This is a genomic window from Bradyrhizobium sp. B120 (assembly GCF_049075665.1).
Classification (GTDB): domain Bacteria; phylum Pseudomonadota; class Alphaproteobacteria; order Rhizobiales; family Xanthobacteraceae; genus Bradyrhizobium.
Genome location: NZ_CP185242.1, coordinates 7,429,067 through 7,484,974 on the forward strand (window position 1 = coordinate 7,429,067; position 55,908 = coordinate 7,484,974).

Annotated in this window: 55 protein-coding genes (2 of these 55 only partly in view); 20 read left to right on the forward strand and 35 right to left on the reverse strand. The window is 64.8% G+C overall.

The features are described from left to right. Together ACOIX3_RS34540 and ACOIX3_RS34545 are read right to left on the reverse strand one after the other, a co-directional pair. Nucleotides 1–223, reverse strand: partial view of a VOC family protein gene (locus ACOIX3_RS34540; protein ID WP_420966532.1) — the 5' portion only. The gene continues 212 nt to the left of window position 1, outside the view; 223 of the gene's 435 nt are visible here — the first part of the coding sequence; the start codon lies at nt 221–223; its stop codon lies beyond the left edge, outside the window. A 104-nt stretch (nt 224–327) separates the two neighbouring features. Then, complete coding sequence (locus ACOIX3_RS34545) at nt 328–1,344, reverse strand: alpha/beta hydrolase (protein WP_420966533.1); 1,017 nt, start codon at nt 1,342–1,344, stop codon at nt 328–330. Between the two features lie 212 nt (nt 1,345–1,556). Here ACOIX3_RS34545 and ACOIX3_RS34550 point away from each other — a divergent pair, with 212 nt between their 5' ends. After that, nucleotides 1,557–3,083, forward strand: a complete 1,527-nt coding sequence (locus ACOIX3_RS34550; protein ID WP_420966534.1) for an amidohydrolase family protein — start codon at nt 1,557–1,559, stop codon at nt 3,081–3,083. Between the two features lie 141 nt (nt 3,084–3,224). Here ACOIX3_RS34550 and ACOIX3_RS34555 read toward each other — a convergent pair whose 3' ends face one another. Together ACOIX3_RS34555 and ACOIX3_RS34560 are read right to left on the reverse strand one after the other, a co-directional pair. Beyond that, the gene (locus ACOIX3_RS34555; protein WP_420966535.1) at nt 3,225–3,962 is read right to left on the reverse strand and encodes an enoyl-CoA hydratase/isomerase family protein; all 738 of its coding nucleotides are present in this window, start codon (nt 3,960–3,962) and stop codon (nt 3,225–3,227) included. A 67-nt stretch (nt 3,963–4,029) separates the two neighbouring features. Continuing rightward, nucleotides 4,030–4,554, reverse strand: a complete 525-nt coding sequence (locus tag ACOIX3_RS34560) for a cupin domain-containing protein (RefSeq protein WP_076866333.1) — start codon at nt 4,552–4,554, stop codon at nt 4,030–4,032. Nucleotides 4,555–4,699: 145 nt separating this feature from the next. On the opposite strand from ACOIX3_RS34560, the gene ACOIX3_RS34565 reads away from it, so the two are divergent. Next, nucleotides 4,700–4,912 carry a CsbD family protein gene (locus tag ACOIX3_RS34565; RefSeq protein WP_420966536.1) on the forward strand — a complete coding sequence of 71 codons (213 nt, stop codon included), beginning with the start codon at nt 4,700–4,702 and terminating at the stop codon, nt 4,910–4,912. A gap of 57 nt (nt 4,913–4,969) precedes the next feature. Here ACOIX3_RS34565 and ACOIX3_RS34570 read toward each other — a convergent pair whose 3' ends face one another. Genes ACOIX3_RS34570 through ggt form a run of 3 tightly spaced genes read right to left on the reverse strand, consistent with a single transcriptional unit; the run spans nt 4,970 to nt 8,102 of the window. Further along, nucleotides 4,970–5,977 (reverse strand): D-2-hydroxyacid dehydrogenase family protein, encoded by a 1,008-nt coding sequence (locus ACOIX3_RS34570; protein ID WP_420966537.1) that lies wholly within the window; start codon nt 5,975–5,977, stop codon nt 4,970–4,972. Between the two features lie 45 nt (nt 5,978–6,022). Continuing rightward, nucleotides 6,023–6,481 (reverse strand): FKBP-type peptidyl-prolyl cis-trans isomerase, encoded by a 459-nt coding sequence (locus ACOIX3_RS34575; RefSeq protein ID WP_375787590.1) that lies wholly within the window; start codon nt 6,479–6,481, stop codon nt 6,023–6,025. Nucleotides 6,482–6,515: 34 nt separating this feature from the next. After that, nucleotides 6,516–8,102, reverse strand: coding sequence for a gamma-glutamyltransferase (gene ggt / locus ACOIX3_RS34580; protein ID WP_420966538.1), 1,587 nt, complete (start codon nt 8,100–8,102; stop codon nt 6,516–6,518). 183 nt (nt 8,103–8,285) lie between these two features. On the opposite strand from ggt, the gene ACOIX3_RS34585 reads away from it, so the two are divergent. Together ACOIX3_RS34585 and ACOIX3_RS34590 are read left to right on the forward strand one after the other, a co-directional pair. Further along, nucleotides 8,286–9,038, forward strand: a complete 753-nt coding sequence (locus tag ACOIX3_RS34585; protein ID WP_420966539.1) for a rhodanese-related sulfurtransferase — start codon at nt 8,286–8,288, stop codon at nt 9,036–9,038. Next, a complete protein-coding gene (locus ACOIX3_RS34590) occupies nt 9,031–9,246 on the forward strand; it encodes a SlyX family protein (RefSeq protein WP_420966540.1) in 216 nt (71 codons plus the stop codon). The genes ACOIX3_RS34585 and ACOIX3_RS34590 overlap by 8 nt, the downstream gene beginning before the upstream one ends. 30 nt (nt 9,247–9,276) lie before the next feature. Here the strand turns inward: ACOIX3_RS34590 and ACOIX3_RS34595 are convergent, their stop codons facing one another. Then, complete coding sequence (locus ACOIX3_RS34595; protein WP_342727064.1) at nt 9,277–10,164, reverse strand: LysR family transcriptional regulator; 888 nt, start codon at nt 10,162–10,164, stop codon at nt 9,277–9,279. Between the two features lie 396 nt (nt 10,165–10,560). Between ACOIX3_RS34595 and ACOIX3_RS34600 the strand changes: the two genes are divergently transcribed. The 3 genes from ACOIX3_RS34600 to ACOIX3_RS34610 all read left to right on the forward strand — a co-directional run bounded on the left by ACOIX3_RS34600 (nt 10,561) and on the right by ACOIX3_RS34610 (nt 13,093). Beyond that, nucleotides 10,561–10,974, forward strand: a complete 414-nt coding sequence (locus tag ACOIX3_RS34600) for a TadE/TadG family type IV pilus assembly protein (RefSeq protein ID WP_420966541.1) — start codon at nt 10,561–10,563, stop codon at nt 10,972–10,974. Between the two features lies 1 nt (nt 10,975). Next, the gene (locus ACOIX3_RS34605; protein WP_420966542.1) at nt 10,976–12,646 is read left to right on the forward strand and encodes a pilus assembly protein TadG-related protein; all 1,671 of its coding nucleotides are present in this window, start codon (nt 10,976–10,978) and stop codon (nt 12,644–12,646) included. 156 nt (nt 12,647–12,802) lie between these two features. Next, nucleotides 12,803–13,093 carry a PilZ domain-containing protein gene (locus ACOIX3_RS34610; protein ID WP_420966543.1) on the forward strand — a complete coding sequence of 97 codons (291 nt, stop codon included), beginning with the start codon at nt 12,803–12,805 and terminating at the stop codon, nt 13,091–13,093. 142 nt (nt 13,094–13,235) lie between these two features. Here the strand turns inward: ACOIX3_RS34610 and ACOIX3_RS34615 are convergent, their stop codons facing one another. Next, nucleotides 13,236–13,421, reverse strand: coding sequence for a hypothetical protein (locus ACOIX3_RS34615; protein ID WP_420966544.1), 186 nt, complete (start codon nt 13,419–13,421; stop codon nt 13,236–13,238). 122 nt (nt 13,422–13,543) lie between these two features. On the opposite strand from ACOIX3_RS34615, the gene hemE reads away from it, so the two are divergent. Continuing rightward, complete coding sequence (hemE, locus tag ACOIX3_RS34620; protein ID WP_420966545.1) at nt 13,544–14,590, forward strand: uroporphyrinogen decarboxylase; 1,047 nt, start codon at nt 13,544–13,546, stop codon at nt 14,588–14,590. A 320-nt stretch (nt 14,591–14,910) separates the two neighbouring features. Here hemE and ACOIX3_RS34625 read toward each other — a convergent pair whose 3' ends face one another. The 6 genes from ACOIX3_RS34625 to ACOIX3_RS34650 all read right to left on the reverse strand — a co-directional run bounded on the left by ACOIX3_RS34625 (nt 14,911) and on the right by ACOIX3_RS34650 (nt 19,429). Beyond that, nucleotides 14,911–16,539, reverse strand: coding sequence for a GMC family oxidoreductase (locus ACOIX3_RS34625; RefSeq protein ID WP_420966546.1), 1,629 nt, complete (start codon nt 16,537–16,539; stop codon nt 14,911–14,913). Nucleotides 16,540–16,716: 177 nt separating this feature from the next. Next, nucleotides 16,717–17,463 carry a GntR family transcriptional regulator gene (locus ACOIX3_RS34630; RefSeq protein WP_420966547.1) on the reverse strand — a complete coding sequence of 249 codons (747 nt, stop codon included), beginning with the start codon at nt 17,461–17,463 and terminating at the stop codon, nt 16,717–16,719. A 190-nt stretch (nt 17,464–17,653) separates the two neighbouring features. After that, complete coding sequence (locus ACOIX3_RS34635; RefSeq protein WP_229166071.1) at nt 17,654–17,983, reverse strand: 2Fe-2S iron-sulfur cluster-binding protein; 330 nt, start codon at nt 17,981–17,983, stop codon at nt 17,654–17,656. A gap of 12 nt (nt 17,984–17,995) precedes the next feature. Further along, the gene (locus ACOIX3_RS34640) at nt 17,996–18,292 is read right to left on the reverse strand and encodes a ferredoxin (RefSeq protein WP_420966548.1); all 297 of its coding nucleotides are present in this window, start codon (nt 18,290–18,292) and stop codon (nt 17,996–17,998) included. Between the two features lie 3 nt (nt 18,293–18,295). After that, a complete protein-coding gene (locus ACOIX3_RS34645) occupies nt 18,296–18,640 on the reverse strand; it encodes a 2Fe-2S iron-sulfur cluster-binding protein (RefSeq protein ID WP_092124472.1) in 345 nt (114 codons plus the stop codon). A 21-nt stretch (nt 18,641–18,661) separates the two neighbouring features. After that, complete coding sequence (locus tag ACOIX3_RS34650; RefSeq protein ID WP_173641155.1) at nt 18,662–19,429, reverse strand: TenA family transcriptional regulator; 768 nt, start codon at nt 19,427–19,429, stop codon at nt 18,662–18,664. Between the two features lie 310 nt (nt 19,430–19,739). On the opposite strand from ACOIX3_RS34650, the gene ACOIX3_RS34655 reads away from it, so the two are divergent. Genes ACOIX3_RS34655 through ACOIX3_RS34665 form a run of 3 tightly spaced genes read left to right on the forward strand, consistent with a single transcriptional unit; the run spans nt 19,740 to nt 23,311 of the window. Next, a complete protein-coding gene (locus ACOIX3_RS34655; protein WP_420966549.1) occupies nt 19,740–21,281 on the forward strand; it encodes a hypothetical protein in 1,542 nt (513 codons plus the stop codon). 10 nt (nt 21,282–21,291) lie between these two features. After that, nucleotides 21,292–22,797 (forward strand): aldehyde dehydrogenase family protein, encoded by a 1,506-nt coding sequence (locus ACOIX3_RS34660; protein ID WP_420966550.1) that lies wholly within the window; start codon nt 21,292–21,294, stop codon nt 22,795–22,797. Nucleotides 22,798–22,837: 40 nt separating this feature from the next. Beyond that, nucleotides 22,838–23,311: a GlcG/HbpS family heme-binding protein gene (locus tag ACOIX3_RS34665; RefSeq protein ID WP_420966551.1), complete on the forward strand. Its 474-nt coding sequence runs from the start codon at nt 22,838–22,840 to the stop codon at nt 23,309–23,311. Here the strand turns inward: ACOIX3_RS34665 and ACOIX3_RS34670 are convergent. Continuing rightward, nucleotides 23,301–24,890, reverse strand: coding sequence for a bifunctional 3-(3-hydroxy-phenyl)propionate/3-hydroxycinnamic acid hydroxylase (locus ACOIX3_RS34670; protein ID WP_420966552.1), 1,590 nt, complete (start codon nt 24,888–24,890; stop codon nt 23,301–23,303). The two genes, ACOIX3_RS34665 and ACOIX3_RS34670, sit on opposite strands and share 11 nt — an antisense overlap. Before the next feature lie 37 nt (nt 24,891–24,927). Further along, nucleotides 24,928–25,923, reverse strand: a complete 996-nt coding sequence (locus tag ACOIX3_RS34675) for a VOC family protein (protein ID WP_420966553.1) — start codon at nt 25,921–25,923, stop codon at nt 24,928–24,930. 304 nt (nt 25,924–26,227) lie between these two features. On the opposite strand from ACOIX3_RS34675, the gene ACOIX3_RS34680 reads away from it, so the two are divergent. Continuing rightward, on the forward strand, nt 26,228–28,189 hold the full coding sequence (locus ACOIX3_RS34680) for a putative bifunctional diguanylate cyclase/phosphodiesterase (protein ID WP_420966554.1): 1,962 nt from the start codon (nt 26,228–26,230) through the stop codon (nt 28,187–28,189). Nucleotides 28,190–28,204: 15 nt separating this feature from the next. On the opposite strand, the gene ACOIX3_RS34685 is transcribed toward ACOIX3_RS34680, so the two are convergent. The 7 genes from ACOIX3_RS34685 to ACOIX3_RS34715 form a co-directional block, all read right to left on the reverse strand. After that, nucleotides 28,205–29,185, reverse strand: coding sequence for a PDR/VanB family oxidoreductase (locus tag ACOIX3_RS34685; protein WP_420966555.1), 981 nt, complete (start codon nt 29,183–29,185; stop codon nt 28,205–28,207). Nucleotides 29,186–29,197: 12 nt separating this feature from the next. Continuing rightward, nucleotides 29,198–29,944, reverse strand: coding sequence for a GntR family transcriptional regulator (locus ACOIX3_RS34690; protein WP_420966556.1), 747 nt, complete (start codon nt 29,942–29,944; stop codon nt 29,198–29,200). A gap of 8 nt (nt 29,945–29,952) precedes the next feature. Continuing rightward, a complete protein-coding gene (locus ACOIX3_RS34695) occupies nt 29,953–31,002 on the reverse strand; it encodes a Rieske 2Fe-2S domain-containing protein (RefSeq protein WP_420966557.1) in 1,050 nt (349 codons plus the stop codon). A gap of 249 nt (nt 31,003–31,251) precedes the next feature. After that, entirely contained in the window at nt 31,252–32,241 is a 990-nt protein-coding gene (locus ACOIX3_RS34700; protein WP_420966558.1) for a DUF2778 domain-containing protein, read from the reverse strand. 260 nt (nt 32,242–32,501) lie between these two features. Continuing rightward, nucleotides 32,502–34,883, reverse strand: a complete 2,382-nt coding sequence (locus tag ACOIX3_RS34705; protein ID WP_420966559.1) for a putative bifunctional diguanylate cyclase/phosphodiesterase — start codon at nt 34,881–34,883, stop codon at nt 32,502–32,504. 136 nt (nt 34,884–35,019) lie between these two features. Next, the gene (locus ACOIX3_RS34710) at nt 35,020–35,430 is read right to left on the reverse strand and encodes a DOPA 4,5-dioxygenase family protein (RefSeq protein ID WP_420966560.1); all 411 of its coding nucleotides are present in this window, start codon (nt 35,428–35,430) and stop codon (nt 35,020–35,022) included. Between the two features lie 23 nt (nt 35,431–35,453). After that, nucleotides 35,454–36,074: a class I SAM-dependent methyltransferase gene (locus ACOIX3_RS34715; protein WP_420966561.1), complete on the reverse strand. Its 621-nt coding sequence runs from the start codon at nt 36,072–36,074 to the stop codon at nt 35,454–35,456. 185 nt (nt 36,075–36,259) lie between these two features. Between ACOIX3_RS34715 and ACOIX3_RS34720 the strand changes: the two genes are divergently transcribed. Together ACOIX3_RS34720 and ACOIX3_RS34725 are read left to right on the forward strand one after the other, a co-directional pair. Beyond that, complete coding sequence (locus ACOIX3_RS34720) at nt 36,260–36,964, forward strand: hypothetical protein (RefSeq protein ID WP_420966562.1); 705 nt, start codon at nt 36,260–36,262, stop codon at nt 36,962–36,964. Between the two features lie 295 nt (nt 36,965–37,259). Continuing rightward, entirely contained in the window at nt 37,260–38,222 is a 963-nt protein-coding gene (locus ACOIX3_RS34725) for an alpha/beta fold hydrolase (protein WP_420966563.1), read from the forward strand. A gap of 123 nt (nt 38,223–38,345) precedes the next feature. Here ACOIX3_RS34725 and ACOIX3_RS34730 read toward each other — a convergent pair whose 3' ends face one another. Next, nucleotides 38,346–38,999, reverse strand: a complete 654-nt coding sequence (locus ACOIX3_RS34730; RefSeq protein ID WP_420966564.1) for a PilZ domain-containing protein — start codon at nt 38,997–38,999, stop codon at nt 38,346–38,348. A gap of 391 nt (nt 39,000–39,390) precedes the next feature. Between ACOIX3_RS34730 and ACOIX3_RS34735 the strand changes: the two genes are divergently transcribed. Then, the gene (locus tag ACOIX3_RS34735) at nt 39,391–40,203 is read left to right on the forward strand and encodes an enoyl-CoA hydratase (protein ID WP_420966565.1); all 813 of its coding nucleotides are present in this window, start codon (nt 39,391–39,393) and stop codon (nt 40,201–40,203) included. 469 nt (nt 40,204–40,672) lie between these two features. Here the strand turns inward: ACOIX3_RS34735 and ACOIX3_RS34740 are convergent, their stop codons facing one another. The 8 genes from ACOIX3_RS34740 to ACOIX3_RS34775 form a co-directional block, all read right to left on the reverse strand. Further along, complete coding sequence (locus tag ACOIX3_RS34740) at nt 40,673–41,455, reverse strand: SDR family NAD(P)-dependent oxidoreductase (protein WP_420966566.1); 783 nt, start codon at nt 41,453–41,455, stop codon at nt 40,673–40,675. A gap of 87 nt (nt 41,456–41,542) precedes the next feature. Next, nucleotides 41,543–42,466, reverse strand: a complete 924-nt coding sequence (locus ACOIX3_RS34745; protein WP_420966567.1) for a DUF1932 domain-containing protein — start codon at nt 42,464–42,466, stop codon at nt 41,543–41,545. After that, nucleotides 42,466–43,335, reverse strand: a complete 870-nt coding sequence (locus tag ACOIX3_RS34750; protein WP_420966568.1) for an ABC transporter substrate-binding protein — start codon at nt 43,333–43,335, stop codon at nt 42,466–42,468. Before ACOIX3_RS34750 ends, ACOIX3_RS34745 begins: the two co-directional genes overlap by 1 nt. A gap of 20 nt (nt 43,336–43,355) precedes the next feature. Beyond that, nucleotides 43,356–44,102 (reverse strand): TetR/AcrR family transcriptional regulator, encoded by a 747-nt coding sequence (locus tag ACOIX3_RS34755; RefSeq protein ID WP_420966569.1) that lies wholly within the window; start codon nt 44,100–44,102, stop codon nt 43,356–43,358. A gap of 58 nt (nt 44,103–44,160) precedes the next feature. After that, nucleotides 44,161–45,039: an SMP-30/gluconolactonase/LRE family protein gene (locus ACOIX3_RS34760; protein WP_420971865.1), complete on the reverse strand. Its 879-nt coding sequence runs from the start codon at nt 45,037–45,039 to the stop codon at nt 44,161–44,163. Nucleotides 45,040–45,074: 35 nt separating this feature from the next. Then, nucleotides 45,075–46,145: an aldose epimerase family protein gene (locus tag ACOIX3_RS34765; RefSeq protein ID WP_420966570.1), complete on the reverse strand. Its 1,071-nt coding sequence runs from the start codon at nt 46,143–46,145 to the stop codon at nt 45,075–45,077. Nucleotides 46,146–46,147: 2 nt separating this feature from the next. After that, nucleotides 46,148–47,077 carry a Gfo/Idh/MocA family protein gene (locus ACOIX3_RS34770; RefSeq protein ID WP_420966571.1) on the reverse strand — a complete coding sequence of 310 codons (930 nt, stop codon included), beginning with the start codon at nt 47,075–47,077 and terminating at the stop codon, nt 46,148–46,150. 226 nt (nt 47,078–47,303) lie between these two features. Continuing rightward, a complete protein-coding gene (locus ACOIX3_RS34775; RefSeq protein ID WP_420966572.1) occupies nt 47,304–48,329 on the reverse strand; it encodes a histone deacetylase family protein in 1,026 nt (341 codons plus the stop codon). 151 nt (nt 48,330–48,480) lie between these two features. Between ACOIX3_RS34775 and ACOIX3_RS34780 the strand changes: the two genes are divergently transcribed. Then, a complete protein-coding gene (locus ACOIX3_RS34780; RefSeq protein WP_420966573.1) occupies nt 48,481–49,092 on the forward strand; it encodes a TetR/AcrR family transcriptional regulator in 612 nt (203 codons plus the stop codon). A 3-nt stretch (nt 49,093–49,095) separates the two neighbouring features. Here the strand turns inward: ACOIX3_RS34780 and ACOIX3_RS34785 are convergent, their stop codons facing one another. Beyond that, the gene (locus ACOIX3_RS34785) at nt 49,096–50,046 is read right to left on the reverse strand and encodes a fatty acid desaturase (protein ID WP_420966574.1); all 951 of its coding nucleotides are present in this window, start codon (nt 50,044–50,046) and stop codon (nt 49,096–49,098) included. Nucleotides 50,047–50,060: 14 nt separating this feature from the next. Then, nucleotides 50,061–51,092, reverse strand: coding sequence for an alpha/beta fold hydrolase (locus ACOIX3_RS34790; RefSeq protein WP_420966575.1), 1,032 nt, complete (start codon nt 51,090–51,092; stop codon nt 50,061–50,063). A gap of 212 nt (nt 51,093–51,304) precedes the next feature. Here ACOIX3_RS34790 and ACOIX3_RS34795 point away from each other — a divergent pair, with 212 nt between their 5' ends. From ACOIX3_RS34795 to gudD, 4 genes are all read left to right on the forward strand, one after another. Further along, on the forward strand, nt 51,305–52,642 hold the full coding sequence (locus ACOIX3_RS34795; protein WP_420966576.1) for an MFS transporter: 1,338 nt from the start codon (nt 51,305–51,307) through the stop codon (nt 52,640–52,642). A gap of 164 nt (nt 52,643–52,806) precedes the next feature. Beyond that, a complete protein-coding gene (locus tag ACOIX3_RS34800; protein ID WP_420971866.1) occupies nt 52,807–53,712 on the forward strand; it encodes a LysR substrate-binding domain-containing protein in 906 nt (301 codons plus the stop codon). Nucleotides 53,713–53,839: 127 nt separating this feature from the next. Further along, on the forward strand, nt 53,840–54,781 hold the full coding sequence (kdgD, locus tag ACOIX3_RS34805) for a 5-dehydro-4-deoxyglucarate dehydratase (RefSeq protein ID WP_420966577.1): 942 nt from the start codon (nt 53,840–53,842) through the stop codon (nt 54,779–54,781). Nucleotides 54,782–54,812: 31 nt separating this feature from the next. Next, a protein-coding gene (gene gudD / locus ACOIX3_RS34810; RefSeq protein WP_420966578.1) for a glucarate dehydratase crosses the window boundary here: on the forward strand, nt 54,813–55,908 show its 5' portion. The gene runs 260 nt beyond the window's last position; the window shows 1,096 of its 1,356 coding nt (coding positions 1–1,096); its start codon is at nt 54,813–54,815; its stop codon lies beyond the right edge, outside the window.

Below are 55,908 nucleotides of genomic sequence, written 5' to 3' on the forward strand. Positions count from 1 at the left end.
CCTCGCTCGTGGTCCTGGCATCGGCGATTGCCTTCGGCGTGAACTGCCGCAACTTGTCGTGCGTCAGCAACATGACGTGGATGGTCTCGGAGATCACCATGCCCGAGGCGGTGTCGTCGGAGAATTGCGGATTTTTCGTCGCGCCGATCGCCTCGTAGAAGGCGGTGGCACGGGCGAGATTGCTGACCGGCAGGTTGACGAAGATCATTGTCGGCTTGGCCATGAAAGGCGCTCCTTTTTGCGGGTTGTGCCCCGAGGACGAACCGCATAGCCGGATCCCGACATCGCCGCGCAGATTTTTCTTGCGGCGTCCTGCCGCAGGCCGCCTCAGGTCACGATCGGCGTCGGCATGGTCAGAAATGCCCGCGTCACATGCCAGAACAGCTCACGATTGGTGGCCAACGCCACCGAATGGGCGGTGCCGGGCAGGATGATGAACTGCCGGTCGCCATTCGGCAGCTTGTTGAAGAACTCCTCGAGATCGGGGACCGCCGCGATCCCGTCATATTCGCCGCGGACCAGCAGCACCGGCGCCAGCACCTTCTCCGGATGCACCACCGGCAAATTGGCGGTCATGTCGAGATAGGTGCCGGTCGGGATCTGGTCGCCGAACTGCATCTCGACATCGGCCAGCGCTTCCATCACGGCGGGGTCCGACGTGCCCGGCCTGTCGCGGGTCGCGATCGAGCGGATCATGTCGCGGTCGCGTGTGCGCATGTTGTGGCTGCGGTAATAGGCAAGCTGCTCGGCGCGCTTTGCCAGTGTCGGCGAGCCCTCGCCCTTGTAGGTGAAGGCGGCGAACACCAGGCGATCGATGCGCTCGGGCGCGGCCATCGCGAAGGCGCCCGCCCGCAGCGCGCCGGAGGATTCGCCGATGAAGTGATACCGCCTCTCGCCGGTCTCGCGCGCGATCACCTCGACCGCGGCCTTCAGATCCTCGACGCCGCTCGCGATATCCGCATTGCCCGAGGTGCGGCCCGATCTGCCGTAGTTCTCGTGATCCATGGTCCAGCAATCGAAGCCGTAGCGCGCAAAGACGTTGAGCAGCGAATACTCGCCCTTGCCGGGCACCGTGAGGTCGAACACCCTCGACGTCACCGACGAGCCGTGGACGAAGAACACCACGGGCCGCGCCGGCTCGCCCGGTTTCGGCGCGCCGATCCGCTTGCGGAACATCCACAGCGGGATGTCACCCTTCTTCGCCCAGTATTCGTTGCTCCATATTTCTCCCTCGGCAGGAACCGCGGTCGCGGCCTGCGCCGGCGCTGCGCCGAACACGCCGGCTGCGGTTGCAACGCCGATGCCTTTGATGATGGTGCGCCGCGAATGGTCTGCTGGCATCATGGTTCGCTCCCTTCCGGATTTCTTCGTCCGATCCGGTGCGGTCGAGCATAGCAGCGCGCATGAGGCGGTTGTGCGAAGCCGGCTTCTCGCGGCCGCAGATGCACGATTTTGTGAACGCTGATACCGGCAATCAGCGCGGACGACGGACGGACTTGGTCCTAGTCTCCGCCGCGGTACGACCGGAAAAATCCGGCGCGATGCGGGAGCGAAGAATGAGCAGCAATCTCACCGACGAAGAACTTGCCGCCTTGATGCCCTCCGAACTGTGCCAGTACCAGACGCCGATTCCGACCCAGATCGTCTCCAGCGACGAGTTCTATCCCGACCCGCAGAACGAACGGCAGCGCGAGGTCGAGGCACGCCTGCTCGCGATGGCCGACGATCTCGGCGGCAAGCAAGGCCTCGATCGCCGAAAATTCTTCCAGACCGCGGCCGGCATGGCCGCTTCCTTTGTCGCGATGAACCAGGTCTACGGGGAGTTGTTCGACGTCACGCCGGCCGAGGCCGCAACGCCTGCGATGGCGCAAGAGCGCGCCAACGGATTGAAAGACCAGTTCATCATGGACATGCACACGCATTTCCTGCGCGACGACACCCGCATCATGGGCTTTGTGGAAATGCGCAAGGCCGTCGGCAAGGCCGGCTGGAACAAGGAGCTCAACGATCACGAGCAGACCATCGAGGATCTGAAGTTCAACAACTACAAGAAGGAGATGTTTCTCGATTCCGACACCAAGATCGCGCTGATCTCCTCGGCGCCGTCGGACATCGAGCAGGACTGGTTCCTGACCAACGAGCAGATGGCCGATGCGCGCAAGCAGATGAACGACGAGGCCGGCTCGCGCCGCGTGTTCTGTCACGCGATCTTCACGCCCGGGCAACCCGGCTGGCTCGACAAGCTCGATGCTGCGCTGGCGTTGAAGCCGGAATCCTGCAAGGGCTACACGATCGGCGACAATACCCACAAGGAGATCAGCCGCTATCCCTGGCGGCTGGACGACGAGAAGGTCGCCTACAAGGGCTATGAGAAGATGGTCAAGGCGGGCATCAAGAATGTCTGCGTGCACAAGGGCCTGTTTCCACCCGGAATCGAGAAGCAGTATCCGAATTTGCGCGGCTTCGCCGACGTTGTCGATGTCGGCCAGGCGGCCAAGGACTGGCCGCAGCTCAACTTCGTCATCTATCACTCCGCCTATCGCCATGTCGGGGGCGATCCCAAGGTCGCGCTGGCCGAATTCGAGCGCACCGGCCGGATCGCCTGGACCTCCGACCTCGCCGACATCCCGGCGCAATATGGCGTCAACAATGTCTACGGCGATGTCGGGCAATTGTTCGCGACCACGCTGGTCGCCGAGCCCAATGTCTGCGCCGCGCTGATGGGGACCCTGATCAAGGGCCTCGGGGTCGATCATGTCTGCTGGGGCACCGACGCGCTGTGGACCGGCGCGCCGCAATGGCAGATCGAGGGCCTGCGGCGGCTGGAGATCCCCGAAGTGATGCAGAAGAAGTTCGGCTACGCACCGCTCGGGCCCGCCGATGGACCGGTGAAGACGGCGATCTTCGGCGACAACAATGCCCGGCTCTACAACATCCAGCCGAAGCGCGCGATGCTCGACATCAAGGGCGACCGCTTCGCGATGATGAAGGCGCAGTATGAGAAGGCTGGCGTAGAGCCGTCGAATACGCGCTACGGCTATGTGGTGCCGAACGGGGCGATCGATCACCGGGTGTTTGTGTAGGTCTCTCCACCCGTCATTCCGGGGCGACGCGCAGCGTCGAGCCCGGAATCCATTTGGCCACAGGCCATGTGGTGGAATGGATTCCGGGTTCTCGCTTCGCGAGCCCCGGAATGACGAATACGACGAGAACTGCGGCTCGGCCTACTTCCCCGTGAACCTCGGCCTCCGCTTCTCGGCGAAGGCCTTCACGCCCTCCTTGAGATCCTCGCTGTCCCTGACCTCATCGAGCAACCGCCGCGCGTCGGCGACCGTTTCCAGCGGCCCCTTCGGCATCGCCTCGCGGGCGAGCTTCTTCAGCGCGCGGACCACCAGCGGGGCATTGCCGGCGATCTTCGCAGCCATCTCCTGCGCCAGCGCGAGGTGCTGACCTTTCGGCGCGACTTTGTTGACGAAACCGATCTGGAAGGCGCGTTCCGCCGACATCTCGTCGCCGACCAGCAGAAACTCCATCGCGATCTTGTGCGGCATCCGCGCCATCACCGATGAGACGCCGCCCGCGGTGGTGCCGATCTTTCCCTCGGGATAGATGAAGCGCGTCGTCTCCGACGCCACACACAGATCGGCCATCTGGACCAGCACGAAGGCGCCACCCACCACCCAGCCGGATGTCGCGGCAATCACCGGCTTGTCCAGCTCGACGCCGAGGCCAGGCACGGCGTGCCACATGTTTGCGGGGAGGTCACCAACATCGGCGCCGACCGAGAAATACTTTTCCTCCGCCGAAGCCAGCACTGCGACACGATCGTCGCTGTCCCGAAACCGCAGCCATGCGTCACGCAGCTCGGTACACAACGCGTTGTTGAGCGCGTTGTGCTTGTCGCTGCGTGCCATCGTGATGGTCGCGACGTGGTCGGCGCTCTCGTAATGAACGAGCGTCATGCTGGCCTCCCTGCTCTGTCGTCATTCCCCGGTGCGCAACTGCGCGCCGGGGAATGACGAGGCCCCGTTACTTCTTCTCGTCGGGATGCCGGTGCACCGGATCGACCCAGAGCACGTTCTCCGGCTTCTCGACCGGCTCTATGTCGAGATTGATCGCGACCGCCTCGCCGTCGGAACGCACCAGCACGCATTCCAGCACCTCGTCGGGACTGGCATTGATCTCCTGGTGCGGCACGTAGGGCGGCACGAAGATGAAATCGCCAGGACCGGCTTCGGCGGTGAATTGCAGCTTCTCGCCCCAGCGCATCCGCGCCTTGCCCTTCACGACATAGATGATGCTTTCGAGATGGCCGTGATGATGCGCGCCGGTCTTCGCGTCCGGCTTGATGCTGACGGTGCCTGCCCACAATTTCTGCGCGCCGACCCGGGCGAAGTTGATCGCAGCCTTGCGGTCCATGCCGGCGGTCGACGGCACATTCGGATCGAGCTGGTTACCCGGAATCACCCGGACGCCGTCGTGCTTCCAGCGCTCGTCGTCGTGATGGTGATGATCGTGGTCGTGAGAATGGGTGTGATCGTGGGAACCGCTCATCGTTCTTGCTTTCGTTGGTCAAGTTTCGTGCCTGGAACGCTAGCGAAAAGCGACCCTGCAGGCGAGCGCAAAATGGGAACATTGCCAAATCGGAACATAGCCATGTCCCGGCGCGTTGCATCAGCATATTCCGGAGGAGTAATTGATGGGTAGCACGATGGACAGGATCAAGGGCACGGCCAACGAGGCGATCGGCAGGATCAAGCGGCGTCTCGGCAAGGCCACCGGTTCTCTGGCTATGCAAGGCAGAGGCGCGATCCAGGAAGTCAAGGGCAAGGGACAGAAGGCACTCGGCGGCGCCAAGACGATGGTCAGACATGCAGTCAAGAAGGCGACCACAGCCCACTGGACTCGCTGAGCGAGTGATGAGGCGGCCGGTCCATCAGGCCTGCCGTTCGAGCATGAGCGACGATGGTCAGCCGCGCGGGCGCAGATGTGCCAGCACATCCGGATGTGCCAGCACATCCGGATTGACGACATTGGTCGGCGTTCCAGCAGCGTAGGCCAATATCTGATCGAAGATATCGGTGAACTGGATCTCGTATTCGTCGCGCGAGACGTAGCCGAGATGCGGCGTGCAGACCACATTGTCCATGTTGAGCAGCGGGTCGGCGGTGTCGCGCAGCGGCTCCTTCTCGTAGACGTCGACCGCGGCCATGCCGGGCCGGCCGGCGCGTAGCGCGTTGACCAGTGCGCCCGGCTCGATCAGCGGCGCGCGGCTGGTGTTGACGATCAGCGCGGTGTCTTTCATTCGCGCGAGATCCTCCGCCTTGACGATGCCGCGCGTCGCGTCGACCAGCCGCATATGCAGCGACAGCACGTCGCAGCGGGCAAAGAAATCCGCCTTGCTGACGGCGGTCTCATAGCCGTCGGCGCGCGCCTTCGCCAGCGCCGCCTCGCGCGCCCAGACCAGCACATTCATGCCGAACGCCCTGCCATAGCCCGCGACCACCGCGCCGATGCGGCCGTAGCCGTAGATGCCGAGCGTCTTGCTGCGCAACGTATGGCCGACGCCGATCTGCCATTTGCCGGCCTTCAGCGCCGCCATCTGTTGCGGGATCGCGCGCATCGCCGCGAGGATCAGGCCCCAGGTGAATTCGGCGGTGGCGTAGGACGGCGTATCGGCATGCTGGCCCGACGACACGATGATGCCGAGCCGCGTGCAGGCGTCGATGTCGATATGCGGATAGACGCTGCGCTGGCTGATCAGCCTCAATTTCGGCAGACGTTCAAGCAGGGCGTTGCGGATCTGGGTGCGTTCGCGGATCAGCACCAGCACCTCGGTGTCGCGCAGCCGTTCGGCGAGCGCATCGACGTCCTGGACATGATGGTTCCAGATCGTGACGTCGTAGCCGTCGAGCTTGCGGAAGCAATCGAGGGTGCGCAGCGTGTCGAAATAATCGTCGAGGATCGAAATCTTCATCGCTGCGCCCTCTTGTTACGGGCCGGTTACCTGACGGCCATGCGGTTATTTTACGCCCAGCAGTTCGACGTCGAACATCAGCGTGGCATTCGGCGGGATCACGCCGCCGGCGCCGCGCGCGCCGTAGCCGAGGTTCGGCGGGATGATCAGCGTGCGCTTGCCGCCGACCTTCATGGTGGCGACACCCTCGTCCCAGCCCTTGATCACGTGGCCCTGGCCGATCGGAAACTCGAACGGCTCGTTGCGGTCGACGGAGGAGTCGAATTTCTTGCCCTTCTGGCCATTTTCGTAAAGCCAGCCGGTATAGTGCATGACGCAGGTCTGGCCGGTCTTCGGCGAGGCGCCGGTGCCGACCTTGCTGTCGATGATCTGAAGGCCTGAAGCTGTGGTCATGGGCTTTCCTGCGGTTTGGGCCATTGCCGTCCTGCCGGCAACGGACGTGGAGACTGCCGCCGCAAGGCCGGCGAATGCAGTCGTGATGATCGTGCGTCGTGAAGATTGCATCTCGGACGTCCTTCCTTGATTGATGTTGATCCGATCAGTAGCCGAGCGCGCAGCCGTCCTTGCGCGGATCGGAGCCGCCGGTCAGCGTGCCCTTCTCCCAATCGATCCAGATGCCCTGGCCGCCGCCGAGCGGCGCGACCACGCTGGTGGTCTTGTGGCCGATCTTCTTCAGGCCTTCGACGATCTCCGCCGGCACGCTGTCCTCGAGCTGGTAGACGCCCTCGTAATGCAGGCCGCGCGGCATGTCGATCGCCTCCTGAATGTCGCAGCCATAGTCGAGCATGTTGGTCAGCACGCGGGTCTGGCCGACCGGCTGATACTGCCCACCCATGACGCCATACGGCATCACCGCGCGGCCGTTCCTGGTGGCCAGCGCCGGGATGATGGTGTGCAGCGGACGCTTGCCCGGCGCGATGCAGTTCGGATGGCCGGGCTGGATGCGGAAGCCACCGGCGCGGTTCTGCAGCAGGACGCCGGTCTTGTTGGAGACGATCGCCGAGCCGAACGAATGCGCGATCGAGTTGATGAAGGAGCAGACGTTGCGATCCTTGTCGACCACCGTGATGTAGACGGTCGAGGGATTCATCGGCGGCGCGACGTTCGGCAGCTCGAGCAGCCGGTCCATGCGGATGTTCCTGATGTGCTCGTCGGCGAACTCCTTGGAGAGGATACCGGCGACATCGACATGGGCGTGCTGGGGATCGCCGATGTACTGCTCGCGCATCATGTAGGCGATGCGTGCCGCCTCGGCCTCGAGGTGGAAGCGCTCGATGCTGAGCGGCTTGAACTTGGTCAGGTCGAAGCGCGACAGGATGTTGAGCATCACCAGCATGGTGATGCCGGGGCCGTTCGGCGGGCACTGCCAGACGTCGTAGCCCTTGTACATCGTGCCGATCGGCGAGGTCGTCTCGGTCGAATGCGCCGCAAAGTCCTCCAGCGTATGCAGGCCGCCGATACCGCGCAGCGTGTCGACCATGTCGGCGGCGATCTCGCCGCTATAGAAGGCGTCGCGGCCCTTTTGCGCGATGGCGCGCAGCGTCTTGCCGAGCTCGGGCTGCCGGATCACGTCGCCGGCGACCGCGGGCTTGCCGTGCGGCAGCAGGTAGCGCTCGGTGTTGGTGCCGTTCTTCAGCTTCTCGAAACCGTTCTTCCAGTCGAAGGCGATGCGCGGAGCGACGACATAGCCCTCCTCGGCGGCCTTGATCGCGGGCTGCAGCAGCCGGTCGAAGCCGAACTTGCCGTGATCCCTGAGGATCACGTCCCAGGCGTCGATCGCGCCGGGAATGCTGACGGCATGCGCCGAGGTCAGCGGCACCGAATGGATCTTGCGTTCGAGGTACCACTCGGCGGTGGCGGCCATCGGCGCCCGGCCGCTGCCATTATAGGCCGTGATCTTGCCCTCGCCCTTCGGCTGGATCAGCGCAAAGCAGTCGCCGCCGATGCCGGTCGATTGCGGCTCGATGACGCCGAGCAGCGCGCAGGCCGCAACCGCAGCGTCCGCGGCCGTGCCGCCCGCGCGCATCACGTCGATGGCCACCAGCGCCGCCTCCGGATGCGACGTTGCAACCATCGCGTTCTGGGCGTGGACCGTGGAACGGCCGGCGAAGTGGAAATTCCTCATAACGGAGAGCTCGCTTGATCGTGAGGGTCTGATGCTGCTGCGGCGGATGGATGCCAAGGGGATGCGACGTACATGGCACATTCATCCCCGGCAGGGCAATGCATGGTATGCCAGAGGAATTATCCCGATAATGCATGGCTTTGCGGGGTTTCGCCGATCTGGCGGGCCTGATAAACCCCGGCCATGCCCCTCAAGGTCGCCGCCTTCTACCAGTTCGCCGCGCTGCCCGACTTCCGCGCATTGCGCGAGCCGCTGCGCGCGCTCTGCACCAACCTTGATCTCAAGGGCAGCGTGCTGCTCGCACATGAGGGCATCAACGGCACCATCGCCGGCAGCGACGAAGCCATCGATGGCTTCGTCGCGGAGCTTAAGGACGGGCCGCTGTTCGGCGGGCGCCTCAACAATCTCGAGCTGAAATTCTCCGAAGCCGCGCAGATGCCGTTCCAGCGGCTCAAGGTGCGGCTGAAGAAGGAGATCGTGACGCTCGGCGACACCACGGTCGATCCGACGCGACAAGTCGGCACCTATGTCGACGCCGGCGACTGGAACGAACTCATCGCCTCGCCTGACGTCATGGTGCTCGACACCCGCAACGCGTTCGAGGTCGCGATGGGCAGCTTCGAAGGCGCGGTCGATCCCAGGATCGCGAGCTTCGGACAATTCAAGGAATTCGCCGCGCGGCACCTCGATCCCGTAAAGCACCGCAGGATCGCAATGTTCTGCACCGGCGGCATCCGCTGCGAGAAGGCGAGCGCCTATCTGCTCGCGCAAGGCTTCACCGAGGTCTATCACCTCAAGGGCGGCATCCTGAAATATCTCGAGGAAACGCCGCCGCAGGACAGCCGCTGGCGCGGCGACTGCTTTGTGTTCGACGATCGGGTCGCGCTCGGCCACGGCCTGCGTGAACGTGGGCACGAGGACGCCGTGCATGAATGACGCGGCAAAGCTGAGCGAACGGATCGATGCGCTGGAGGTCCGCCTGACCTACCAGGACGAAGCCATCGAGACGCTGAACCAGACCATCACGGCACAATGGAAGCAGATCGACGCGCTGACGCGCCAGCTCGTCGAGCTGCGCGATCGGCTTCAGGACGCCGAACGCCAAGCGCCGGGCCCCGCCAATGAGCGCCCACCGCACTACTGATCGGTACCGCCGGAGCCCGGCGACGCCGGATTACATGTTGCTCACCTGACGCATCGGCTTCGCGCCGCTGAAGAACAGGCTGGACAACCGCTGCACCATCGCCGTTGCGCGGCTTCCCTCGAGGCCCGGGCGAACACACAGCATGCGCTTCTGCAGCGGAAGCTCCGGAAGATAATAGTCCTTCGCCGAAATCAGCGAGGACGGGATCATCCGCTCGGGGCACGCCGTCAGGCCGTATCCGGCCCGTGCGGCTTCGAGTCGCAGCTGATGGTTCGGGCTCCTGAACACGATCTTGTACGAGATGTTGTGCTTGGTGAGCGTCCGGATCATCCAATCGTCACCCGGCCACGCCAGGATCGGGATCGGGGCGCCCGGCCGCAGAACAAAATCGCGTGATCGGACCCAAACCGAGCGCTCGTCGGCCTCGGCGGCGATCGTCACCTCGTCTTCGTTCTCCAGCGAAGGGTTGCTGTAGACGAAGGCGATGTCGATGTAGCCGTCGATCAATCCTCTGATGACGATCGGCGACATGTCGGCGTGAACCAGCACGTCGGCGAGTGCGTCGGCCGGATGCAGCTTGAGGAATTCGTCGGCGAGCATCGTGCTCATTCCGAGCCGCAACGGCTGCGGTCCTTCATGATTGCCGCCGAGCCGAAGCAGTTGGTCGTTGGCTTCGAGGATTCGCCTTGCCTGCTGCACGGCAACCTTGCCGAGCTCCGTCGTCGTGGTGCCGTTCGCCGTTCTGACAAAGAGCGCGCCGCCGACCAGGCTCTGCAGTCGCTTGACCTGCGAACTGATCGCCGGCTGACTGAGGCCGAGACGCTCGCCGGCCTTCGATAGACTTCCCGTCTCGGCAATCGCAACAACGGTGCGAACAATCTCTGTAGGTATATTCAAATGCTGACGTGGTCTGTGCATCGCGAGCCCTCCAATCTCAGCACGGGACGCAATTACGTTCTCCAGTATGTGATTCAGCTATACTAACATTTGGTTGCACTTTCGTTTAGTTTCAATTTGTCGCGACGGCGCCGTGAATGCAGGTCATATGTATTGTTACGTGCATTGCCACGTAGTGCTACGGTATCGGACGACTGCATCTGCACGCGCATGCAGCACCTCAACACAATCAGACCCCGGGTTTCTGCGGACACGGCATCAAAAATCCTGATCGCCCCATAACGTGTTGCCCACCCAATAAGTTTGAACGCTGCCATTGATCTGAATTGACGTCACTGATTCGCGGAAGCGTTTTCATAGTTTTCCTTAATCAAAGCCTCGCAACGTGGCGCCCCAGATTGCGTTTCGAGGTGTGCCATGACCAGGTTATTTCGCTGCCGAAGCGGCGCTTCTGCTGTCGAATTTGCGCTGATGCTGCCGCTGTTTCTCGCCTTTATTTTCGGCATCATTGTATTCGGTTCGTATCTCGCGATGGTGCATGGCGTGCAGCAACTCGCCGCCGAAGCGGCGCGGTCATCGATCGCCGGAATGACCGACACCGAACGCAACAGCCTCGCGACGAGCTACGTCACCGCCAACGCATCGACCTACCCGCTGCTCGTCGCCAGCAATCTCACCGTCAATGCCGCACCGTCCCCATTGAACGCCAACGTCTACGTCGTGACGGTCAACTACAACGCGGCCAGCAACTTCATCTACAGCCTGCCCTTCCTGCCCAAGCCCGCGAGCACCATCGTGCGCTCCGCGGCGATTCAATACGGGGGGTTCTAGGATGAGAGGCGTCCTCATGCTGATGCGGCGCTTCGGCGCCGACGAAGGCGGAAACTTCGCGATGATCAGCGCCGGCCTGATGACGCTCCTGATCGGGTGCGCCGGGCTTGCCATCGATCTCGGCACGATCTTCGCCGACCGGCGCAAGACCCAGAGCACCGCCGACCTCGCCGCGATCGTCGCTGCCGCCAATCTGAGCAATCCGGTCAACGCCGCCTCCGCGACGGTGACGCAGAACAACTATCCGGCCAGCGCGCTGGTCAGCGTCGAGACCGGGACCTACACCGCAAACAGCGCCGTCGCGCCGCAGGCCCGCTTCGTGACCCCGGCGGTCGGCATTCCGAACGCCGCGCGCGTCACGCTGACGACCAAGACCCCACTCTACTTCGCGCGCTATCTGACCGGCGCGAGCAGCTTCAACATCACGACGACCGCCACCGCGACGTCGACCGAAATGGCCTCGTTCGCGATCGGGTCGAGGTTGCTCTCGGTCAACGGCGGGGCGCTCAACGCGCTGCTCGGCTCCATGCTCGGCACCACGCTGTCGCTCTCGGTGATGGACTACAATTCACTGATCAGCGCCAAGATCGACGCCCTCGACTTCCTGTCGGCGCTGGCAACCCGGGTCAACCTGACCGGCGTCACCTATAGCGACCTCTTGAGCAGCAACCTCAAGGTCGGCGATATCATGGCGGCCGCGCTGACCACACAGCAGATCACCAACGGCGCGGGCGCGGCGACGACCGCACTGTCGACGATCTCCCAGGCCGTCACCGGCTCCTCGACCAGGATTTCGCCGGGCACCCTGGTCGATCTCGGCCCGTTCGCCAACCTCACGGTGGGACAGAAACCGAAGGTCGGCGCCAGCGTTTCGGTCTTCGACCTCATCAACACGGTGGCGCAGATCGCCAACGGCAGCCATCAGATTGCAACCTCGATCAATCTCGGCCTGCCCGGCATCGCCAACGTATCCGTGATCGCAACGATCGGCGAGCGTCCGGTCGGCTCGAGCTGGATCGCGATGGGCACCCAGGGCGTGAGCGTCCACACCGCGCAGACCAGGATCCTGGCGACCATCAATGTGCTCGGCTCCGGCAGCGTTTCCGCGATCAACCTCCCGGTCTATGTTGAGGTCGCCTCGGGCACCGCGACGCTCAACGCGGTGTCCTGCGGCCATCCGAACATCAACACCTCGCAGGTCACGATCGGCGTGACGCCGGGGATCGTCGACGCCTGGATCGGCAACGTCACGGTTGCCGACATGACCAACTTCACGACCAAGCCCAATCCGCCGCCGGCGCTGCTGGTCAATCTTGGCCTCATCACCGTCACCGGCCTCGCCCATGCCGGCATGGGCAACACCACGCCGACCAACGTCAATTTCAGCTACAGCGACATCCAGTCGGGGACGAAGAAGACGGTGACGACCACCAACTTCCTCACCTCGCTCACATCAACCCTGCTCGGCGACCTCTCGCTCACCATCAATGTCGGCCCGCTCGGGCTTCCGATCCCGGGACTGGGCGCGCTCGTCATGAGCATCCTCAACGGCGTGACGAGCCCGATCGATCAGGTGCTGGCGTCCCTGCTGTCAACGCTCGGCATCGGGCTCGGCCAGGTCGACGTCTGGGTGCTGGGCGTTCGCTGCGACGGCGCGGTGCTGGTGAACTAGAGCATGATCCGGAAAAGTGTGTAGCGGTTTTCCGAAACGATCATGCTCAAAACAAAGAGATAGAGCGGGATGATGTTTCGACGAAAAGTCATCCCGCTCTAGCGTTCTCCGGGGACACGATCGCGCGCGGGCATCACATCGGGGTAGGAGACTGGCGTGAGTACAACAATAAAAAGATACAAGACCGACAGCCAGCGAACCGCCCTGATGAAGCGCGGAACGATCTTCTTCCGCAACACCAGCGTCGGATGCCTCGTGCTCAACATCTCGACCGGCGGCGCGGGGCTGGCCGTGGAAAGCGATGCCGCAATTCCGTTCGCGTTCGATCTCGAGATCGAGAGCGAACCGATCCGGCGGCACTGCATTCTGGTCTGGCGGCTGGAGCGCCGGCTCGGCGTGACCTTCGAATTTGACCGGGTGCAGCGCCCCGAAAGCGGTCCGGTCTAGCCGGCGGCTTCGCTGATCGGGGCCGACCGCAAACATGTCACGCGGGCGCGGTACGCCTCGAACCGCCGCCGCGCGGCGGGCCGTTCCTCGCACGTCTGAACTCATTTCGCATCGTGGTTAGGCGATCGCTGGGATATACGAGCTAATTGTCGGGATTGCCGTCGTGCTTCGACGGCGCCGGTTGCGTGACGCTGACCGGATCGGAGGCCGGGAAGGTATCCTCCAGTCCCTCCTTCAATCGGGAGCGTGCCTTGCGGTCGGCAGCCCGTGCCTCGTGCGGCTTCTCGGCATGCTTGTCATGCGCGGCAGGATCGAATTTCTCGGCCATATCGTCCCTCCATTCCGGGGGACAACGCCCCTGCGCAAACCGGGGTTCCAGAACCGCCTTGGCCCATTGCGCCGCAGCGTGTATCAGGGGCCAAATTTTGACCCGTGATCAGGAACTTTCGCGTGCCCCAGGATCCCACCACAAAGCCGCTCATCGACCTCCTGTCGGGCCACCGGCAGGCCGTGCCGCCGCTCTGGATGATGCGGCAGGCCGGCCGCTATCTGCCGGAATACCGCGAGCTGCGCGCCAAGGCGGGCGGCTTCCTCGATCTCTGCTTCACGCCCGAATTCGCAACCGAGATCACGCTGCAACCGATCCGCAGGTTCAACTTCGACGCCGCGATCATCTTCTCCGACATCCTGGTGATCCCCTACGCGCTCGGCCGTGCGGTGCGCTTCGAGGCCGGCGAAGGGCCGCGGCTCGATCCGCTGGCAACGCCCGGCGAGATCGCGACGCTGGCAACCGAGGCCAATTTCGACCAGCTCGAACCGGTCTTTGAGGCCCTGCGCCGCGTCCGCCGCGAGCTTGCGCCGAACATTACGCTGATCGGCTTCTGCGGCGCGCCATGGACGGTTGCGACCTACATGGTGGCCGGACAAGGCACGCCGGACCAGGCCCCCGCGCGGATGCTCGCCTACCGCCATCCTGGCGCCTTCGCCAAGATCATCGACGTCCTGGTCGAGAACTCGATCCACTACCTCGTCGGGCAGCTCAAGGCCGGCGCCGACTGCCTGCAGATCTTCGACACCTGGGCCGGCGTGCTGCCGCCGCGCGAGTTCGCCCGCTGGTCGATCGAGCCGACCCGGCGCATCGTTGCAGGCGTCCGCAAGCAAGTCCCCGGTGCCCGGATCATCGGCTTTCCGCGCGGCGCGGCGGGCATGCTGCCGGCCTATGTCGAGCAAACTGGCGTCGATGCCGTCTCGATCGATTGGGCAGCCGAGCCGTCGATGATCCGCGAGCGGGTGCAGAGCCGCGTCGCCGTGCAGGGCAATCTCGATCCGCTGGCCCTGATCGCCGGCGGCGCCGCGCTCGACCGCGCGGTCGACGATGTGCTGGAGAATTTCGGCAAGGGGCGGCTGATCTTCAATCTCGGCCACGGCATCCTGCAGGAGACGCCGATCGCCCATGTCGAGCAGATGGTCGCCCGGGTGCGCGCGTATAAGGGGTGAGGCCTGGTGGCGCGGGTTATAGGCCCGTAGCCCACTCTGTCACCGTCACCCTGAGGAGCGCGCCCTTGCGCGCGTCTCGAAGGGTCGACGGGGATGCAGCGCAATCTCTTCCCTCGTCGTCCCGGCGAACGCCGGGACCCATAACCACAGGGTTGGGTTGTTAGAAAAGGCTGTGGCCCCAGCGTCGCGCAACAATGACCTTCGGTGGCTATGGGTCCCGGCTCCCGTGCGCAATTGCGCACTAGGCCGGGACGACATCGAGTATGTTGCGTCACCGAGAGTCATTCATTCAAGGTCTCTCAGGATGACGGGTCGAGATATTACCTTGCATCCTCCAAAATCATGTCCGACGCCTTCTCCGCGATCATGATCGTCGGCGCGTTGGTATTGCCCGACATCAGGTCCGGCATGACCGACGCATCGACCACGCGCAGACCCTCGACACCGCGCACCTTGAGCCTGTTGTCGACGACCGCGAGCGCATCGTTGCCCATCCGGCAGGTCGAGGTCGGATGATAGACCGTGCTGCCGGTGCGGCGGCAGAAATCGAGCAGGTCGTCGTCGCTCACCACCTTGGCGCCGGGATCGACCTCCCCGACCGAGTATGACTTCAGCGCCGGCGCGGCCAGGATCTTGCGCAGGATGCGGATGCCGTCGATGAAGGCGCGGCGATCGGTCTCGGTCGCCAGGTAGTTGATGCGGATTTCCGGCGGCACGCTCGGGTCCGCGCTCCGGATCTTCAGCGAGCCACGGCTCTCGGGACGAAGCTGGCAGACCGAAGCCGTGAAGCCCGAGAACGCATGCAGCTTCTCGCCCATCTTGTCGGTCGAGAACGGCAGAAAGTGGATCTGGATGTCCGGCGACGCCAGCCGCGGACTGGTCTTGAAGAACGCCCCCGACGTGCCGGCCGCAATCGTCAGCGGCCCCTTGCGCAACGCCGCGTAGCGCAGGCCGGCCATGACGCGGCGCACCGGATTGTTGATGACGTCGTTCAGCGTGACGCTCTGCGCGCAGCGCGTGACGATGCGCACCTGCATGTGATCCTGCAAATCGTTGCCGACGCCGGGCGCATCGAGCAGAACCTCGATGCCGTGCTGCTTCAACAGATCGGCGGGGCCGACGCCGGAGAGCTGCAGCAATTGCGGCGAATTGTACGCGCCGCTCGACACCAGCACCTCCTTGCGCGCCTTGGCCGTGCGCAACTGCCCGTTCTGCCGGTACGCGACGCCGCTCGCGCGCCTGCCGTCGAACAGGACGCGCTGCGCCAGCGCCGACGTCTCGACATGCAGATTGCCGCGCGTCAGCGCCGGCCGCAGGTAGGACCGCGCCGTCGAGGCGCGCCGGCCGCGCCGCGTTGTGGTCTGGAAGAAGCCCGCACCCTCCTGGGTCGCGCCGTTGAAATCCGGATTGGTCGGGATGCCGACCTCGGCCGCGGCATGCACGAAGGCTTCCGACAGCGGATCGGCATGCCGCCAGTCCGACACCGGCAGCGGGCCGCCGGCGCCGTGATATTTGTCGCCGCCGCGCTGCTGATCCTCCGCCTTGCGGAAATAGGGCAGCACGTCGTCAAAACCCCAGCCAGCATTGCCGCGCTGTCGCCAGCGGTCATAGTCCTCGTGCTGGCCGCGCACATAGAGCAGGCCGTTGATCGAGCTGGAGCCGCCGAGCACTTTTCCGCGCGGCTGGAACACCTGGCGTCCGTTCAGGCCGGGCTCGGGCTCGGTCTGGTACATCCAGTTGACGGATTTTTCCTTGAACAGCTTGCCGTAGCCGAGCGGGACATGGATCCAGATGTTGGTGTCCTTCGGCCCGGCCTCGAGCAGCAGCACCGAATGCCTGCCGTCGGCGCTCAGGCGGTTGGCGAGCACGCAGCCGGCCGAGCCGGCACCAACGATCACGTAATCAAATTCGGCGACATCGTTCGTCGATGCGCCATCCTTGTTGTTCATTCGTTTCCCCCGGCCATGCGGCGCGGCCGGCAGGGTTGCGCCCCTGCCCGGCATTGGCAAAAGAGGTAGCGAGCGTGGCAGATGTGGTCAAGAAAGTTAGCCGACGATCCGGAGCGGTACCACCGGACCTTTGACCGCGGGATCGGCGGCCACAAACCATCAACGCGACGGGCGCGTTCAGCTCTCTGTTTTTTTGCGCCGCGTGCCGGCGCGCGCCTGGTTCCGGCGCGGCGGCTTGGTCGTCGTCTGATCCACGCGCGAGCCGGACGGCAGGCCGTATTTCGCCGACGCCGCCTCCAGCGAGGTCTCCTCATCGGGCACGTGGAGGCTGGAGAGAAAATCCGCACCTGCCCGCATCACGTGCTCGGCGGCAAGCGTGGCGGCGGCGCGCTCGTCGCCGGCGATGATGGCGCGCAGGATCGCGGCGTGCTCATCCCAGGTCCGGGCCTGACGCACCGGATCAGTGGGTGAGAACAGCATCGCCGTGCGTTCGCGCAGCCGCTTCAGCAGATCGGCGAGCACCCGGTTGCGGCCGGCCTCCGCCAGTTCATGATGGAATTGCTGGTTGAGATCCGACAACAGGTCGTAGCGCCGTCCCGCGACCGCCTCGTTGCCCTGCTTCAACACCGCCGCGATCCGCTTGATGATGCTCTCTTCGCGGCGACGCGCGGCCAGGCGCGCGTTTTGTCCCTCGAGCAGCGCGCGGACTTCGACGGTCTCGCGCGCTTCCTCGTCGGTCATCGTGATGACGGAGGCACCGCGCCGCGCGGTCACCTCGACGAGCCCTTCCGACTCCAGCACGCGGATCGCCTCGCGCACGGGATTGCGGGAAACCCCGAGCTCATCGGCGAGGCGGCCTTCGACCAGCCGCTCGCCGGGCTTCAGCCGCCGGCTCAGGATCGCCTGCCGCAGCTCCTCGATCACCTTGCCGTGGAGGGAGAGGTAGTCGTCGCCGAGACGTTTGGAGCTTCCGAGCTTGCCTGCCATGAACCGACCTGTCCGGCCGCGCTTCGCTCAATGCATGGACACCGGAGGTCCAGCGAGCTGCCAGAGTCCTGGCCGAATGACCGCTGTTGCGTATTTAGACCGCCGGCTGCATGCCATCAAGCCGCGCTCATTCGCCGTCAACAGCTACAGGTCGAGCCGGCGGCACCGCGGCTTTCGGCACCCACGACACGCTCACGCTACCGGTGAGAAACGTCTGGCACGCCATCCGATAGCCGGCGGCGAACTGCGCGTCGGTGAGGTGCTTGCGTTCCTTCGGCTTGATCGCATCGGTGTTCTCGATGCCTTTCTCGATCAGGCATTTGCAGGTTCCACACAGGCCGCCGCCGCACTTGAACGGAATGCCGCCCTGCTCGCGCAGCGAGACGCGCAGCAGATTGCTGTTCTCCGCGGCAGTGACGGTTTTCCCGCCATTGGTCAGAAACGTGACTTCGATCATCCGGCCATCCGCTCAGCGCTTGCGCAGCTTGGTGTCCATGTGACCGAATGTGATGAGGTGCTCGAGTTCGGTCAGCGCCCGCTCGGGCGTCTCGAACTTTTCGAGGAATTTCGAGGGCACCTCGTTCACGATCGGCGGCGACCAGGCTTCGTCGATCACCCTGACCTTGGTCTCCTCGAGCAGCTCGGCAATCACGAACGTTGCTTTCCTGATGCCGTAGAACAGGTAGTCATAGGCCGCGAGCGGCCGCAGGCCGTCGGCGATCTCGGTGCGAAACTGCCCCGGCTTGCTCGTCAGTATCACATACATCGGTCACGTCCTCCCAACCGCGGCCCCGGCCGGCGCGACGACGTCGACCAGCGGGGCTGCCTCCTGCGACAGTTCAACGTCATGCGTGAGCCAGAGCTGGCAGGCGAGGCGATATCCCTGCTCGATCCTGGCGCCGAGGCGCTTCTTTTCCTTCCAGTTCGGCTCCGGCAGATGCTCGCCGCCCTTGATGATCAGCGACGCGCACTTCCCGCACTTCCCCATCCCGCAGCCGTAAAGGAAGTTGGGATAGGGAAACTGGCGGATGCCGGCGCGGACGACGAGGTTGGTGTTCTCCTTGACCTCGCCGACAAAGGTCTCGCCGTTGCGGTGAAAGATGACGTTGGGCATCGCGCCGCTGCTCCCCGCGGCTCAGGCCTGCAACAGCACGCGTTCTTCGGCGGAGACGCCGCTGGCCAGATCGAGCTCCGCCAGCGGAATGTCGCTTGCGACATAGTCGTGGTACAGCGCGGTCGTGTAGAGCAGCCGCATCTGTGCGCCGATCTCGCAGATCTTGAGGCAACGCTGCTGCAGCTCGACCGTATTGGCGTGCTCGAGCACGATCTGGTAGCCGCGCTCGCCGTGAATCTCGTCCGACACGATGTGAAGGTCGAAGAACTCGACTTCCTCGTCGGTGAATTTGTACTTCTCGCGCAGGGTCGGCGTCTGCTTGCGATAGATCGAGGGGACCTGCGACTCCAGACCGACCACGAGGCCGGCCACAGCGACGATCGGATCCTCGCGCATCGCGACCGCATAACACCAGCTCTGCAGCCCGCGCGTCGTCGGCGTCATGTTGTCGGGGTTCTTGATGCGCGCCGCGGTCGTGCCGCAGGCCTCCGCGAAGCGGATCAGCAGATCGGTGTGACGGTCGCCCCCGATCTCTTCCTCGTACATGTTGGCGAGCAGGAAGTCCTTGGCTTCCTGATACTGCTCCGGCATCCGCGCATAGATGTAGCCGAGGTAGTCGGCGAACGGACCGACATAGTGGTAATGGTTCTCGGCCCAGCGCGCGAGGTGCGCGCGGCTGAGCTTGCCGCTCGCCCAGGCCACGCTGAACGGAGCCTTGTTGGCGCTCTTTCCCTTGATGGCATTTTCGAGGGCCGCTCGAAATTCCACGTGATCCATCAGCTTTTGCATCGTGGCGCTCCTGTGCTGTGAAGAAATCGCCGTCCGGCAACGGACCATCGGTCCGATTTCGGCCGGCCATTTCGGTATACTGTATACTAAATTGGCGCCTGTCAACACCGAAGGCCGGGTTCCCCGCGGTCCATCCCACTCGACACCAACCGCATTGAATCGCCGCTATTTTGTGCTTCAATTGCACAAAAATGCGGTCGGGGATGCTCCCATCGTTCTGCGACGCGCGGATCGCCAGCTCGCAATTTGCGCTTGCCATTGCGGAATACAGTATACATTATTTGCCGCATTTGAGGGGGAAGCAACAACCATGCAGCACGCTCCGATCGTTGCCGCGCACTGGGTCTATTTGCTCGGCGTCGCCGTCATCGTTCTCACCATGATCTGGCGCGCCAACGTCGTGGTGCCGTCGGTGATCGCGACACTCCTGGTCGCGCTTGCCTGGACGCACAGCCCGGTCGCGGCACTCGCCAGCGTCTTCAACGCGAGCTTCACCGCGGCCAAGGAGCTGTTCAACATCTTCCTGGTGATCGCGCTGATGACGGCGCTGCTGAACGCGCTCAAGGTGCTGCGCTCGGACATTCGCATGGTCGAACCGTTCCGCGCCATTATGAAGAGCGGGCATACCGCCTACTTCGTGCTTGCCGCCATCACCTATGTGATCTCGCTGTTCTTCTGGCCGACACCCGCAGTGCCGTTGGTTTCCGCGGTGCTGCTGCCCGCGGCGATTGCGGCCGGCCTGTCGCCGCTCGGCGGTGCCATTGCGATCGCGATCGCCGGACAAGGCATGGCGCTGTCGTCGGACTATGTGATCGGCGTTGCGCCCGGGATCAGCGCCAAGGCGGCCGGCGCCGCGGTCAGCGCCGCCACCGTCGCGGACCGCGCGCTGGTGCTGTCCCTCATCACCGGCGGCATCGCGCTGACCCTCGCCTATCTTTCGATCCGCAAGTCGATCACCAAGGCCGACGAGAAGCTGCTGGAGCGCTGGCAGGCGCAGTCGAGCAACGGCGAATTGGCGCGGCTGGAGCAGGAAGGCAGCTTCGACAAGGCGGAGATCGCGCGCGGCACCGCCGGCTGCCAGCCGCCGCTGGCGACCCAGGCGCAGATCGACAAGGAGCTCGCCCGGGTGCCGACCCGCCGCGAAGGCTGGTCGAAGTTCTTTGCAGTTGCGACCCCGCTCGCCTTTCTCTGCGTCATCGCGGTGATGGTGCTGGCCAAGCTCGGCATCGGCCACGACCTCAAGGGCGGCGATGCTGCCGCACTGGTCGGCGGCGTCGCCGCGATCCTGATGATCTGCGCATCCTTCATCACCGATGATCTGCGCAAATTCCTCGACACCAGCGCCGACCACGTCACCGAAGGTTTCGTCTTCGCCTTCAAGGCGATGGGCTCCGTGCTGCCGATCGCGGGCTTCTTCTTTCTCGGCGCGGAGCCGGGCCTGTCTGCGCCGATCCTCGGGGTGCCCGCGGCCCAGGCGCCGAGCCTCCTGTTCGAACTGATCCAGACCGCGCAGGCCTGGATCCCGGGCAACGAGTTTTTCGTCGCCTTCGGCATCCTGATATCGGGCATGATCACCGGCATCGACGGCTCGGGCTTTGCCGGCTTGCCGCTGACCGGCTCACTGTCGGGCGCGCTGGCACCGTCGGTCGGGATGGAGCCCGCGACACTCGCCGCGATCGGCCAGATGGGCGCGGTGTGGACCGGCGGCGGCACCCTGGTGGCATGGTCGTCGCTGATCGCAGTCGCCGGCTTCGCGCGCGTCCCCGTCTTCCAGATCGTGCGGACGGCGATGATCCCCGTATTGACCGGGCTCGCGGTATCGACCGTCTGCGCGGTCCTGATCTGGCATTGAGGAGAATCCGGTGACGATAGCTGAAACGACGATGCGCAACGCGCCTCCTTCCGCTGAGGGCAGCGCAGGGATCGAGGAATTTCCGAACCTGATCGCCGGCGAGCGGATCGCAAGTGCCTCCGGCAGATCGTTCGTGAACATCAATCCCGCCGACACCAGCGACCTGGTCGGACGCTTCCAGGAATCGACCGCCGCCGATGCGCAAGCGGCCGTCAATGCCGCGGCCGCGGCGTTCGAAGGCTGGCGGCGGACGCCGATCTCCAAACGCGCCGCCATCTTGAACCGGGCCGCCGATCATCTCGAGGCCCGCGCCGATCACATCGCGCGGGAGATGACGCGGGAAATGGGCAAATCGCTCGGCCTCGCCCGCGACGAGGTGCTGCGCTCGGCGCAGACCCTGCGGTTCTACGCCGTCGAGGGACAGTCGCTCACCGGCGAGGTGTTTCCGAACGACGATGCGGACATGACGGTCTATACGTTGCGCGAGCCGCTCGGCGTCGTGTCGGTGATCACGCCCTGGAACTTTCCGATCTCCATCCCGGCGCGCAAGATCGCGCCGGCCCTCATCACTAGCAACACCGTGGTGTTCAAACCATCGTCCGATGCGCCGCTCAGCGGCTATCGCCTGGCGGAGGCGCTGATTGCGGCGGGCCTGCCGAACGGCGCGCTCAACTTCATCACCGGCAAGGCCGGCGAGATCGGGCCTGCGATCACCGAGCCGCCGGTCATTCGCGCGATTTCCTTCACCGGGTCGACGTCCGCCGGCGAACAGATTTGCCGCGCGGTCAGCTTCACGACCCGCACGCAGATGGAACTCGGCGGCAAGAACCCGCTGATCGTCATGGACGACGCCGACCTCGATCTGGCGGTCGATTTGACCGTCAAGGGCGGCCTGTCGCTGGCCGGCCAGGCCTGCACCGGCACCAGCCGGGTCCTGGTCATGAAGCAGGTGCGAGCCGAGTTCACCGCGAAGCTGCTCGCCAAGGTGAAGGCGATCAAGATCGGCAGCGGCCTCACTGGCGGGATGGAGATGGGGCCGCTCGCCACAGCCAGGCAGCTCGAAACCGTGCTGCGCTACGTCGCAATGGGAAAGAAGGAAGCGACGCACCTCTGCGGCGGCGACCGGCTCACCGGTGCCGCCTATGACGGCGGATACTTCGTCTCACCCGCGATCTTCACCGACGTGACCCAGGACATGACGATCGCACGCGAGGAAATCTTCGGCCCGGTCATCGCGATCATCGAGGTCGACAGCTACGCTGACGCGATCGCCAAGGCCAATGCCAGCGAGTACGGCCTGTCGGCCGCGATCGTGACGCGCAACCCGCGCGCGATGCACGATTTCGCCAATGACATCCAGTCCGGAACGGTGAAGATCAACCGCACCACCACGGGCAATCTGATCAACGCGCCGTTCGGCGGATTGAAACGGTCGAGCACCTCGACCTTCCGCGAGTCCGGCCGCACCGGCCTCGAATTCTACACCCAGATCAAGACGGTCTACCGCGGCACCTGAGCCGCGGTAGACCGCCCCACTCCAATCCTGGACCAATGCGATGAGACAGTCTTTCAAACTTGAACTTGCCGAAGCCCGCCACATGATCGCGGCCGCGATCCGCAAATCCGCCGAGATCGGCGTTGCGGAGACGGTCTGCGTGACCGATGACGGCGGCTATCCGCTGGCGCTCGAGCGGATGGATGGCGCGCGGATCACCGGTCCCCAGATCGCCTGGAACAAGGCGTTCACGGCGGCCGGACACAAGCGCTCCACCCATTTGTTCAACCAGGTGCCGAACGGACCTGCCCTGCCCGGCAACGAGGCGTTCGGCATCCAGTGGAGTTTTGACGGAAAATTTGCCGTATTCGTCGGCGGCTTTCCGATCGTCGTCGACGATGAGGTTGTCGGTGGCATCGGGTTGAGCGGCGGCAATGGCGAGCAGGACACCCAATGCGGCGTCGCTGCCCTGCGGGCCTTGCAAGAGCTGCTGCACGGCCACCGCGTGCTGGTCGCAGCCGACATCAAGAAGTGATCGATGTCGTTGGCAACCGTTTCGCACCAAGACCTTCGAGCAGGTGCCCGACGAGCATATTGAGCTCGCCGGCGCTGCCGGCGGCACCAAACACGTAACGGTCGGGCCGCACAATGACCGCAGCGGCGCCATGTTGCCGCATCCAGTCGGCGAACAGCCCGTCGCGCTCGACCACGTTCAGAATGCCGTTGGCATCGCCGCTTTCACCTGACGTGGCGATGACGATGCGCTCGCCGGCGAGATGCTGCCAGGCGGTCTGGGACGCGTCCGACAGCCACGCCATCGGCTCGGCGGCCGCCGTCACGATCGCAAATTCCTGCTTCAGCAGATCGTCGAGCCGGCATGTCCGGCCATCCGGCGCACGCACATGCGGCTGCACGAACAGCCGCCCGGCAAGAACAGCATCGTGCGCGATCAGGCCGGAGACAAGATCGGGGATGAATTTCTGCCGGATGGTTTCGGCCTTGCCGGCCTTCAGGTCGGCGCGCAGCTGCACGTCACGTTCGGCGGCAGCATCCGGATCGAGTTCGCCGATGATCTTGCCGAACTCCTTGGCGCTGGCGACGACGGCGCGGACATGCGGCTTCCGCTCGATCTCGTAACTGTCGAGCAGCGTCCCGTCGGCGTCGCCGCGGAGAACCAGCCTCAGCTTCCAGGCAAGGTTCACGGCATCGCGGATGCCGGCGCACAGCCCCTGCCCGAGGAACGGCGGCGTCTGGTGCACGGCATCGCCCATCAGGAGCACACGGCGGTCGCGCCAGCGCTGGCCGAGCAGCGCGTGGAAGCGATAGACCGCCGAACGCCAGATCGTGAGGTCGGAAATGTCGGTGAAGCCCTTCAGCAGTTTCACGACGTTGTCGGGTGCGCCGGCCGCCTCGGGATCCTCGCCCGGCAACAGCTTGATCTCCCAGCGCCGCAGATTGCGTGGCCCCGGCACGAAGGTGCCGGGACGCGACGGCCGGCAATACTGAAAACTCCTGGCCGGCCGCTTGGCGGGATCGCTGGTCAGGGTGTCGACCACCATCCACCATTCGTCGAAGGCGAGGTCGTCGAGGCCAATGCCGAGCTGCTTGCGCACAAAGCTGTTGGCGCCGTCACAGCCGATCAGATAGCGCGCGCGGATCAGGAACTCGTCACCTTGCTCGCGCCGCGCCGTCAACGTCACCGCGCGCTCGTCCTGCTCCAGCACCACGCCGGCGGCCGCAAGGAAAACGTCGACATGCGGATAACCGACAAGCTTGTCGCGCAGCGCCTGCTCGACATCCGGCTGCACGAAGGTGACGTTCGGAATCCAGCCGAGCGGATATGGCGGCGGCATCGGGTCGAAGATCTTGATGATTTCGCCGTCGACGCCGAGATAATGCGAGCCGTTATGCGGGGCGATCGCCTGCTCCATGAAATCGCCGAGCCCGATCGCCTGCAGCACGCGCAGCGCCTCGTGGTCGAGCGTGATCGCGCGCGGCTTGTCGTAGATGTCGGCGACACGCTCGACGACGGCGGCGCTCAGGCCGGCTTTCGCGAGCAGATTGGCAAAGATGGCGCCGACCGGCCCTAGGCCGACGATTGCCGCGTCATACAAACGATCAGGCCCGGGGTTCGTTGCTGGCGATGTCATGCTACTTCGCGAGGTAACTCTCGAGCGTCAACGGCTGCGGCTTTGCCTGCGGCTCGCGGATCGCAACACCTTCGAACGGCGTCGCCTCCTCGAACCAGGCCTGCCGCGCCGGCAAGCCCCAGGGGAACGAGATCTTGTGATCCGACGGATCCCAGCCGATCGGCTCGTTCTCGATGTCCATGATCTGGTAGTGCGTGTTGAACAGCTCGACGCGGTGCCCGTCGGGATCACGCATGTAGACATACATCGCATGCCCCGGCCCGTGCCGCCCCGGGCCACGTTCGACGGCCGCGCCATAGCCGAGCTCGCCGGCGCGATCGCAGGCGTTCAGCAAATGATGAACCTCGGGCGCGAGGAACGCGAAATGATGCAGCCGTGGTCCGGCGCCGTTGAAGAACACGATGTCGTGCGGATTGCCCTTGCGCTGCAGGAACACGCCGCGCAGATCGAACGTGCCGGCGGGCGCGATATATTCGCTGAGCCGAAAGCCGGCCGCGGTGTAGAACTCGCACGCCTTGCGCACGTCCGGCGTCAGCACCTGGTAATGGTCGAGCCGCAGCGCCGAGCCGCCGGCATGGCGGGTGAATTTGGTGATCATGCGCGGCTCGACCGGCATGGTCGCGCAGAACTCCAGCGGCGTGCCGGCCGGATCGGTCGCCTGCAGCGTGCGGCCCTGATGCGGCACCTCGGCCCAGCCGGCCTTGCAGCCATGCGCTTCGAAGAAGGCCTTGAGCCGGTCGAGGTCATCATCCCTAAACACCCGCAGGCCGAGCCGCGTGCAGACGGCGTCTCCGCCCTTGCGCAACACAAGGCTGTGATGACAGGCCTCCTCGACGCCGCGGAAATAGAGCGAATCACCCTCCTCCGCGGTCAGGATCAGTCCGATCACCTTTTCGTAGAACCGCCGGCTCGCCGCGAGGTCACGGACGGTTAGAATGATGTGGCTGGCCCGCGTGATCCGAAACCCGGGATCATGGTTCGTGATCGGGAGGCTCATGCGCACCTTCTGGTTCTTGCCGTTCGCGGGAACTCAAGTCATTGCGAAAAACCGGCGGAGGATCAAGCCGCGCGGGGCCCACCTTTGCCGGTCCGTGACACCGGTCACGGCCCGCCGTGACACCCGTCACGCATTTCTATCGATTTGTTAGCAATGCCTGCCGGCGGGAACCAAAACGTGAGCCCGCCGTGGCACGGTTCGTTCCAATAGTTCATAGTTTGTCAAAGGTTTGCAGAGAATTCTTGGTCCCTGCGCATGGTCAAACCACGCAGGCGACGTGGTGACGCGCAGGCAATGTAGTGAGATGCGTATCGATCTCAGATCATATTTCGCGGCCTTGTTCGCGGGTGACCTCGCGGCCTTCGGCGCACCACCGACCGACGAAGCGCTTGCCGGCCACATCCGCGCCGAGCAGGTTTCGCTCGTGCTCGGCTATTCCTTCGGCATCATGCTGGCGAACGCCTGCAATGCACTGGTGCTCGCGGCTGCGCTGTGGCAATCGCCGGATTGGACCTTCGCCCTGGTGTGGGCCGCCGCCGTGAGCAGCGCGGCGCTGTTCTTCGGCCTGCAAGCGCGTGCGTCACGCCGCATCGCCAAGCCGCAATTCGTGTCGCGCCGGACCATGTACCGGCTGGTGCGCAATGCATTCGCACTCGGCGCGGCCTGGGGCGTCGTCCCGGTCGCCTTCTTTGCGAACGCATCGAGCGGCGCGCAATTGGTGATCACCTGTCTCTGCGCCGGCATGCTGGCCGGCGGCGCCTTCGCCTTCTCCACCATCCCGATCGCCGCCATTGCCTTCACCGGGCCGATCTTCGTCGGCACCGCGATCTGCCTCGGCAGGGACGGCGACTTCATTTATCTGCTGATGGCCGTGCTCGTCCTGGTCTACGGCTCCGTGCTGCTGCGCGGCGTCTTCCTCAACGCATTCGAGTTCAGGCGCCGGATCATCGCCCAGCACGACGCTGAACGGACGGTGCGGCAGGATCCGCTAACGCATCTGCCGAACCGCGTCGCCTTCAACGAGGCGCTCAATGCCGCGCTGAGCCGGCTGGAGCGCTCGGGCGAGGAATTCGCGGTGCTGCTGCTCGATCTCGATCGCCTCAAGGAGATCAACGACAGGTTCGGCCATCCGGCGGGCGACGAGCTGCTGGTGCAGCTTGCGGCCCGGTTGCAGCGTTGCACGCGCGCGGCCGAGCATGTCGCGCGGATCGGCGGCGACGAGTTCGCGCTGATCATGTCCAATTTGACGCGGCCCGAAGACGCACTCGCGATCGCCGAACGGTTCGTGGCGGCGTTCGCCGATCCGTTCCCGATCGACGGGTTCGAGATCACCAGCGCAATCAGCATTGGCATCGTGCTGGCGCCGCGGGACGGCAACACGTCCCACGATCTGCTCAAGCATGTCGACATCGCGCTCTACCGCGCGAAGAAATCCGGTCCCGGCACGATCTGCTTCTTCGAGGCCAGCGACGACCAGTCGGCGCGCGACCGCCGCGCCCTGCAGCGCGACCTGGAACAGGCCATCGAGGCGGACCAGCTATTTCTGGTCTACCAGCCGTTCCTCGACATCCGCGAAGGCCGCGTCACCGGCTTCGAGGCGCTGCTGCGCTGGCAGCATCCGGCGCGTGGATTGATCCCGCCCAGCGTCTTCATTCCGATCGCGGAGGAGAGCGGACTGATCCACCAGCTCGGCGAATGGGTGATCCGCCGCGCCTGCGCGATGCTGTCGCGCTGGCCTGACGACATCAGGATCGCGGTGAATTTCTCCGCGGTCCAGTTCCAGAATGTCGGCATCCTGCAGACCATCGTCGAGGCGCTCGCCGAGGCCAATGTCGCGCCGAACCGGCTGGAGATCGAGATCACCGAATCGATGCTGATCTCGAAATACGGCTCGGCGCCGGCGATCCTGAACGGGCTGCTCGAGCTCGGCCTGACGGTCGCGCTCGACGATTTCGGCACCGGCTTCTCGTCGCTGACCTATCTGCGCAAGCTGCCGTTCAGCCGCATCAAGATCGATCAATCCTTCATCCGGGACATGTTGACCCAGCCGGATTGCGCGGCGATCGTCAAATCGGTGATCGGCCTCGCGCAGGACCTGCAGATCGGCGTCGTGGCCGAAGGCGTCGAGACCGCCGATCAGCTCGAATATCTGCGCCAGACCAGCTGCGACGAGGTGCAGGGCTATCTGATCGGCCGGCCGATGTCGGGCAGCGATATCTCGGCGCTGCTCGATCACAATCCGCAGCATTCGGAGCACGCGGCGTAGCGCCGATCGGGCACGTCACGGCGCGTCGGCGCGATGCAGAGTGTCGACCGTGATGGTGCCGCGGGCACGCGAGACGCACGCACAGATCTTGCGGCTCTCCTGCTTCTGGTGATCGCTGAAGAAGACGTCGCGATGGTCGATTTCGCCGTCGACATCGACCACGTCAATCGCACAGACGCCGCATTCGCCGCGCCGACAGTCGCTCATCACCTCATGGCCGGCTTCGTTGAGCACATCCAGCATCGAGCGGTCGCGCGGGATCACGAACTCGGTCCCCTCACCCCTGAGCCGCACGCGGAACGCCTCGGTCGGCAGCAGCCCGCTCGATCCAAAGGTCTCGTAACGCAGATCGGTCGGCGGGCGGCCGGACGCCTCCCAGGCACGCCGCGCCGCATCCAGCATCCGCATCGGGCCGCAGAACAACGTCATCGTATCCTGCGGCAAGTCTGCGAAGACGCTGTCGAGGTCGAGCCGTCCGCCCTCGTCACCGGCATGGACGATGAGGCGGTCGCCGAGCAGGCGCTCGAGCGTATCGAGATAGGCCGCATCGCCGCGCGTGCGCACGGCATAGTGCAAGGTCACGCCGGCATCGCGGCGGACCAGCACCTCGGCCGCACCGACGATCGGCGTGATGCCGACGCCACCCGCGATCAGGCAGAAATGCCGCCGCGTCCAGTCGAGTTGCACCAGCGAGGCGGGCCGGGTGATGCCAAGCCGCGCACCCGGGGCGAGCGACCACATATAGCGCGAGCCGCCGCGGGAATCCGCTGCATGCCGCACCGCGATCCGATAGCCTTGCGGATCGACTTCGCCGACCAGCGAATAAGACCGGGTCTGCGGCTGGCCGTCGATGGTGACGCCGACATCGATATGGCTGCCGACGGGATAGGGCGCGCCGGTGAAATTGTCCGGCCGCAGCAGAAATTCGCGGATGCCGGGCGTGAGGTCGCGCACAGCGAGCAGCGTGGCTGACGTCCAGGTGTCAATGAATCGCATGGCCCGCTCCGTTCAGCCGGCCGTGACCAGCGCCAGCGCCGGCAGCAGATCGAGGTGCGTGCGGTTGCGCAGCGCCAGCCGCAGATTGCGTGCCGCAAGCCGGGCATGCTCGCGCATGATCGCTTCGGCCCGCGCGCCCTCGCGGTTCTCGATGGCATCGACCACGACGCGATGGTGGTCCTGCGCGATCAGCAGGATCTGGCGCGCCTCGGGCAACGCCGATTGCGCCATCACGAAACCGCTCGGCGAGGCGAACGGCAGCGCCGAGGCGCGGTCGATCTGCCGAATCAGCGGCGGGCTGCGCGACAGTTCGGTGAGCAGCGCGTGGAAGCGTGCGTTGAGCGCGACATAGGACGAAAACGCTTCGACCGAGATCGGATCCTGCCGCACCAGGCCGTCGATCTCGTTGAGGCATTCCTTCAACGGCTCGAGATCGCGCGCCGACACACCGCGCTCGGCGGCAAAGCGCGCGGCAAGGCCTTCCAGCGTGCCGCGCAGCTCGATCGAATCGAGAATGTCGCGCTCGGAAAACGCCTTGACCATGAAGCCGCCGGACGGGATCGCCTCCAGCAGGCCCTCCTCCTCCAGCCGGACCAGCGCCATCCGCACCGGCGTGCGCGACACCCCGGTGATCTCGACCGCCTGCAGCTCCGAGATGCGCTCGCCAGGCCGCAGGCGGCCCGAGAGAACCAGGTCACGCAGCGCGAGCTGGGCCCGCACGGTGTGCGATACTGAGCGATCGGCCTCGCGTTCCGCCATGGCCCGGCCTACTCCGCCGCTTGCAACTGCCGTGGCGGATTTTCCTTCGCCACCATGCGGTCGATGACGCGCCGCGCCCACATCGCACCGGCGTCGATGTTGAGATTGTAGAATACGCGGTCCGGATTCTCGTCCATCGCGCGCTGTTGCGCTTCCAGGATGATCTCGTCCTCATGGAAGATGCCGGCGACGCCGTCGCGGATTTCACTGGTCAGGCGCTGCTCGGTGATGCGGTGATTGCGGACGAAGGCCCAGAAGTAATGGCAGGTCTTCTCGGTCTCCGGCGTGATGGTGTTGAGCACATAGCCGTTGACGCCCTGCGAGCGATCGCCCTCCGGCGCGCCCGATCCGGCCGGCGCGACGCCGACGTCGATATTGACGGTGCACGGCGCCTCGAAGCGGATGATCTGCCAGCGGTCGACCGGGCCTGGCTTCTGCAACTGCCTGGCCCAGAACGGCGGCGCCTCGATGCCCCTCATCCAGCGCGTGACGGTCACGGTCTTCTCGCCATGGGTGACGTCGAACGGCGCTTCGGCGACCGCATCATTGCCGATGCTCGAGCCGTGCACGAAGGTCTCGTGGGTCAGGTCCATCAGATTGTCGACGACGAGGCGGTAGTCGCATTTGACGTGAATGGTCTTGCCGTCGCCGGCCCAGGCCGGATCGTGATTCCAGTGCATGTCGGGCACCAGAGCAGGATCGGCGAGCGCGGGATCGCCCATCCACAGCCAGATGAAACGGTGGCGCTCGACGACGGGATAGGCGCGCACGCAAGCCGACGGATTGATGGTCTCCTGCGAGGGCATGAAGGTGCAGCGGCCCTGCGCATTGTATTTCAGGCCGTGATAGCCGCAGACCACGGTATCGCCGTCGAGCCGGCCCTTGGAGAGCGGCACGAGGCGATGCCAGCAGGCATCCTCGAGCGCCACGACCTCGCCGTCGCCCTTCCGGTACATCACGACGTGCCTGCCGCAGATCGTCCGCGGCAGCAGCGCGTGCTTGATCTCGGCGTCCCAGCCGGCCGCGTACCACGCGTTCATTGGAAAGGGTTTTGGCATCGGTCGCCCTCTTGGGATCATATAGGATACCCGATGTATACACCAAACTTCTTTATATGACAAATTACGGTATTATAGTCCGAAAACAGGATATTTATGTATACATCCATTAAAGAATGAGGAGCAGCGGGGGTCTTGGCGCGCATTCCGCCGCGCCAACGGCGCATCGCCCGCGCTTTTCGCGCCGGAGACGATGAGGCCCGCTGAGGATTTGACGGGTTCGACGAACCGGCCGCGCCGGTGTGCGGCCTACGAGTTCGACGCCGCGCGGGTCGAGGCCGACTTGACGTCCTTTATGCTGGTCACGACGGCGATGCGCCTGATCGTGCCGCTCCGGTAGGCCTGCAGGAATTTGTCGTAATGCTTGACCGAGATGCAGCCGTTGGAGTCGCCGTTCGGCCCGAGCATGTAGCTGTGCACGAGCAGGCCGACACGCCCGAACGTATCGCTGCCATCGACCGGGGTCATGCGCAGCGCGGGCACGCCGTGGAACAACTTCTCGCGCGGCTTCATCTCGTAGACGCCGGGCGGCGTCGCACCGGCGTTGCGGGCGGTCACATGCGACGGATCGTCGAGCAGATTGCCGAGCCCCGAATGCGCTTCGAACTTCGTGCCGTCGGGCATGTACACGATGCGGCCGGTGATGTCGTAGACCGCCGTGGTGCTGTCATAACCGAGCGCACCGAGATCGGGGCTCGGGCCGGACAACAAGCCATCATTCGGATCGATCGAGGCCAGCTGCAGCTTACCCGGCATCATGTCGGCGATCTTCTGCAGGAACGTCCGGTTGTCGCCCTGCTGCACCGGCGCCTGCGGCGGCAGCGGCTGATCGTTGCGCGCAAGCAGATTGGCCTCGGCCGGCCGCGATCGCGGCATCGGCACACCGGATGCCGCGGTCGTAGTCGTGGCCGCGACGGATGCCGTCGCCGGCTGGCTGGTCGGCAGTTCGGTCTGGGTGTCACGCAGCTGGCCGGCCAGCGCGTCCTCGATCTGACCGAACTCGGAATTGAAATCGCCGCGGCTCGAACGGAATCCGCGGCGCAAAGGATAATAGAGCGAAGCCGTATTGATCGTGGAGCGAGAGCCGAAGCGATCGTCGAAATTCAACGAGGCGCTGGTGTTGGCGAGTGCCGGTCCATGCAGCCATGCGGTCGGGTCGATGCCGACCATCCAGGCGGCAAGGCCAGACGACATGACGAGCGCGGTCACGGCGAACGCCGTGCTGCCCACCAGAGACATGCCGCGGCTCGACTTGCGCGCGGCAGCTTTCGTCGTACGTTGACCCATCATCCCCAAGTCGGTGCTGTGGGGCCTGTTGCCCGGCCCACGCTGGATTCACCGTTCGCTCATTATATCAGGGAATTAGAGTAAGGCATAATCGAGACGAAGCGGGCAACGACAGGATTTTTAAACGTTTTTCGGATGGAAAGTGCCAGAGAATCAGCACCGGGAGGGCTGGAAAAGCCGAAAAAGTCCCGATTCGGGACAATTTCGGCGACTCAGGCGATCTTTTCTTCCCGGAGGGTGAGCACCGGGACCGGCTTCCCGATGGCGTACCCTTGCGCGTAGTCGACCCCGATCTGGCGTAGCTCGTCCAGGATCGCGAGGCTCTCGACGAATTCGGCGACTACCTGCTTCTGCATGATCTTCGCGGTCTTGGTGATCATCTCGACCATCGCGCGATCGACCTTGCTGTTCAGGATCTCCTTCACGAACGAGCCGTCGATCTTGATGATGTCGACCGGCAGGTGCTTCAGATAGGCGATCGAGGACATGCCGGTGCCGAAATCGTCGAGCGAGAAGCTGCAGCCGATCTCGCGCAGCCGCGCGATGAACGTCTGCGCCTCGTCGAGATTGGAGATGGCGCTGGTCTCGGTGATCTCGAAACACACCAATGCCGGCGAAACATCATGCTGCGCGAACAGCTCGGCGACGAAGTCGACGAAGTCGCCGTCCCCGATGGTGGCGCCGGAGAGATTGATGGCGTAGCTCGCAATCTTGCGCGGGTGGTACTTGCGCTCGGCGATGATCTCGAAGGCGCGGCGAACCACCCAGCGGTCGATCAGCGGCATCAGCCCGTAGCGTTCGGCCGCGGGCAGGAAGCTGCCGGGCGGCACCAGCGCACCGTTCTCGTCGCGCAGCCGCAGCAGCAGTTCGCGCCGCTCATTGCCCTTCAGCGCACCGTTGATCGGACGGATCTCCTGCTCGTAGAGGCAGAAGCGTCCCTCATCCAATCCCTTGCGGATGCGATTGACCCAGCTCATCTCGGCGACACGCACCGCCATGCCGGTATCGGACGGACGGTGTTCCTGGACGCGATTGCGTCCCTTGTCCTTGGCGAGGAAGCAGGCGACGTCGGCAAGCCGCAACGCGTCCTGCACGCCGGCGCTGTCGGCAAGCGCGACCAGACCGATGCTCGCGCTGATCCGGAAGCTCGAGCCCTCATGGACGAAGCTCGACTGCTCGACCACCGCCCTGATCCGCTCCGCGACATCGGCCGCAACGTCGTGTGTGGCGGAGCCATCGTCACACAGCAGAATGCCGAATTCGTCGCCGCCGAGACGCGCAACCAGCCCGCTGTCGCCGACCTCGGCGGCCAGCAGCTTCGCCACCTGCTTCAGCAGCCGGTCACCCGCCATGTGGCCGCAGGTGTCGTTGACGATCTTGAACTGGTCGAGGTCGATCAGCATCAGATCGGCGCCGACGACCGGCGAACCCGACATCGCCTTGTGCAGCTCGAACTCGAATTGCCGCCGGTTGGCAAGGCCGGTGAGCGCGTCATGGGACGCAGCCCATGCCAGTTCCTCGACCAGCCGCCGCTCGGCGGTCATGTCGTGAATGATCATGACGCGGCCGGCCGGTTCGCCGGCATGCACGATCGGGGTCTCGACCACCGAGACCGGCACGCTGGAATGATCCGGCCGCACCAGCAGCCGCTGCTGCGGCCGGCTCTCGTCGTCGGCATCGGCGCTCTGGAACGATCCCCGCACCGGCTGCTCGGCGATGTTGAACAGCGACGAAAGCTGCCATCCGGTCACGTCGAGCCCCGATGCGATCAGGCGCTGCGCGGCGCCGTTCATGTAGCCGACGCGATCATCCTGCGTCGTCACGATCACCGCGTCGCCGATCGAGGCCAGCGTGAGCTGGGCGCGCTCCTTCTCGACGGCGAGCGCGGTCTCGGCAAGCCAGCGCCGCCACAGCATCCGCCTTGTGTGGAACAGCACGATGCCGGCCAGGCAGGCCGCGATCACGAGATTGACCAGCAGGAGCAGCGCTGAGACCTGGCGCGACGCCTTTCCCAACTGGTCGGAGAAATCGACGGCGAGCGTGCTCAGCGCGGCGTCGACCGCACCGATCCGCTCGGCCCAGTGTTTGATGGTCGCAGCCGAGGGATCATGCAGCGCGACGTCGTTCGCGGCCTCGTTCCTGATTTCGATCAGCTGATCGAGCAGGGCATCCGAGTTGCGCCAGGCCGTCACCGCGCCGGCCACGTGATGCATCGTGCGGAAATACTTGAACAGCCAGATCAGGCCGCCGATGTCGTCGTCATGATTGCCGGCTTTGGCGAAGCCGGCCCTCGCCACGGCGTCATTGTTGCCGGGCGCTTCCAGCGCGCGCCGCGCCGTGCGATCGGCCAGCGGCACCGCGATCGCATCATCGAACTTCTGCAGATAGAGCGGCGCGCCGGTCGAGACATAGGTCTGAAGGTAGTAGATGGCGTCCTTCTGCCCCTTCGACCACAGGCTCTCGCCCGCCACATAGGCGCGCACCGCGGACATCACCTGCAGGCTGCCGGCGGACAGACTGCCCAGCAGCAACACGATGGCGAGCAGAGGCCCGACCACCCGCCACAGTGACCAGCTTCGAAACGAAAAGAACATGCCTAATGCGCCCGACCCTGAAATGTCGGGTAAGCCTAGGAACGCCGGCTTAACCTCACGTTGCAAAACGCGATGAGTTTGAAACGACTTGGCTGTAACGCAATTGCGTCAAACTTTACCCATCCGGAGATGGCGCTCAGGGACGCAATGTCGGCGACGTGTTCGGGGCCGGCGCCTGCTCCATTTCGGCTTCTTCGGGCAGCTTGTCGGCATGGACGGCTAGCGGCGTGCCGATCCAGAGCGGATCGTCGCGATGATCACGGCGCGGATTGGTGGTGTTGGGATGGACCAGGATGCTCAGGCTGCCGTGGTTCAGCATCAGCCACGGCACCAGCGTCGGAAATAGCTCGGCCGCGAACGCCACCTGATACATCGCCTGATCGTGCGGGCCGACCTTGACGTCGTGCCACCGCCCAAGCGTGACCAGGAAACGCTCGCCCATCCAGTTGCGCAGGCGTTCGGCCTCGCCCCGGCTGGTTGTGGGGTCATAGTAGACATGGGCGTGATAGCTCGCGATCTCGCCGATCGCCCGCGGCCCGTCCGTCATCTCGCCTCTCCTTCCGCGGCCGGTCACCTGCGCCGCAGCACACTGAACTGGAACGACTGCGTCGCGCCCCAGGGCGTGACGTGCCGGTGCGCCTCATGCGCGGTCAACTCGAATGCCGGACCGATGGTCCGGCTCAGCGTTGCGGGATCATAACGCTGCACCGGCAGGCCGCTGCACTTTTCCGGACCGTCCGGCGCGAAGGTGCCGATCACGGCGTGGCCGCCTGCCTTGACGCCGCGATGCAGTCTTTCGAGATAGGCCGCACAGTCGCTCTCCGCGACGAGAAAATGAAACGCTGCACGATCGTGCCAGATGTCGAAAGCCTGCGGTGGTTGCCAGACCGTCGCATCGTCGGCAACCCAGCGCACCGCCGCGCCGGCCGCGCCGATCCGTTGCCGCGCGCTGGCCAGCGCGGCTTCCGAGAGATCGAGCACGGTCAGATCATGAAAGCCCCTCGCCAGCAGCGCATCGACGAGGCGCGAGGCCCCGCCGCCGATGTCGATGATCGACGCATCGCGGCCGGGCGCGGCGGATTCGATCAGATGCAGCGATGGCTGCGGATCGGCCTGCGACCAGCTCACCTGCTGCTCGCCCTTGGTCAGGTAGACGGTCTGCCAATGCGATTGTCGATCAGAAGCGGTCACGGCGTTAGGTCCCGAAAGCGGCAGCAACCCGCGTTGCGCACCATTAACCATGAGCTAGGCGCGGCGGTCTCCCGCGTCAACCGGCAGCAGCGGACACGCACGGCTGCGCAGCAGCAAATGCCGCATTTGCATCGCCAGATTTTCCATTTAACCTGATGGCCAGGTTGAGATCGGGGCGTCCGGGGATGGCCAATTTCGGCTGGACACGCGGCAACAAGCCTGCACAAGCGGACGACGCCGCCAGCGATTTGCGCGGCCTCACCGATCCCTGCGCGTTTCTCGCTGCGCTCGACAAGGTGGTGCCGCGCTATCTCGATCTCGCCGATAATGGCGTGCTGGTCTATCCGGCCTGCAAGCGCAAGTCCGGCGACCTGCTCGGCGATGTCAGAGCGATCTGGGAGCACACGCGGCTCGAAGCGATGCGCTATGTCCCGATGGTGCCGCGGAAAGACACCTCGCTGCTGGTCGATCCGGCGCGCCAGGCCGAGATGATCGATGCTTTCCTGCGCCAGCGCGCGCACGACAACACCGTCGTCGATTTCACCGGAACGGCGATCGAGGACTACGGCATCGCGATCTATGCGGCGCTGAACTGGCTGAACCATTGCGGCGCCATCGTGGGTGCCGATCCGCAAAAATTCTCCGGCACGCTGCGCAGCTTCCGCAAGGTCATGGTCGTCGCCCGCCAGTGGTGGGCGCTCGACGGCGCCGCGGAGCGCTGCCGGCAGATGCTGGAGGCGCGCGAGCGGCCGCCGCTGGTGTTCTTCCTGCTGTGGGCCGAATGCACCAATCTGGCGCGCGAGATCGCGATCGCGGCGGCCGGCGCGGCGGCGACCGAAGACAGTATCGCGCGCATGCGCGCGGCCGAAGATCCGGAACAGCTGGCGTAGGGCGAATCGGACCCGCGGCCGCAGGTTAGGGTGCGTACTCATAAATTCAGGATGTCCGCTTTCGAGCAGTAAACGGACTCGCGGCCCCGACCACAGGGATGTCGCCTTTTGACCCGAAGCCGACCTTGCACCGATGCTGCCGGAGGCGCGGTGCGGGCTCGAAAATAAAATCGTAGAGCATGTCGTTTTGGCGGTCCGCCGCTCGACTGGGTGTCGGCGGAGCCGCTTCGATTGTGGCTGGAACTCACAATGTGACTGATTAGCTATCAGATCAATGATCTTGCGGAGGTTGGCAATGACGATCTCGCATCGATTTATCGAGACAAATGGCATTCGAATGCACCTGGCCGAAGCAGGGAGCGGTCCCACCGTGCTTCTCTGCCATGGCTTTCCGGAGTGCTGGTATTCGTGGCGGCACCAATTGGAAGCACTCGCTGCCGCCGGATATCGCGCCATCGCGCCCGACATGCGTGGTTACGGGCAGACGGACAAACCGGATGCGATCGATCAATACACTCTATTGCATTTGACCGGAGACATGGTCGGATTGCTCGACGCGATCGGCACGGATCAAGCAGTCGTTGTCGGACATGATTGGGGAGCGCCGGTCGCTTGGCGCTGCGCTCTGTTCAGACCGGATCGATTTACGGCCGTCGTTGGCTTGAGCGTGCCGTTTCAGGTGCGTGGTCCCGACCGACCAAGCACCGTCATGCCGAGGACCGAAAAGCAGCGCTTCTATCAACTGTATTTCCAGACGCCGGGCATTGCCGAGGCAGAACTCGAAAAAGACGTCCACAACGCAATCAAGACAACATTGTTTGCCCTATCTGGCGATGCGCCGGTTGAAGATCCTGCGTCGCTCGCGATGCTTCCTAGTGAGGGGGGTTGGCTTGATGGGAAGCCTACAACCCAATCATTGCCGACGTGGCTCACGGACAATGACATCGAATTTTACGTCGAGGAGTTCAAGCGCACTGGCTTTGGAGGAGGTTTGAATTGGTATCGCAACATTGATCGGAATTGGGAACTGCTCGCACCATGGTCTGGCGCAAAGGTTCAGGTCCCGGCACTCTATGTCGTTGGCGATCGAGACGGGGTTTACAGATCGCCGAATTGGAACCATCTCGTCCCTAGCCTGAAACAGTTCGTGCCCTTGCTTCGCGAGACAATAGTCTTGAAAGGTTGCGGTCATTGGACTCAGCAAGAGCGCGCCAAAGACGTAAACAATGCGCTCCTGGAATTCCTGAAACAGAACTGATGCATTGAGTCCGTTGCTGGCCCTTTGCGGACATTGACTTAGGCGTCCGTCGATGTCTGCTTTGGAGAACAACTGAGACCTCGCTATCCCCGCACGCGCGTACCAGATTTATTAGTACACACCCTAGGCAACAGGACCCGCGTCGGCGGGCACCACCAGCAGGTCCTTGGACTTGCGCGCGATCAGGCGGCCGAGATCGCCCTGCCTGTAGGTCTCGACGAACTTGATGGCGAAGCCGTTCGGCAGATGCCGGACCACGCGGCCGACACAGGCGCCGATCGCCAGCGGCATGCCGACCGGCGGCTGCAGCTCGGAGGACACCGCCGCGCCCGACAGCGACATGTCGATGATGAAGCAGCTCTGCATGGTGCCGTCCGCCAGCGTCAGCATGGCATGCGGCGCGACGGGCACGAAACGCGGATTGTTGCGCGCCTCGCGGACGCTCGGATCCTTCTGCTTCTTCTCGATCCAGGTCAGCTTGTCGGCGAACTTCTCACGCCTGGCATGCGTCATCTCGAGCTCGACCAGGAAGCTGCCGCTCATCGTGTCGGTGATGCAGCCTTCGAACTTGCCGAACTCCTCGAAATACGACGTCAGCCGGTCGCCGATCTTGCCGACGACAGGCACGTCCACGATCATCCGGAACGGCGAGACGCGCGTGGTGCGGCAGGCGAAGGTGCGCAGCTTGCCCTGCGCATCGTACCAGTTCGGCAGCGTGTAGCTGCCGTTGACGATGATCCTCACCGCGCGTTGCTTGAGAAACTTTTCGACAGACACGACTGGACCTCGCCCGAGGCGATCTGAGTGCACGGAGGTCTGGGGGTGACCGACATCCGCGGTCGGTCCGGTGGCGGGGACTTCCGTTACCGACGCGATTGCAGCGGGAAGGCTGCGGGTTGCGTCCCAGCGCGTCGCGCATCGTCCTGGCGCGCAGGTGCGTACAGTCGTACCGTCGAAACACTAGGAAAACGTTAAGCCGGGACAGAGCGCGGGCGGCGCACTCTATGGCGCAACCCTTACGCGTGTGTTTATTTTGCGAGCCGTACAACTACCGGGAGAGTTGCCGCACGCCGTTGCAATCGCGCCGTGCTCCAAACGGCCTGCCTCGGCTCGCAACCGGGTGCTAGCCTTGATCATAGCCTTGGCCGAAATCAGACCGGATCCTCATATGCCAACCATCTCAGACAAGTCGCTTGCCGACGGCAAGATCCTGCAAAGCGTGGTGGACGGCGTCGGCGTCATCACCTTCAACAATCCCGACAAGCGCAACGCGATGTCGCTGGAGATGTGGGAAGGGCTCGGCGAGGCGCTGACCACCTTGCGCGACGATCCGGCCGTCCGCGTCGTGATCCTGGTCGGCGCCGGCGACAAGGCCTTCGTGTCCGGCGCCGATATCAGCCAGTTCGAGAAGACCCGCCATAACGCGGAAGCTTCCGAGGAATATTCACGGCGCAGCGCCGCCCAGCGCGCCCTGCTCGCCGACTACCCGAAGCCGACCATCGCCTGCATCCGTGGCTTCTGTCTCGGCGGCGGCATGCAGGTTGCGATGCTGACCGATATCCGCATCTCCGGCACGAGCGGCCAGTTCGGCATTCCCGCCGCCAAGCTCGGCATCGCTTACGGCTACGACGGGCTGCGCCATCTGGTGTCGCTGGTCGGCCCGTCCTGGGCGCGGCTGATCATGTATACCGGCATGCGGATCGACTCCGCTGAAGCGCTGCGGATCGGCCTCGTCGATCGCGTGCTGCCGGATGCCGCGTTGTGGGACGCGACCATGGAGATCGCGCGCACCATTTCGGGCAACGCGCCGCTGGCGATCAAGGCCGCCAAGATCACCATCGCGCAGGTGCTGAAGGATCCCGCCGATCGCGACATGGCCGCGATCAAGCAGATCGGCATCGACTGCATGGACAGCGCGGATTTCCGCGAAGGCCGCAACGCCTTCATGGAAAAGCGCAAGCCGCAGTTCAAGGGCCGGTAGCGGCGTCCTCATCCTCACCTGTCATCGCCCGGCATGTGCGCAATTGCGCACATGGACCGGGCGATCCAGTACGCCGCGGCGCATCGGCTCAAGCACGACCGCCTCAGGAGTACTGGATAACCCGCATGCGCGGGTGATGACACCGCGTGATGCGACGCATTGAATCGGGAACCATCCCCAGCGTCGTCCCTGCGAAAGCAGGGACCCATAACCACAAATGCCGATTGTTGGGCATGCTGGAACTACGAGTCCCTTCAACAAGGTCCGCCGCGGCGTATGGGTCCCTGCTTTCGCAGGGACGACGGGTTGGAGCAGCCGCAGACTCACGTCACGATTTCGGAATAATGGAATTAAACCGCTGATTTGCCCGACATGTCAAGCTGCCAGATCGAACGCCGGCAGCCGCCGGCTACTTTGCATGGGGTTGTTTTCGATATTTTGGCGGTGGGCTCGCGATTGAACCTGCCGCCTACTTCTTCTCGTTGACCGGCACCGTGTAGTTGAGGATCAGCCGCCCACCGTCGGGATAGATGGTCTGGCCGGTGATGTAGGAGGCGTCGTCGCTGGCGAGGAATGCCACGACGGAAGCAACCTCGCTCGGCTCGCCGCAACGGCCGGCCGGGGTGCGCGACAGCACGCTGCGCCGCGCGTCCTCCGACGAGAAGATCGCGGTTGCCACCATCTCGGTCAGGATCGTGCCGGGGCCGACCGCCACGACGCGAATGCCGTGCGGCGCCAGCGCCACCGCGGCCACCGAGGTGAGCTGCTTCATCGCGCCCTTGGACATCGCGTAGGTCGCAAGCGAGGGGATCGCGAGCAGCGCGTTGACCGAGGACATGTTGACGACGACGCCGCCACCGCCCTGCGCGATCATCTGGCGGGCCGCGGCCTGGACGCCGAAGAACGCGCCCTTGAGGTTGATCCCCATCACGTCGTCGAATTCGGCCTCGCTGATGTCGAGGAAGTCGCGGTTGCGCGCGACGCCGGCATTGTTGACCATGACGTCGAGCCGGCCGAACTCCTTCACCGCGTGAGCGACGATGCGATCGACATCGGCGCGCTTGCTGACATCGGCCTCGACCGCCCGCAACCGATCCTCATGTCCGAGTTCCTGGGCGGTATGGACGAGCCCTGCGGCGTCGACATCCGAGATCACGACCCTGGCGCCATCGGACAGAAAGCGCGCGGCGCAGGCTTTGCCGATGCCGCGCGCCGCTCCGGTGATGGCGACGACCTTGCCGGAATTCTTCATGGGAGTGCCTCCAGACCAAAACTGTTCGCAGAGCAATAGCGCATTGCGCGTCGGCAGGGAACGCGGCGGATTCTCCGCGCGCAGCACTCAGGACTTGATGCGCGCGAGAATCCGGTCGGCCTCGGTGCGCCAGTCGGCGCTGCGGGCGAAGTCCGGCGTTCCCTTCGGTCCAAACACGCCTTCATCGGCAAGATCGGCGATCCAGCCCTGCCGCTCGGCGGTGCCGGAGGCGGACCATGGCGTCAGCCCGGCTTCGCGCACGGTCTCGGCCACCTCGCGCACCTCCTCGGCACGCCGCCGGCCATGCTCGATCACCCGCTGGAAGAAATAGGCGCCCTGCTTCTCCCAATCGATGCCCGGAAAGGTCTCCTTGAGCGAGGCGAGCACCGCGTCCTCGACGCCATAGGCACGTGCGGTGGTAAAGCTCTCGATCACCATGGCCTCGAGGCCCTTGATCATGATGCTGCGGCACATCTTGACCGCCGAGGAGACGCCGAGCTCGTCGCTCGCGACCTTCGCGGCAAAGCCGAGCGCGACCAATAGCGGCGCCAGCTCGCGCGCACCGCGGCCGCCGAGCAGCAGCGGCACCTTGATCCGGTAGGGCGGCAGCGAGGTCATCACCGCGCCCTCGACATAGCGGCCGCCCGCGCCGTCGATGTGGGCCGCCGCGCGCTGCTTGGCGCCGGGCGAGGCCGAATTGAAATCGAGAAACCAGGCGCCGCTCCGGATTGCGGGCGCGCAAGCCTCGGCCACCGGCACCGCCTGGCTCGCCGTCACCGCCGAGATGATGAAATCGGCCCGCGCCGCGAGATCGGCGTGGGACTGCGCAAGCGCAACGCCGGCCTCCGCCGCGTGTTCGCGCAGCGGCGTGCCCTCTTCGCGGTCAAGCTTGATGTCGTAGGCAGCGACCTTGATGCCCTGCTTGCGCAGGTCTTCGGCGAGGATGCGTCCGACCTCGCCATAGCCGAGCATGCCGACCTGCCATTGCCGCGGATCGCTGGAGATTGTCATCAGTTCAAGTCCCGTGTTGTGTCGTCAAACAGCTCATCGACCGCGACGCGCCGGGGGATCAACGCCTGCTGGACGCAATAGTCGATCATCAGTTCGAGCGGCTTGCGGTTTGCCTCGACGCCGAACGGCAGCAGGTCCGGCACATCAGCCGGACCGGCCTTCGCGTTGGCGTGCTTGAGGAGTTCGTAGAGGCTACGCACCACGTCCGGGCGCGACATTGCGAGCTGGTTCGTTACCACGACCAGATGATTGACCGGCACCACGCCATGCCGCGCGTACCACCGCGCCGCCTCTGCGGCGGGATCGGCGAACAGCGGCTTGAGCGCCGGATCGCCCGAGGTCTCGCCCAGCACCGCATCGAGCTCGCCGTCCTTTAGCATCTGGATGATGGCCCTGCCCTTCGGGGCACGTTCGGTGCCGTCGAGATATTCGGCGACATGCGGGTCCTCGAACGTGACCCAGTCAATGCGGTCGAGGTTGACGCCATGATCGTTGGCAAGGATGCCGCGCATCCATGCGCCCGTCGTTGTCGTGAACGAGCGGATCCCGACCCGCTTGCCTTCGAGATCGGCGGGCGTGAGCGTGCCGCGGTCGGCGCGATAAAGCGCGTGGCCGTGCTGGAAGCGGCCGACCATCGCTGCCGGCAGCAGCACCAGCGGCTTGCCGTGCGCCCTTGCCATCAGATAGGTCACGATCGCCATCTCGCAGACGTCGAACGCCTGCTCGCGCACCATCGGCTTGAACGCGGCGTTGGTCGGCGTGAACTCGGTGAAGTCGAGATCGAACAACTCCGAGCGCAGCTCGCCGCGCTTCACCGCCTGGACGTGCGGATGATTGCCAAGCACCGTGCGCAGCCGAAGTTTCTCCATGGCGACGAACTCCGCGGGGGTCAGGTCAGCGCGCGCCCTGGATTCACGCTTGCGGCCTTGCGCGGCACAGGCGCAGGTTGATCGAGCGGCGCGGCCTGCAGCGCGGCAACCGTCGCGCGCACCAGCTGCTCGATCGCATGGCCGGCATCGGTGCCGTCGGCACTGCCGCGCGACAGCCGCGAGACGCGCTCCGGCGTCACCAGCGTGTAGTAGAGCGCGCCGAGCAGGAAGTGGCCGCGCCAGACCAGATCGGTGCGCGGAATGTGCGGCAGGCTTTCATGGATCGCGTCGATGAAGGCATGGCTGGTGTCGTCGAAGGTCTGCGCGATGATCTTGCGCACGACCTCGTTGCCCTCGGCCGACATGATCGCGCGCAGCCGCGTGAACCGCGTTCCGCCGCCGGCAAGATCGCTGCCCGAGGTGAAGGCCGGCAGCACATAAGCGCGCACGATCGCCTCCAGCCGGTCCTGCAGGTCGCGGACCCGCCGCGCCGCCGCCAACAGCTCGGAGCGCCGCCGGTTCATCGGGCCGCAATGCCGCCGATAGATCTCCAGCAGCAGGCCGTCCTTGGTCTTGAAGTGATAGGTCACGCTGCCGGGATTGGCGCCGGCGGCCTGCGCGATGTCGCGTACCGAGACCGCGTTGAAGCCGTAGGTCGAGAACAGTTCCTCCGCCGCGGCGAGGATCGCCTCGCGCATGTTCGGCTTGCGGGTGCTGGCGACCTTGGCGTCGGCCTTCATGCCGGACTTGGCAGGTTTGCGGACCATATTTGTACTATCGTCCAAATATTCAGGTCACGTCAACAAGGCGGCGGCAGGCCCGCATTCAGGACAGTTTGACGTCAGGCTCGGCACGGCCGCGCGCCGCGGCATCGAGCAGAAAGGTTTGACCGTGGCCGGGATCGGCCGCGCGCTGAGCCTCATCCATGTCCTGCCAGGCTGACGTAACGAGCACGCGCGCAAAATCGCGGCCGACAAAGGCCGGACAGCTCGACTGCTTCGCCGGCACCTTCAGTGAGCGCAAATGCCGGCCGCCGGGGTCGTAGACATCGACGCAGCCGCCGCCCCAGCGCGCGTTCCAGATCATCCCGTCGGCATCGACGATTGCACCATCGAGCCCGCCGGTACCTTGATGTCTGATCAAGTCGATCGGCTCGCCGGTCGGCAATCCGGTCGATGGATCGAGCGGTACGCGATGCAGCACGTTGGTCGCGGTATCGGCGAAATAGCCGACGTCGCCCGCGGGCGAAAAGCAGATCGCGTTGGGGATCGTGATCCCGGGATAGAGCCGCGTGATGCGGCCGTGATGCAGCGCGTAAATCGCGCCGGCGCCGTGCTCGGCCTGACGCCCCATGGTGCCGAGCCAGAAGGTACCCGACGGATGGACGCGCGCATCGTTGGAGCGCGTCGCCGGATTGTCGGCCTCAAGTGCGGCGAACAGCTCCATGCGCCCGCCGGCGACCTGCCGGACGTAAAGCCCATCCTCGGCGAGGATCAGCTGCCGCTCGCCATCGATCCGCGCCAATGCGCTCGCCATTTTCGGCAGCGCGTGGATGACGGTGCGGCCGTCTGCAAAGCGATGCTCGAACAGGCGACGCTCGCGGATGTCGAACCACCATGCGGTGTCCGTCGCCGCGTCATAGGTCGGGCCCTCGCCGAGATGGCAGCGCTCGGCTGACAGCACCGATGTCGGCACCTGTTCGATCAGCGGCTCGGCGGCACGGTCGGTCATGGCGTCACTCACATGGTCGAGAATCGATAAATTGCACTGCGCCGATAGATCTGCCCAGGATCGAGCCGCGCCGACGGGAAGTCGGGCCGGTTCGGCGTATCCGGCCAGGCGTGCGGCTCGAGACATAGCGCGTCGGATTGGCGATAGAGCCGATCGCCCTTGCCGGCGCTCGAGCCGTCGAGGAAATTGCCGGAATAGAACTGCAGTCCCGGCTGATCGGTGAACAGCTCCATCACGCGGCCGCTATGCGGCGCCTCAAGCCGCGCGGCGAAGCGAAGGCCTGCCCCCGCGGCCAGGCAGAAATTGTGGTCATAGCCGCGCCCGAGCCGCAGCTGCTCGTCATTCATCCTGATCCGCGCGCCGATCGAGGTGGGCTTGCGGAAATCGAACGGCGTACCGCCAACCGGCCGCGGCGGCTCTGGCAACGGGATCGCCGTGGCGTCCACCGCGAGGAAATGATCGGAAGCGATCGTCAGCCGATGATCGAGGATCTGCGTGCCGGAGCGTGCGCCGTCGAGATTGAAGAAGCTGTGATTGGTGAGATTGACGTAGGTCGGCCGGTCGGTGGTCGCCTCATAGGTGACCGCGAGTTCCATCGGGGCGCGCACGCGATAGGTCACACGGGTCTGAAGATTGCCCGGATAGCCCTCGTCGCCATGCGGGCTTTCGCGCTCCAGCACCAGCGCCGGCCCCGGTTCATCGACGAGCTGAGCAATCCGCCACAGCTTGCGATCAAAGCCCTGCAATCCTCCATGCAGCGCGTTGGGGCCGTTGTTGGCGTCGAGTTTCACCGTCTCGCCATCGAGCACGAAACGCGCGCCGGCGATCCGGTTGGCGTAGCGCCCGATGGTCGCGCCGAAGAATTTGCGCTGCGCGAGATAGCCGTCGAATTCGTCGTGGCCAAGCACGACGTCGTCGCAATGCCCGCCGCGATCGGGCACGAGCAGCGCTTGCAGCGTGGCGCCGAAGGGAAGGATGCTGGCCTCAAAACCGTGTTCGCCGCGCAACGTCACGCACTCGACCACGGTGCCGTCGGGCAATTTGCCGAAGGGCGCGCGAGCAATGTTGGCTGATGTCATCGTCAGTCCCCGAACGCCTCGACAGAGCGCCGTCGCCCCAGCATGAAACTATCGGCGACGAGCCGCAAGGGCGCGAGGTCGACCTCGGACTTTCCGTCCGACGTCAGCGCGACAAAGCGGCGGTACAGCGCGGGATATTCCTCATCGGTGGCATCGACCACCAACCTGCTGCCGTCGCGCAGCTGCCGTCCGCCTTTCGACAGCGTCACAGGCCCGGCCTCGGTCTCACACAGGATGTCCCAGCTCGGCGGCCCGGTCTGGCGAAAATCGAATTCGGCGTGGATTGGCAGGCCGTCTTCATCGGACAGCTCGATTGCTGCGGCAATCGGCGCCTCCCGGTTGGAAGGAACGTCCAGGATCGCGCTCCTGACAAAGACTGGACGCGGCAGGATCTCGGTCAGGATCGACAGCGCGTTGATGCCGGGATCGAACACGCCGAAGCCACCCGCCTCGAAGATCCAGGCCTGGCCTGGATGCCAGACGCGGACGTCTTCCTTCCAGATGATGGTCACCTTGTTGATCGTGCGGCCCGCGAGCAATTGCCTCGCCGGCCCAACCGCGGACGCGTAGCGCGAGTGCCATGTCGCAAACAATGTCCGGCGCGCCTCTTGCGCGGCCGCGATCAAGGGCGTGAGTTCGCCGAGCGTGGACCCCGGCGGCTTCTCCAGCAGCACATGCTTGCCCGCGGCGAGCGCCGCGGCGGCCTGCGCATGACGCGCCTGCGGCGGCGTGCACAGCGCAACGGCATCGATCTCCGGCCCGTCGCGCAACAGCTCCTGCAGATCGCGGAAATGCGGCAGGCCGGATGGGCTCTTGGTCGGATCGGCCACCGCGACGAGTGCGGCGCCGGATGTCTTCGCGATCGCAGGCACGTGCTGCCGGCACGCGATCTTCCCGAAACCGACGATGGCGATGCGAAGCAGATCGCTCATGGCCGTCCTCGCGTTGCTGCCCGCCCGGCCGGCCGATGCCGCCAGGCAAGGTCATAGGCCAGCACCGGATACCAACGGCATGATCCGGCTTTGGTTGCAAAGGCGCAGCTCCACGACGCCTTGTTGTGCGGCGCACGGCGGGGGCACCGGTCCTGATCCATCACAACCGATGCTCCAGACTGTTGTTTTGACGGGCTTTCTTCGCGCAAACCCATTCGAAGCCGCGCTAGCGCGCGGTCTCGAATCCGCCGAGCACCGCCGTCAGATTGGCACCGAGGATGTCGGAGAGATAGCCGCCCTCCTGCACCAGCACGGTCGGCAGGCCGAAACGGGCGAGCGCCTCGCCGATCCGGCGGAAGCCGTCGGTGGTGACGGCGAGGCCCGCGAGCGGGTCCTTCTCGGAGGCGTCGAGACCGAGCGCGACCACGAGCGCGGTCGGCGCGAAGGAGCGGATCGCCTTCTCGGCCGCCGCGAGCGCCTTGATGTAGTCGTCGTCGCCGGTGCCCTTGGCGAGGGGGATGTTGAGATTGGCGCCGAGGCCTCCTCCCGCGCCGCGCTCATGTGCATAGCCCCAGACGAACGGGTAGAAGAACGACGGATCGGCGTGGATCGAGACGGTGAAGACGTCTCCCCGCTCGTAGAAGATGCCCTGCGTGCCGTTGCCGTGATGCACGTCGACATCGAGGATCGCGACCCGCTCGTGCTTCTGGCGCAGATGCTCGGCCGCGATGGCGCTGTTGTTGAGGAAGCAGAAGCCACCGGCGAGATCGCGATAGGCGTGGTGGCCGGGCGGACGGCACAGCGCGTAGACCGCGTCCTCGCCGTCGAGCACCATCTGCGCCGCGGTGACCGCGACGTCGCTCGAGGCGCAGGCGCCGGCCCAGGTGCCGGGGCCGATCGGCGCCGCGGTGTCGACCGTATGCCAGCCGAGCTTGCCGACGATGTGGGTGGGATAAGTACCGGCATTGCGCACCGGATGCATGTTCGCGATCATCTCCGGTCCGGCATTGCCGAGCGCCGACCATTCGTCCCAGGCTCCTTCGAGAAAGCTCAGATATTCCGGACTGTGCACCCGCGCCCGCGGCCCCTGCCCGAATTTGGTCGGCTCGATCAGGGTGTGCTTGCCGGCCTTCAGGCCCGCCAGCAGGCGGTCGGCGCGCTCGGGCTGCTCGGTGGTGCGCTGGACCACGCCACGGACCAGGAAGAATTGCGGATCATGGCTGCGGTGCAGATCGCTGTAGACGGCCTTCACGGAATACTCCTGTTCGATGTGCAGTTGGGCTGAGCCTTCGCTGGCGAGATGTACAGTATCAGCGGCGGCGATGATCTGAAACAGCGCGCGATTTCATGCTATGTCCGCAAGGCACGCAATGATTCAAACACGCAGGATACGAATCCCGGCCATGGCGGGAAGCAAGGCGGAGACGGAGGATACGACGGCGGGGCGGCGCGGCCGGCCACGCTCTGCCGCGACCACGGCCGCGATCCTGCACAGCGCCTATACGCTGATGGCGACCACCGGCCTTGCCGCCACCACGATCGACGCCATCGCGAGACACTCCAACGTCTCGAAGATGACGATCTACAAATGGTGGCCGTCGCGCGAGGCCTTGCTGATCGATGCCTTCCTCGACCAGGCCTCGCGCGCGGTGCCGCTGCCCGAGGCGGGCCATCCGGTCGCCCGTATCCGCCGCCACGTCGCGACCTATGTCGAGGCGTTGCAGGGCGAGTTCGGACGGGTGCAGCTCGCGGTGATCTCGGAATGCATCTCGCAGACCGGCACGGCGGAATTGTTCTACGAGCGCTACCTCGGCCTTCGTCGCAGCCGGATGCTGGAAATCATCGCCGCCGGCCAGAAGGACGGCAGCATCGGCGCGCCGGGTGTGCCCGGCGATATCTATGACGCGATCTACGGCAGCCTGTTCTATCGCTATGTCTTCGGCATCAAGCCGCTGACGCCGGCCTATGCCCGCAACCTCGTCAATCTGGTGCTGCGGCCGCACGCCGAGGCGTGAATATCAAGCAGAGCGCCGCCGCTGACGGCGGAACCAGGCCCAGGTCTCGCGCGTCACCGCGCGGTAGTTGCGGCCGCGATACACGATGTGGCCATCGACGATCGCGTTCAGCTTCGGCAAAGCATGGAACGGCACGGTCGGATAGGCATGGTGCTCGACATGATAGGGCATGTTCCAGGCGAACCATTTCATGATCCGGCCCGTCATCGTGGTACGGGTGTTCTCGAATGCGCTCCGCGTCCGCTCGCAACCGGTATGCTCTGCGTAGAGATACGGGCGCAGGATGAGCTGACCGGCTAGCAGCGGCACGATCCACACAAAGAGCAGGATCGTGCTGTGCAGCGCAAGCGATGCCACGAGCAACAGCAGGTAACCCGCGAGATAAAGTCTTGCCTCCAGCACGATCGCGGCGCGCTTGTGCTGCGGAATCCACGGCACCATCACATTCCCAGTGAGCGCATGCCGAAACATCAGCCGGATCCGCACCAGCACCTGCAACAGCCCCGAATAGGCGATCGCGAGCTGGGTGTCCGACGCAGGCTTGGGACCGACGATCAGCTCCGGGTCCTTCTCCGGATCCTGGGTGTAGCGATGATGGTCCCAGTGAAACAGGCAGTAATATTGGTAGGGCAATCCGATCAAGAAGGCCGACAGGTTGCCGACCACAAGATTGAGCGCATGACTGCGGAACGCCGTCTTGTGCGCGGTCTCGTGCACCACCATGAACAGGAACGCGACGAAATAGCCTTGGAGCGCAATCAGCGGCATCGCCCACGCCAGACCATAGCGTGACGAGACCAGCCAGATCAGCGCGCCGACCACACCGATCATCCCGTAATGGCTGGCGGCGCGCACCGCGCCGGCAACGTTCGACTTGGCCGACAGGTCGCGCAAGGTGAGCGGGCTGAGCGGCTTCAGGCGAGGTCCGGCGTCACTGGTCTCTGCGGTGCTCATGGACGTCTCACCTGTCAGCGTTGCAAGAGCGCCGAGATTTCGGCGTTGATGAAGGCGCGGTCTTCGGCGTTGTTGACGGGATTGCCGGCCCGGTGCCCGTGGATCGAGGGGATCGCATGCAGCGCCGCTGAGCGGGCATTGACCAGGCGGCCGAGCTCATCCTCGTTGTCGCGCGGATCGAAATAGCGGTCGGTACGCCCCGGCATCAGCAGCACGTGGGCCCTGATCGCCGCCATTGCGCGGTCGAAGTCACCGCCGAATTCATCGCAGCGGCTGATATCGCCGTCCTGCCAGATCGCAATCTGTGCCAGCAGATTGTTCGCATCGCGCCGCGCGAAGGCCCCGTCCCAGGATCCCGCGAGGTAGTCCTCCAACGAGCTGAAGCCGGCCTCGCGCCAGACTTCCTCGCGATAGAACGCGTGCGACATCGCCCAGCCGGCATAGACGCGCCCCATCGCGCGAAGGCCCACTGTCGGCTTGGCGACGAAGCGGCCATCCTGATAGGCGGGATCGGCGGTCAGCGCGGCCTTCACACCTTCGAGGAAGACATGATTGTAAGGCGAGCACCGCGCGCTGCCGCAGACCACCGCCGCGCGTTCCACCATGTCAGGATAGCGCGCGGCCCAGTGATAGGCCTGCATGCCGCCCATCGACCAGCCGTAGACCAGCGCGAGCTTGGTCACGCCGAACCGCTCGACCAGCAGCCGCCGCTGGATGGCGACGGCGTCAAGATAGGTGAAGGCTGGAAATGGTGCGCCGCCGAGCACCTCGCTCGAATTCGACGGCGAGGATGACAGGCCGTTGCCGAACAGGTTCGCGATGATGATGAAGTAGCGCTCGGGATCGAGCGCCCCGCCCGGCTGCACCAGCCATTCGATGTCGTAATGCTGTGCGGCGAACGACGTCGGATAGAGAATGACGTTGTCCTTGGCCGCGTTCAGCGTGCCGTAGGTCTTGTAGGCGAGCGCAAGCTGCGGAAACACCGCGCCGCCCTGCAAGGTCACCCTGCCTGCCTCGAACACCTCATAGTCACGTGGCGTGGTCATGCGCATTCGACCTCGATCGGCAGGGCGCGACGTTGCGCCTTCAATAACTGTACTTATAGTACACTAATTAGGAACCGAAGCAAGAGCGGCGAAGGTGGAATGACACCGGGCCGATCCATTCAAAATCGGTATCGATCAATACCCGTTTCGGCTTGGACCCATTGCCGTCATCTCTCTAGGACAGACCCCGAGGAAATCTTAAGGAGGCGCGAATGAGCGCAATTGTGTCCGCCACGGACGCGCGGCGATCCCGCGTCCGGTTGTTGATCGTGACGATGCTGTTTCTCGTCACCACCGTGAATTATGCCGATCGCGCCACGCTCTCGATCGCCGGCCCTGCCCTTTCCAAGGAACTGCATCTCGACCCCGTCGCGATGGGTTACGTGTTCTCGGCCTTCGGCTGGTCCTATGTGATCGCTCAGGTGCCGTGCGGCTGGCTGCTCGACCGCTACGGCTCCAAATGGGTCTATGCGATCAGCATCATCGTCTGGTCGATCTTCACCGCGATGCAGGGTCTGGTTGGGTTCCTCTCGGCCGGCGCGGCCGTGGCCCTGCTGTTCGGGCTGCGTTTCCTGGTCGGCTTCGCCGAAGCGCCATCGTTCCCGGCCAATGCCCGCATCGTCGCAGCCTGGTTCCCCGGCAATGAGCGCGGCACGGCATCGGCGTTCTTCAACTCCGGACAATATTTCGCGACCGTGATCTTCGCACCGCTGATGGGCTGGATCGCGCACGAATACGGCTGGCGCCACGTGTTTTACGTGATGGGCGGGCTCGGCATCATCATGGGCATCGCCTGGATCAAGACGATCTACGAGCCGAAGGACCATCCTGGGATCAACGAGGCCGAATTCGACTACATCAAGCAGGGCGGCGCGCTGGTCGACATGGATGCGGCGAAGGCCGGCAAGACGCAGGACAGCGGCCCCGGCTGGGACCATATTCGCCAGCTGCTCGCCAACCGCATGATGCTCGGCGTCTATATCGGCCAGTACTGCATCAACACGCTGACCTACTTCTTCCTGACCTGGTTCCCGGTCTATCTGGTGAAGGAACGCGGGCTCTCGATCCTGCAGGCCGGTTTCGTCGCGACGTTGCCGGCGCTGTGCGGCTTCGTCGGCGGTGTGCTCGGCGGCGTGATCTCGGACTACCTGCTGCGCCGCACCGGCTCGCTGACCATGGCGCGCAAGATCCCGATCGTCGGCGGCATGCTGCTGTCGATGGTGATCATCGCCTGCAACTACGTCGACAGCCAGGCGCTGGTGGTCGGCTTCATGGCGCTCGCCTTCTTCGGCAAGGGGATCGGCGCGCTCGGCTGGGCCGTCGTCTCCGACACCTCGCCAAAGGAAGCCGGCGGCGTCTCCGGCGGCTTGTTCAACACCTTCGGCAATCTGTCCTCGATCACCACGCCGATCATCATCGGCTACATCCTGGCCGCCACCGGCTCGTTCAACGGCGCGCTGGTGTTCGTCGGCGCCAACGCGCTGGTCGCGGCGATCGCCTATCTGTTCATCGTCGGCGAGATCAAGCGGGTGCAGCTGAAGGCGGCCTGAGCCAAGTAGGCAATAAGGCTGCGCCGCCGCAACAGCAGATCAACGGCGGCTTCGGCCGCCGTCTTTGTCTTCTTGTTTGTCTGCTTTTTTGTCTTCTTGGCCAGTGGGAGGCATCGATGCTAGAACGTACAAATCCTCGACCGATCCATTCCAGGCTAGCATCGATGTTCGACCTGAACCAGCTCCGCTGTTTCGTCACGGTAGCCGAGGAATTGCACTTCGGCCGCGCCGCGGCGCGGCTCAACATGACGCAGCCGCCGCTCAGCCGGCAGATCCAGGTGCTCGAGCACATCATCGACGCGCCGCTGCTGGAACGCACCAGCCGTTCGGTGCGGCTGACCCCGGCGGGACGCAGCTTCCTGCCCGAGGCGCGGCGCATCCTCAAGCTCGCGGAATCCGCTTCGCAGGTCGCCCGTCGCATCGCGCTCGGCAAGACCGGCTCGCTCAAGATCGGCTTCACGGCCGCGGCCGCCTACGGCTTCCTCCCCGACTTGATTGCAGCCGCCCGCTCCCGCCTGCCCGAGGTCGATTTTTCCCTCAAGGAGATGGTGTCGGGCGATCAGTTCGAGGCGCTCACCACCGGCCAGATCGATGCCGGCCTGCTGCGCCCGCCGATCGCGCGGCCGGAATTCGCAAGTCGCCGCGTCGTCGCCGAGCCGCTGCTGGCTGCGATCCCGAAGAAGCATCCGCTGGCCGCGGCGGAAACCGTCAGCATCAAGGATTTCGACGACCAGCCCTTCGTGATGTATTCGCCCTATGAGGCGCGCTACTTCCACGATCTGCTGGTGTCGCTGTTCACGCGCGCCGACGTGCTGCCGCGCTATGTGCAGCATCTCAGCCAGATCCACTCGATCCTCGCCATGGTGCGCGCCGGGCTCGGCGTCGCCATCGTGCCGGAGGCCGCCGCCAGCCTGAAGATCGCGGACGTCAAGTTGAAGCCGCTGAAGCTGCGCACGCCGGTGCCGGTCGAATTGTTCATGGTGTGGCGGCGCGATCACGAGAACCAGTTGCTGCCGTCCCTGATCGAGATCGCAACCGAAATCGCCGCGCCGCATCTGCGCGGCGATTGATGCAGATTGTGCATCACTCGATACCGCGTTTGGCTTGGACGCGCATCGAAGCATTCCCTAAGAATTCGGCCATGGACGCGCGCTGCTCGCGCATCCCTTATCCCAACATCATTCAAGGAGTGGCGCCATGAGCAAGATGACCCCTCGGGAGATGGCCGCGAGAATCGGTGGCGGCCTCCTGTCTTTTCCCGTGACCCCGTTCAAGCCGGACTATTCGTTCGACGAGGCGACCTATCGCGCCAACATGGACTGGCTGTGCGGTTATGACGTCGCCGGCCTGTTCGCCGCCGGCGGCACCGGCGAGTTCTTCTCGCTGACGCCGGCTGAAGTTCCCCACGTCGTGAAGATCGCGGTCGAAGAAACCAAGGGCCGCGTGCCCGTGCTGGCCGGCACCGGCTACGGCACCGCGATCGCCCGTGAGATCGCTATCGGCGCCGAGAAGGCCGGCGCCGACGGCCTCTTGCTGCTGCCGCCCTATCTCACCCATGCCGAGCAGGACGGCCTCGCCGCCCATGTCGAGGCGGTGTGTTCGTCGGTCAAGATCGGCGTCATCGTCTACAACCGCGACAATGCGATCCTGCAGCCGGACACGCTGGCGCGGCTCTGCGAGCGCTGCCCGAACCTCGTCGGCTACAAGGACGGCATCGGCGACATCGAGCTGATGACCCGCGTCTACACCAGGCTCGGCGACCGCCTGACCTATATCGGCGGCCTGCCGACCGCGGAGACCTTTGCGCTGCCCTATCTCGACATGGGCGTGACCACCTATTCGTCGGCGGTGTTCAACTTCGTACCGGAATTCGCCACCCAATTCTACGCCGCAGTGCGCCGGCGCGATCATCAGAGCATCCATGCAGGCCTGAAGGATTTCATCCTGCCGCTGATCGCGATACGCAATCGCAAGAAGGGCTATGCGGTGTCGATCATCAAGGCCGGCATGAAAGTGATCGGCCGCGATTCCGGCCCGGTGCGCCCGCCGCTGACCGATCTCACCGAGCAGGAGATCGCCGAGCTCGCGACACTGGTGGCAAAGCTGCCGCAGGCCGCGACCCAGCAGGCGGCGGAATAGGCCGAACGGCCAACGACCAACGGAGGAGCAGATGATTCAAGACACGATCCGCACCGGCTTTGCCGGCGCCCCCGTCGTCACGGCGATGGAGGTGATCCCGGTCGCCGGCCGCGACGGCATGCTCCTCAATCTGAGCGGCGCACATGCGCCGTTCTTCACCCGCAACCTCGTCATCCTGTCAGACAATTCCGGCCATACCGGCGTCGGCGAGGTGCCGGGCGGCGAGAAGATCCGCAAGACGCTGGAGGATGCCCGCGACCTCGTCGTCGGCCAGAGCATCGGCGCGTGCAACAACATCCTGGCGTCGATGCGCCAGACCTTCGCCGACCGCGACGCCGGCGGCCGGGGCAAGCAGACCTTTGACCTGCGCGTCACCATCCATGCCGTGACGGCGGTGGAATCCGCGCTGCTCGATCTGCTCGGCCAGCATCTCAATCTCCCGGTCGCAGCGCTGCTCGGCGAGGGCCAGCAGCGCGCGAGCGTCGAGACGCTCGGCTATCTCTTCTTCGTCGGCGACCGCAAGAAGACCAGCCTGCCTTATGTCGAGGGCGAGACCGGCAAGGCGGACTGGTTCAACCTGCGCCATCAGGTGGCGATGACACCGGAGGCGATCGTCCGGCTCGCCGAGGCGACGCAGGCGCATTACGGCTTTGCCGATTTCAAGCTCAAGGGCGGCGTGCTCGAGGGCGAACAGGAGATCGAGGCCGTCACCGCAATCGCAAAGCGCTTTCCGAACGCGCGCGTCACGCTCGACCCCAACGGCGCCTGGTCGCTCGACGAGGCGATCCGGCTCTGCAGCAACATGCATGGCGTGCTGGCCTATGCCGAGGATCCCTGCGGTGCCGAGGCCGGCTTCTCCGGCCGCGAGATCATGGCCGAGTTCCGCCGCGCCACCGGGCTGCCGACCGCGACCAACATGATCGCGACCGACTGGCGCCAGCTCTCCCACGCGCTGCGGCTCGGCGCCGTCGACATTCCGCTCGCCGATCCGCATTTCTGGACCATGCAGGGCTCGGTGCGGGTGGCGCAGACCTGCCGCGACAACGGCCTGACCTGGGGCTCGCACTCCAACAACCATTTCGACATTTCGCTGGCGATGTTCACCCATGTCGGCGCCGCCGCGCCCG

Excerpts from the sequence above, each read along its gene's own strand:
- ACOIX3_RS34545 (WP_420966533.1), bottom strand. The coding sequence starts at position 1,344 with ATGATGCCAGCAGACCATTCGCGGCGCACCATCATCAAAGGCATCGGC.
- ACOIX3_RS34550 (WP_420966534.1), top strand. The coding sequence starts at position 1,557 with ATGAGCAGCAATCTCACCGACGAAGAACTTGCCGCCTTGATGCCCTCC.
- ACOIX3_RS34555 (WP_420966535.1), bottom strand. The coding sequence starts at position 3,962 with ATGACGCTCGTTCATTACGAGAGCGCCGACCACGTCGCGACCATCACG.
- ACOIX3_RS34560 (WP_076866333.1), bottom strand. The coding sequence starts at position 4,554 with ATGAGCGGTTCCCACGATCACACCCATTCTCACGACCACGATCATCAC.
- ACOIX3_RS34565 (WP_420966536.1), top strand. The coding sequence starts at position 4,700 with ATGGGTAGCACGATGGACAGGATCAAGGGCACGGCCAACGAGGCGATC.
- ACOIX3_RS34570 (WP_420966537.1), bottom strand. The coding sequence starts at position 5,977 with ATGAAGATTTCGATCCTCGACGATTATTTCGACACGCTGCGCACCCTC.
- ACOIX3_RS34575 (WP_375787590.1), bottom strand. The coding sequence starts at position 6,481 with ATGCAATCTTCACGACGCACGATCATCACGACTGCATTCGCCGGCCTT.
- ggt (WP_420966538.1), bottom strand. The coding sequence starts at position 8,102 with ATGAGGAATTTCCACTTCGCCGGCCGTTCCACGGTCCACGCCCAGAAC.
- ACOIX3_RS34585 (WP_420966539.1), top strand. The coding sequence starts at position 8,286 with ATGCCCCTCAAGGTCGCCGCCTTCTACCAGTTCGCCGCGCTGCCCGAC.
- ACOIX3_RS34590 (WP_420966540.1), top strand. The coding sequence starts at position 9,031 with ATGAATGACGCGGCAAAGCTGAGCGAACGGATCGATGCGCTGGAGGTC.
- ACOIX3_RS34595 (WP_342727064.1), bottom strand. The coding sequence starts at position 10,164 with ATGCACAGACCACGTCAGCATTTGAATATACCTACAGAGATTGTTCGC.
- ACOIX3_RS34600 (WP_420966541.1), top strand. The coding sequence starts at position 10,561 with ATGACCAGGTTATTTCGCTGCCGAAGCGGCGCTTCTGCTGTCGAATTT.
- ACOIX3_RS34605 (WP_420966542.1), top strand. The coding sequence starts at position 10,976 with ATGAGAGGCGTCCTCATGCTGATGCGGCGCTTCGGCGCCGACGAAGGC.
- ACOIX3_RS34615 (WP_420966544.1), bottom strand. The coding sequence starts at position 13,421 with ATGGCCGAGAAATTCGATCCTGCCGCGCATGACAAGCATGCCGAGAAG.
- ACOIX3_RS34625 (WP_420966546.1), bottom strand. The coding sequence starts at position 16,539 with ATGAACAACAAGGATGGCGCATCGACGAACGATGTCGCCGAATTTGAT.
- ACOIX3_RS34635 (WP_229166071.1), bottom strand. The coding sequence starts at position 17,983 with ATGATCGAAGTCACGTTTCTGACCAATGGCGGGAAAACCGTCACTGCC.
- ACOIX3_RS34640 (WP_420966548.1), bottom strand. The coding sequence starts at position 18,292 with ATGTATGTGATACTGACGAGCAAGCCGGGGCAGTTTCGCACCGAGATC.
- ACOIX3_RS34645 (WP_092124472.1), bottom strand. The coding sequence starts at position 18,640 with ATGCCCAACGTCATCTTTCACCGCAACGGCGAGACCTTTGTCGGCGAG.
- ACOIX3_RS34650 (WP_173641155.1), bottom strand. The coding sequence starts at position 19,429 with ATGCAAAAGCTGATGGATCACGTGGAATTTCGAGCGGCCCTCGAAAAT.
- ACOIX3_RS34655 (WP_420966549.1), top strand. The coding sequence starts at position 19,740 with ATGCAGCACGCTCCGATCGTTGCCGCGCACTGGGTCTATTTGCTCGGC.
- ACOIX3_RS34665 (WP_420966551.1), top strand. The coding sequence starts at position 22,838 with ATGAGACAGTCTTTCAAACTTGAACTTGCCGAAGCCCGCCACATGATC.
- ACOIX3_RS34675 (WP_420966553.1), bottom strand. The coding sequence starts at position 25,923 with ATGAGCCTCCCGATCACGAACCATGATCCCGGGTTTCGGATCACGCGG.
- ACOIX3_RS34680 (WP_420966554.1), top strand. The coding sequence starts at position 26,228 with ATGCGTATCGATCTCAGATCATATTTCGCGGCCTTGTTCGCGGGTGAC.
- ACOIX3_RS34685 (WP_420966555.1), bottom strand. The coding sequence starts at position 29,185 with ATGCGATTCATTGACACCTGGACGTCAGCCACGCTGCTCGCTGTGCGC.
- ACOIX3_RS34690 (WP_420966556.1), bottom strand. The coding sequence starts at position 29,944 with ATGGCGGAACGCGAGGCCGATCGCTCAGTATCGCACACCGTGCGGGCC.
- ACOIX3_RS34695 (WP_420966557.1), bottom strand. The coding sequence starts at position 31,002 with ATGCCAAAACCCTTTCCAATGAACGCGTGGTACGCGGCCGGCTGGGAC.
- ACOIX3_RS34700 (WP_420966558.1), bottom strand. The coding sequence starts at position 32,241 with ATGTCTCTGGTGGGCAGCACGGCGTTCGCCGTGACCGCGCTCGTCATG.
- ACOIX3_RS34705 (WP_420966559.1), bottom strand. The coding sequence starts at position 34,883 with ATGTTCTTTTCGTTTCGAAGCTGGTCACTGTGGCGGGTGGTCGGGCCT.
- ACOIX3_RS34710 (WP_420966560.1), bottom strand. The coding sequence starts at position 35,430 with ATGACGGACGGGCCGCGGGCGATCGGCGAGATCGCGAGCTATCACGCC.
- ACOIX3_RS34720 (WP_420966562.1), top strand. The coding sequence starts at position 36,260 with ATGGCCAATTTCGGCTGGACACGCGGCAACAAGCCTGCACAAGCGGAC.
- ACOIX3_RS34725 (WP_420966563.1), top strand. The coding sequence starts at position 37,260 with ATGACGATCTCGCATCGATTTATCGAGACAAATGGCATTCGAATGCAC.
- ACOIX3_RS34735 (WP_420966565.1), top strand. The coding sequence starts at position 39,391 with ATGCCAACCATCTCAGACAAGTCGCTTGCCGACGGCAAGATCCTGCAA.
- ACOIX3_RS34740 (WP_420966566.1), bottom strand. The coding sequence starts at position 41,455 with ATGAAGAATTCCGGCAAGGTCGTCGCCATCACCGGAGCGGCGCGCGGC.
- ACOIX3_RS34745 (WP_420966567.1), bottom strand. The coding sequence starts at position 42,466 with ATGACAATCTCCAGCGATCCGCGGCAATGGCAGGTCGGCATGCTCGGC.
- ACOIX3_RS34750 (WP_420966568.1), bottom strand. The coding sequence starts at position 43,335 with ATGGAGAAACTTCGGCTGCGCACGGTGCTTGGCAATCATCCGCACGTC.
- ACOIX3_RS34755 (WP_420966569.1), bottom strand. The coding sequence starts at position 44,102 with ATGGTCCGCAAACCTGCCAAGTCCGGCATGAAGGCCGACGCCAAGGTC.
- ACOIX3_RS34765 (WP_420966570.1), bottom strand. The coding sequence starts at position 46,145 with ATGACATCAGCCAACATTGCTCGCGCGCCCTTCGGCAAATTGCCCGAC.
- ACOIX3_RS34770 (WP_420966571.1), bottom strand. The coding sequence starts at position 47,077 with ATGAGCGATCTGCTTCGCATCGCCATCGTCGGTTTCGGGAAGATCGCG.
- ACOIX3_RS34780 (WP_420966573.1), top strand. The coding sequence starts at position 48,481 with ATGGCGGGAAGCAAGGCGGAGACGGAGGATACGACGGCGGGGCGGCGC.
- ACOIX3_RS34785 (WP_420966574.1), bottom strand. The coding sequence starts at position 50,046 with ATGAGCACCGCAGAGACCAGTGACGCCGGACCTCGCCTGAAGCCGCTC.
- ACOIX3_RS34790 (WP_420966575.1), bottom strand. The coding sequence starts at position 51,092 with ATGACCACGCCACGTGACTATGAGGTGTTCGAGGCAGGCAGGGTGACC.
- ACOIX3_RS34795 (WP_420966576.1), top strand. The coding sequence starts at position 51,305 with ATGAGCGCAATTGTGTCCGCCACGGACGCGCGGCGATCCCGCGTCCGG.
- ACOIX3_RS34800 (WP_420971866.1), top strand. The coding sequence starts at position 52,807 with ATGTTCGACCTGAACCAGCTCCGCTGTTTCGTCACGGTAGCCGAGGAA.
- kdgD (WP_420966577.1), top strand. The coding sequence starts at position 53,840 with ATGAGCAAGATGACCCCTCGGGAGATGGCCGCGAGAATCGGTGGCGGC.